Here is a 57,671-nt window from a genome sequence, read left to right on the forward strand (position 1 = left end):
TTTTACGCTGCATCAAATGGTTGTAGATGGTGATGCTATCCATTTTAACAGATGGGAAGCCGGCAAGGGAGCTAAGGTTAACCGTCATGGTTTTTTTCAGTTCTCCTTCTACAGTAAACTCTTTGCTCTCCTGTGCTTTGACGGAGAGGGCAGAAAGAAACAGGAAAGTAAGGAAATATTTCATCTTAAGCATGAGTAAATAATAGTTTGTAAGCTGCAAGGGCCAATACGCCCGCCAATACATTTTTCAGCACAGTTTGCGGGAATTTCAAAGCGCCGAAATAGGCGCCACAGATCCCGCCGAGGAAAGCAACCCCTACATAAGCCAGCATGTGACCGTTAAATGCAAACCCTTTGGTCAACTGGCCGGCAAGTCCTGCTACCGAGTTGACAAATATGAAAGCTGCACTGATGGCTGCAGTCTGCTTTTGGTCGGTCCATTTTAAGAGTAAAAGGATCGGGGAGAGTATGATGCCCCCGCCAATGCCAATCATGCCTGAAAGCAATCCAATGATACCACCTACGGCCAGAGAGAGGGGAAGACTGGTTGCTTTGAAATCCTTAGGGTCTGTATTTTTAAAAAACAGAAAGCGCACAACCGGTATCAGCAGCAATGCACCCAGGATTTTTTTATATGCTGAACTTTCAATCGCCATCATACCCCCAATGAAGGATAGTGGGATAGAGGCGAGCGCAAAAGGCCAGAAGGTCTTCCACCTGAAATGGCCGCCGCGGTAAAACTGTATAAAAGAAGTAGAAGAGACAAAAAGGTTCAACAATAATGCAGTAGGCTTCATGATTGCAGGTGATACGGCAAATATAGCCATCAACGCAAGATAGCCACTGGCGCCGCCATGGCCCACTGAGGCGTATAAAAATGCGACGGTAAACAGAAGACAGTAAAAAAGGATGAAATGTTCTTGCATCGTATTTATAGGGGTAGCAGTATTACACTAACCGGTTCCCCGGCCATAACTAGTTCTTGCATTTCGGTTAAGCAGATGAGACAATTTGCTTGTGCAAATGAGCTGAGCCTGAATGATTCCTGCGCGTCTAAAGGAGTTGCCTCGCCATTAGCATAACTTCCCTTAAGAAAATGTGTCAGGCCTGCTGTTTTTTGATAATCGCGACCGAGCTTCGCAGGAAGCTCAGTTGCGCTGTTTTTCTGTTGTGACAACTGCTTGAGCGCCGGGAGCACATAGTTGTAATAACAACTCAAAACAGAGGCCGGATTGCCTGGCAAGCCGAAGATCAGCTTAGATCCCTTCGTGCCAAAAAATAAGGGTTTACCAGGTTTTTGTTTTACCTTATGGAAGACCTGCTGCACAGCGCAGCGCTGGCTGGCTTCAGTGACAAAATCATAGTCTCCTACACTTACACCACCGGTCATCAGCACCACATCGCTATCTATCAATGCACGTTGGAGCAGTTCCGTGATCAGATCAGGATGGTCATCCGCTTCGAATAGCGCGACCTCAAGGATCCCTTCTGCTTTAAGCGCAGCTCCGAGCGAATAGGAACTTGATTCGTAAACCTGTCCGAATTTTAACGCTGTTCCTGGTTTTTGTAATTCCTTGCCAGTAACAATGATCGAAACTTTTGGCAAAGGGAAAATTTTCAGCTCAGTGGTACCGATCCCTGCAAGAAATCCGATGGCTGCAGGACTGAGCAATGTCCCTTTCTTCATCGCCAGTTGAGTGGCCTTGATTTCCGCACCCTGAGCACGTACATTAGCTCCCTTTTGCAGGTTCTTGTCCTGCACAATGATCCGGTCATTTTCCAGGACCACTTTTTCCTGCATCACCACTGTATCGGCTCCTTCGGGTAAGGGTGCACCCGTAAAGATGCGGCAGGTTTCGCCTTGTTGAATGGAAATGGGAAGCGCAGTTCCCGCAGCCATTTCGCCAACCACGACAAGTGCTTTGTCCATGTCTTCAAATTTCAGTGCATAGCCGTCCATAGAAGACTGTCGGAATGCAGGAATATCACAGCTTGCATGTATATCTTCCGCAAGTGTCAACCCACCTGCATTTTCCAGCCGCATAGTCATGGGTTCTAGCTGTATTGTGTTTTTGTAGATGAGGCTTTTCGCCTCGGCAACTGTGATCATGCGCTATATTATCCTCCAATGGTAATCATACTTCTGTTATTGATCGTATCCGCATCCAGCTGCTCAAAATGGGTGCCTAATTGTCCACCCAGTTCCTTTTTCTTATCCCATATGGAAGCCCTGATCAGGGGGAGTACATCCTCCTGATTCCTCAATGCAGTCAACAGATCGGTTTCCCCATCACTGAACAAACAGTTTTTAAGCTTACCATCGGCTGTCAGTCTCATGCGGTTGCAGGTGCTACAGAAAGGAGCAGTCATGGTACTGATGATGGCAAATGAACCCTCATGTCCGGGGATCATAAAACGTTTAGCCGTGTCATTGGGCTCGCCTGATACAGGGATCACCGTAAAATCTTTTGCGATAATGGAGAGGATTTCTTCCAGTGAACACATTTTGTTGCTCGTCCATTTATTGCCGCTAAAGGGCATAAATTCTATGAACCTGATCTGTATCGGATTATGCCGCGTCCATTCGATAAAATCACTGATCTCCCCGTCATTGAGGCCTTTCATGACGACCATGTTGATCTTGACCCCAATTTTGTGTTGCAGCAGCAGTTCAATATTGCTGCGAACCTGATGAAAGAGGTCCCGGCGTGTGATGAGCAGGAATTTTTCCGGCTGCAGGGTATCCAGACTGATGTTTATATTTTTAATCCCGGCCTGGATCAGGCTGGGCAGTAATTCGGCAATGCGCGTCCCGTTGGTGGTAATCACCAGCTCTACTGGGAGCTCGCCTAGTGCAGTGATGATCTGTGCTGCGTCCTTACGGACCAGAGGTTCCCCACCTGTCAGCCTGATCTTTTTTACACCCTGTGCTACGAAGATTTTGGCAAGTTCCAGGATCTCATGCGTCTGCATAAGCCTGGAAGCGGGCGTGAAATCATATTCCTCTTCCGGCATGCAATAGAAACAACGAAAGTTGCAGTTATCTGTAAGTGATATCCGCAAATAGTCGTGTAGCCTTCCAAAAGAGTCAGTGATCATTTTCGATGGATTAATTTTGTGTAATCGGCCTCGGTGTCTATATCGATGTGGCCTAGCTCAAATGTAACGATTTGTGTGTCATTTGGATGCAGTTTTAGCAGATTCTTTGCGCCTGGTTCGCCGTTTATGGCAAGAAGATGATCGAAATATGCATTGCTGAACAGTACCGGGCTACCTTGTGTTTGGGCATAGCCGCTGGCAATGATGTTTTTTGTACCCGCAGCTTTTGCACTAACCAGTGCGTTGATCACCCCCGGGCTCAGGAAGACCTGATCTGTTGCCGCGATGACCACACCATCCAGGTTTGGCTCCGCTTCCAGCAAAGCCGTTAAGCCCCTGCTGATGCTGGTCGACATGCCTTCCTGCCAACGTTCATTGACCAAATAATTAAGATCTGGACGAGGGCTCATCCTGGGCATCATATCTGCCTTATCGCCCAGCACCACCAATACAGGTTTGCAGGACGAATTCAGTGCAGCTTCAGTGGCGCGTTCCAGTAGTGTTTTACCTTCATAAATGAGCAGTTGTTTTGGTCTGCCCAGCCTGCTGGAGCTACCTGCCGCCAAGATTATAATTCCAGTGCCCATTAGGTTTTTCCATTTTCGTAAACATGTATGGGCGCTTTTTTTTCCTTCAGAAATTGGGCCGATGCACCCGTAAATACGGATTTGATCTCCGCTACGATCGCAATGGCAATTTCCTCTGCAGTTTCTGCACCAATGTCAAGCCCTATAGGGCCATAGACACGCCCGCTATGTTCCCTTGTATTTCGGTTCAGCTCGTCCAGCATACGGACCAGTTTCTTTTTCGGTCCCAGGGAGCCAATATAGGCTGCTCTGGTATCGAGCAGTGCGTTGAGCAGGGCCAGGTCATAATTATAATTGTGGGTCATCAATACGAAAGCAGTCTGCTCATCAATGGGAGTTTGGGCCAGTGCCTGTTCTGGCTTTGCGATCAGTATCCTGTTGGCATTCGGAAAACGCTGTGCCGAGGCATGACTGGGCCGTCCATCAACCACCGTCACTTCCCAACCAAGCAAGTAGGCGATTTCGGCCAATGGTTGTGCGTCATTTCCTGCACCTGCAATAACCAGGGATATCACTGGCCGCACAAACTCCAGAAAAGCCTCGGATTTTCCATGAGGAGAAGGATAGGTGTAAAAGCCGGAAGATTTACTTCGGTAAACTTCTTGCGCATCACTGATCAGAGCTTCGTTCCGGGCCTTTAGGAGAGATTCTCCTTCGCGGTAGACCATATAGGTGCCTGCCTGTTCCCTGCTGTTCAGGGAAAACAGCGTGGCCAGTACCGCATCCTCACGTCGCGACTGTAATTTGCTCAACATCCGGATAGGATTGAATTCTTCCTCTTCCTTGATGGGTTCAAAAAGAATGTAAACAATACCATTGCAGCCCAGTTGTACGCCAATCCTGGCATCTTCTTCATCAGTAGTGTCGTAGGTAATCAACTTATTTTCCTGTTGAACAATAGCAGAAAGGGCTTTCCTCAATGCATCGCCTTCCAGGCACCCTCCACTGATGGCTCCTGTTAAAGTGCCGTCTTCAGTGATGAGCATCCTCGCACCTGGTCTGCGGTAAGAAGAGCCTTCTACCTTCACAACTGTGGCAAGGGCGGTTTTCTTACCTTCTTTTTGTGCCTGATGGTAAGCTTTAAGTATATCGGCAGTTTCTTTCATTACTTTAATTTTCTTTAGCCTCCCAACTGGTTAGTTTCAAAGTTAGCAATTAGGCTTGTTATCCTTCTCAATACATTTAAATCCACGCTTAGTTTTAGTTCATGCGCATAGCTGGATAAAATCTTATATTTATGCAATGAATATTGCTTTTCGCCTTGCCTTTTTCTTTACCTTATTGCAACTGACAGTTTCAGGTCAGGATTTAAGGAAGGAAATACCTGCTCATGATCCGGTGATGATCCGGCAGGACAGCACTTACTACCTTTTTACTACCGGTAGGGGGATCAGCGTATGGTCTTCCAGGGACAGAGAACACTGGAAGGCTGAAAAACGGGTCTTTGATACAGCGCCTAAATGGGCGCTGGATTCGGTGAAAGGTTTCAATAACCACATCTGGGCACCGGATGTTTCTTTTTATAACGGAAAGTATTATCTCTATTATTCGGTTTCCATGTTTGGTAAAAACACTTCCTGCATTGGACTGGCTACAAATACGACGCTTCATCCCGATGATCCGGCTTACCAATGGATTGATCAGGGCCTGGTGATCCAGTCTGTTCCCGGACATACCAATTGGAATGCCATAGATCCTAATCTGATATTGGGGAAGGATGGTACACCTTACCTGGCCTTCGGCTCTTTTTGGGAGGGCATCAAGATGGTACGCCTGAAAAAAGATGGAAGACAGCCAGATGAGCCGCTGGATCAACTACAGACCCTCGCCAGGCGGGCAAAGACGGTTTCCGGAAATCCCATAGAAGCTCCTTTTATCTTCAGGAAAGGCAACTATTACTACCTTTTTTCTTCCATCGATTACTGTTGTAAAGGGGCCGAAAGCACCTATAAGATGATCGTGGGCCGCTCTGAAAATGTATTGGGCCCTTATCTGGATGCAGCCGGACTTCCATTGAAAGAAGGAGGGGGGACGTTGCTCCTGCAAGGTAATGGCGACTGGCATGGTGTAGGGCATAACGCAGTATGTACTTTTGAGGGGCAAGATTACCTGGTTTTCCATGGTTATGATGCTCAGGATGGGGGCAGGGCGAAGCTGCTGCTCCGCCCATTGAAATGGGAAAAGGGCTGGCCTAAATCGGAAAGTCTTTAAGCCTTTTGCGCAGGACTGCTTTTTTATTTATACCGCTTTAATCTTTTTAGCGTTTTAATTGTCATAGAGTTATCTATCACAGATATAAACTTCATGCCATGAAAACTTCAATCAAGGTGATTTCCTCTTTTATAGCGCTGCTGCTCTTTACAGTTTTGTTTTCTTCTTTTCAGAAAGAGAAAGCTGCAGCACTAAAGTTTGCCTTTCCTTATAGAAAAGCTGGGCTGACCGATCGGCAGGCTGCTGCACATCTCCTCAGCAGGTTTACTTATGGTGCGAAGGAAGGGGATATAGACCTGGTCGTAAAGACAGGTCTGGAGAAATGGTTTCAGCAACAACTGGATGGCCGCCAAAAGGATGAGGGGCTGGATAAAAAACTTATGGAATATACCGACATCAACCTCAGCAATTCAGAGGTGGAAAATAAATATCCACGACAGGCCAGGGTATTGCGTTTGGCCATTAAGGACGGGGCAATCAATAAAGATTCAGTAAATAAAGGCGATCAGAAAGCCTACCGCAAGCAATTACAGGATTATATGGAAGCCAATGGCCTGAAGCCAGAAGCAGAATTGATAAGACAATTCATCAATCAGAAAATCTTAAGGGCTGCCTATACAAATAACCAGTTGAGGGAACTGTTGACCGATTTCTGGTTCAACCATTTCAATGTGTCCCTGACCAAAAATCAGTGTGCCTCTTTTGTGCCTGCCTTTGAGCGGGATGTGATCCGTCCGAACGTTACAGGCAAGTTTCAGACCTTACTTATGGCTACTGCTAAATCACCGGCCATGCTCATTTACCTGGATAATTTTACGAGTACAGGCGAGCAGGGTGCGACCATGGATATGGACATGCAGATGATGGGCGAAAAGTTGAAACCCGCAGCCATCAACCGATTGAAACAATTGCAAAACAATAAAAAGAAAAGCGGTGGGCTGAACGAAAACTATGCCCGTGAAGTCATGGAACTACATACACTTGGTGTAGACGGCGGTTATTCACAGAGCGATGTGACCCAGGCTGCCAGGGTGCTTACAGGCTGGACGCTAGCGCCTATGGGAGCAGAAGGTTATGGCGCGGCAATGGAAAAGGTAATCGAAAAGGTGGGTGTTGCCAACCTGGAAAAGCGGGGTTTTGTTAGGGAGGGAGATTTTCTTTTTGTACCAACACGCCATGATAATGGAGAAAAAAAGGTACTAGGTAAAAAATTTGCTGCCGGTGGTGGCTATCAGGAGGGTGTTGAACTGTTGAGCATGCTGGCACACCATCAGAGCACAGCGAAGTTCATCTCCCGTAAACTGGCTGTACGCTTTGTAAATGACAATCCTGCGCCTAAACTTATAGATAAAATGGCTAAGGTATTCATCAGTAGTGACGGCAACATTGAACAGGTAATGATTGCAATGGTCTCTGCCCCGGAATTCTGGACTGCAGATGCGCTGAGAGAAAAAACCAAATCACCTTTTGAGCTGGCCATGAGTGCTGTTCGCAGCCTCAATGCGGAAATTACACAGCCCTATCAGCTCTTCAGCTGGATCAATAAAATGGGACAGAAAATGTACTATTATCAGGCCCCTACCGGCTTTCCTGACAGGGGACAGTATTGGATCAATACGGGTTCATTGCTGAACCGCATGAACTTTGGTCTGGCACTGGCATCGCAACGGATCCCTGGAGTACAGGTCAACCTTAGCGCGCTGAATGATAACCATGAACCGGAAAGTGCAGAGGCGGCTTTGGCAACCTATGGCAAAATGATCATGCCGGAGCGGAACCTGCAGGAGACGATAAAGCGGTTGAAGCCGATGCTAAACGATCCGGACCTGGTGACGAAAGTGCAGAATGCTGCAGCAAAAGCACCTGTACCACAGCCGGAAAGCACAATGACCGCAGAGGGGGATATGATGATGATGGGCGCTGCGGTTCCAAAAAGGGAGAACCCGAAAAAGAATGCTGGTAATGTGCAGCTGGCGGGCGGCAACAATAGCATGCTGGCACAAGTAGTAGGCGTCATTATCGGGTCGCCTGAATTTCAACGGAAATAAGACATTTAAATAGAAAGCCATGACTTCAAGAAGAGGATTTTTAAAAGCAGGCGGACTCGCCTTGTTTGGCATCGGTCTGGGGGGTGTTCCTGGATTCCTGATGGATGCCGTTGCTGGTACCCAACCTTTGGGTTTGTTCAAAAGAAGAAAGATTTTGGTTTGTATCTTCCAGCGCGGTGCAATGGATGGGCTGGCTGCAGTTACCCCTTTTACCGACGAATACCTCAAGGCCGCAAGACCGACCTTATTTATGTCGGCGGCCAAAAGTACCCCTGGCAAATCACTGATCGATCTGGACGGCCGTTTTGGCCTGCACCCTTCGATGGCGGGTTTTGAAAGCGTGTTCCGCGACAAACGCCTGGGGATCGTTCATGGTATCGGTTCGCCGAATACCACACGTTCCCATTTCGATGCGCAGGATTATATGGAATCGGGTACGCCTTTTAAGAAGGGAACTGAAAGCGGCTGGCTCAACCGTGCAGTCGGGCTGCTGGGACACGATGCGGCAACGCCTTTTCAAGGCGTAAGCCTTACCTCTTCTTTGCCGAGGGCTTTTTATGGCAATAATCCGGCTGTGGCAATCAGCAATCTTCAGGACTTCAACATCCAGATGCGGGGCAATGTCAGGGGTGCCAATCTTGCCGCAAAAAGTTTTGAGGACCTGTACGATCAGACCTCTTCGGGTCTCCTGAAAGAAACGGGAAAAGAGAGTTTTGATGCCATTAAAATGCTGCAGAAAACCGATACTAAAAATTATAAACCCGCTAACAATGCGGTTTACCCCAATACAAGCCTCGGCAATTCACTGAAGCAGATCGCTCAGCTGATCAAGATGGACGTCGGCATGGAAGTGGCCTTTGCAGAGTCGGGAGGATGGGATACGCATTTCAATCAGGGTGCAGATACCGGCATTTTTGCCAGGAATGTAAACGACCTGAGTCAAAGCATCATGGCCTTTTGGAGCGATATGGGTACCCTGCAGGATGATGTGACCGTGATGACCATGACGGAATTTGGACGTACAGTGAAACAAAATGGTACCGGTGGTACCGACCATGGCAGGGCTTCCTGTAATTTTATCCTGGGGAATGGCGTAAAAGGCGGGCAGGTACATGGTTTGGTAAACCCTTTGTCTGTAGAGAACCTGGAGGATGGCCGGGACCTGGCTGTGACTACAGATTTCAGGAGCGTTTTCAGCGAAGTGGCAGATAAGCATCTGAATATTTACAATGACAAGGTACTCTTTCCAGACTGGGATGGTAAAAAAATTGGCGTAATGGCGTAGATTTGCGTAATGAGGAGCACTTTTTTCAGTTTATTTATTTCCGTAATCTTACTGTCCTGTCAGGCTCCGGCTACGAAAACGGCGGTGCTGACCGACAGCGCACAGATGTCCTGTAGTGCCGATATGCCTAAAAGATATGGGCCTTTTCCGGATTCTGTGATCGAGCAGATGAAACCAAAAAGACTGATTTCAAAAAAAGGAATGAAATATATTCCCTCCGGTACCTTCAGGATGGGGGCCAGCGACAATGAAGGCCGGGAAGATGAATACCCTGTCAGGGAGATGAAGGTAAAGGGGTTTTGGATCGATGAAACTGAGGTAACCAATGCCCAGTTTGCAGCTTTTGTGAAAGCGACAGGATACGTTACCCAGGCGGAGCAGAAGCCGGACTGGGAAGAAATAAAAAAGCAAGTGCCCCCGGGTACGCCGAAGCCAGCAGAGGAGCTGCTTCAGGCCGCATCCTTAACTTTCTCACCGCCGCAGCAGGCGGTCGACCTGAATGATGTCTCACAATGGTGGCGCTGGACTCCGGGTGCCAACTGGAAGCATCCGCAGGGACCTGCAAGCACAATTAATGGTAAGGACAATTATCCTGTCACACAGGTTTCCTGGACGGATGCCAGGGCTTATGCAGATTGGGCTGGAAAAAGGCTTCCTACGGAAGCGGAATGGGAATTTGCAGCAAGGGGCGGACTAAAAGACAAAAAATATCCATGGGGTGATGAAGATCCGCTCGTTGGGAAGGCCAAAGCAAATACTTGGCAGGGCAGCTTTCCTTATTCAGATACCAAGGCCGATGGTTTCGGCAGTGCTGCGGCTGTCAGGTCATTTGAACCCAACGGCTACGGCTTATACGATATGGCAGGAAATGTATGGGAATGGACCGCAGACTGGTACAATGATCAGGAAAAGACGGTAAGAGGAGGCTCATTCATGTGCCATTCTTCCTATTGTAAGGGCTATAGGGTAACTGCCAGAATGAAATCGACTATAGATACAGGATTGGAGAATACCGGCTTCCGCTGTGTGGCCAACTGATATTCTCCTTACGCTGATTTCCCTATGGTAATCGATCAAAATCGATCATGGGATGTACTTTTCCTGAAGGCTTCCTTTCCAATCCGGTACCCATTGGGGTAAAATCATCGAAGAAACCACAGTTTTTCAGGTAGAAAGCATCCTTTTCAGCACCACCCGCATAATCTTTCCGGTAATTGACCCTGGCCGTATTATCGGCCGAAAAATTTGCAGCAGTGACTTCGTGCCAGTTGCCCTCCGCATCGATAGCCCATTGGTTTTGGTACATGGCCTTGCGGCTCTGGTCGCCCGTTTGTGGGGAAAAGCATTCTAAAAAGGAATGAAGCCCTTTGAGGTAAGTGGCCGACTGTGGCCGCTCAAAACTGGCCACCAATTGCCACTTGTCTTTTTCCAGGTCTTTGAAATAGGCAGTGTAAGTAGTCGATTTCTTCAACTGGTTGGGCTGTGCGCGGATCAGAAAGGCATAACGTTTTCCAGCCTTCCAGGGATAGACCATATAGCTCTGTCCTCCGGAACCTTCATTGCCGAATTCCCCTGTTTTGGTATCAGGGCCTTTTTTCAGCATGAGCACTTTCATGTTGTCAGGAATTTCCTTAGGGTTGTCTGTTTGGAACGGGCTCCAAATGGAAAACAGGACCCGGCGTTCCGTAGCTGAATTGCTCTGCATCCCAAAATAGCCACCGCTGAAGCCATTGGCCATATAGTAAGTTCCCAGGATATCCTGACCTTCAGGAACAATGATCTCATTATAGAACCACTCGGTTTTAGATGCCGCTGCGGCAGGGATTGTATAATTGAGATGCACCGAAGGCCCCCTATGGCCCCAGTAAAAGAAATTCCCTTCATTGTCCTTGACATAGCTGGCTCCTTTCTCCAGAGCGGAACCGCTTACGATCAGGTCTGAGACCTCCGCATATACCTCAGCTGTTCTGGATAGCCCGCGAATCTCCAGTTTGACGTAGCCTGCTTTTCTGATTTGGATACTGCCTATAGGCACTACTTTCCATTCCTGGTTTTCCAGTTCCTTGTGGAGCGTAGCTCCGGGAGCCACAATGCTAATTTTGCTTTTTCCTCCCGGGACCCGAAGCTTCAGGGAGAGGTCAGCCTGGCCAGAGGCCTCTGTTCTGAAATAGAGCGTGATGATGTCTGTGGCGGCCGACCAATTGCTGATGCCGTTATTCTTGAGGCGGGCCGTTGCATTTTTACTGAGCCAGGCATTGCCACCTAAGGGGAGGCTGATGCTTGATGCTTCATCTTTCGGACTGGCGATAAGACTGAAGCTGAGCAGGAGCTGAAAGGTCAGGAATAAGAGGTAATAATTTCTTTTCATGTTCATTTGTTGCTAGTGTATTTCAGTGCTGAATTTAGCAATAGAACATGGAAGCAGCGAATCTCAAAGCCCTCAAACTTCGCGCAACCGTTTGCGTGATCTTATTGGTGGTCTTCCTGCGTCAGGAAGAATTCAGAGGCAATATAGTCTGCGAATAGCTTTCCTTCTGCACTAAGGATCAGGTATTCATCCTGTCGAATTACCCATTGCCGTTCAATAAAGATCTTACTGTTGCGGATCGTGTCCTCGAGATAAATTTTGCCGTATTCTGTCAGAATCTTCTGGAGACTGATGCCCCACATGGTTCGTACTGCAGTCATCACATACTCATTAAAACGGTCATGCTGGTTCAGTTCTTCTATACCCTCTGCCAGCTCGCCAATTTGCAGTTTGCTCAGGTAGGCTGCATTGTTAGCGATGTTGTGAAAGCGCGTTTGTCCATCAAAGCCATGTGCAGAGGGGCCGATGCCGAGGTAGGGAACCCCTCTCCAGTAATTGGTATTGTGTACGGCATATTTGCCGGGTTTGCTGTAATTGGAAATTTCATAATGCTCAAATCCAGCGGCGTTTAGTTTTTCGATCAGCATGCCGAACTGGGCAGCACTTTGTTCATCATTTACGGGTGGTTGCTGCCCGCGTTTGATCGCGCTTGCCAGGGCAGTTCTGGGCTCCACGGTAAGCGAATAGCCCGAGATGTGGGGCACTTCAAATTCCAGCGCGCGGTTGATGTTGCTGAGCCACTTACTATCCGTTAGTAAGGGGTAACCATAGATAAGGTCTATGCTCAGGTTTTCGAAGCCTGCATCCTGGCTTCTCTTGATGCAGTCCTCTGCTTCATTGGCGTTATGTGCCCTGTTCATCCAACGCAGGTCTTCATCAAAAAAAGATTGGATCCCAATGCTGAAGCGGTTGACGGGTAATTGCCGGAGTTCTGAAATCTTCCTGGCATCCAGGTCATCCGGATTGGCCTCAATGGTGATTTCTGCGGCAGAGTCGACAGTGTAATGTCTGGTGATGGTCTCAAAGATTTGCTGAAAATGTCTTGTGGAAAGGACGGAAGGTGTACCCCCGCCAAAGTAAACAGTACCCACTTGATCTTGAATGCGGCTTTTTTTCAATACGAGTTCTTTGCAGATCGCAGCGGTCATTTCGTCGATATACTTCATCGACGTGCTGAAATGAAAATCGCAATAGCTACAGGCTTTTTTACAAAATGGGACATGTATATAAATTCCGGACATAGGAGGAGGGTACTGTAAATAACGAATTCTTGCTCGATAATGACGAATTCTTATGCCAAAGGTACGGTTAAAAAATCGGCATGGAAAAAAAGACGAGTGGCATAGTTGTTGATTTGCCAGATAAAAAGTAATTGAACTAATTTTTAAACCAAATACTATGAACAAGCAAAATATGTAACGCAGGATCTATACCCAATTCAGTGCCGCCCTATATTCAATCATCCCTATTAAATAAATGCGCTCAGTGAAAAGAAACATCATCTACATGGCGATGTTGGCAATTGTTGTGATCTGTATTGCAATGATGCCAATCATCAAGGTTCCCATCTCTACCTCAGCCCGAGGATTCATCAGGTCTGTTACCGAAAACACCAAGATCATGTCAGTGGTCAGTGGAAGGGTAATCAAGTCCAATCTAAAAAACAACAACCAGTATGTCAAAGCCGGAGATACTTTGCTCATCATTACATCGGAGCATTTGGGAGCGAAAAGACAGCTCCAAAATGGTTTGAACGTAGATTATGAAGCTCAGTTTTCAGATCTTTCCAAATTGGTGAAAAAGGATTTCAAAAATCTTTCTACCGGTCAGTACCAGAAAGAAGTCGCGGCTTTACATGAAAAGGTCGCCGAACTGACCGCGCAGCTAGACTTATCGCGCAAGGATCTTTCCCGGGCTAAAGTCCTGTTTGGGCAGGGTGTAATCCCCCAGGCGGAATACGATAAGACTTTCTTTACCTACCAAAATTTAAAAAGCCAGGTCAGTTCCACAGAGGAACAGCAGATGGCGCAGTGGCAGGCCCAGAAGCGGGAAGTCCAGCGGCAGTTGACCACCATTAAAAACGACATCTCCCAGTTGAATATCGAAGGGGAAAATTATGTCATCAAAGCACCGATTTCCGGCCGGCTGGTGAACCTCTCCGGTTTGCAGCAGGGCAATTATGTGATTCAGGGGCAGAGCATCGTAGAGGTCTCTGCAGACGACAACCTGATAGCAGAATGTACTGTCTCTCCTAATGACGTGGGTTTGATCAAAAAAGGACAGAAAGTCAAGTACCAGATGGATACCTACAATTACAACCAATGGGGTATGGCAGAGGGTAAAGTCCTGGACATCGATCAAAACCTCGTCATCGCCGAAAACAACGAGAGTTTTTTCCGGGTGAAATGCAGCGTAGATCAGTCATTCCTGGAACTCAGAAATGGGTATAAAGGACAAATTCAAAAAGGTAGCACCTACACCGCACGCTTTTATCTTTTAGACCGAACGTTATGGCAATTGCTCTTCGACAGAGTAGACGATTGGTTTAACCCCAACCTTATCTAACCAAACATGAAAAACGGAACTTTAATTAAACAGCACGACATTCAAGATTGTGGTGCAGCCTGCCTGTCGTCTGTCGCGGCGCATTATGGGCTGAACCTGCCTATCGCCAGGATACGGCAAATCTGCCATACAGATACCAGAGGCACGAATGTACTGGGAATGATCCAAGGCCTCAATGAAATGGGATTTAATGCCAAAGGGGTAAAAGGTGGTCTGGATGCATTGGCCCAGATTCCCCTGCCGGCCATTGCACATGTTGTCGTGATGCAGCAGTTGCACCATTACATCGTGATTTACAAAGTAGACAAAACGCATGTCCACGTCATGGACCCTGCCCGCGGGAAGATGGAGAAATACAGCCTGGAAGAATTTGGCAAAATCTGGACTGGGGTCATGATCCTACTGGAGCCAAATGAGTACTTCGAACAAAGGAATGAAAAAGTCGGAGTCTATGGCCGTTTTTGGAATCTGGTGCAGCCTCATAAATCAGTGGTTTTACAAGCAGTAGTGGGTGCGGTGATCTATACTGTTCTAGGCTTGTCTACTTCCCTGTATATAGAAAAAATTACCGATTATGTATTGATCGATGGCAATCTCCGCCTGCTCAACCTGCTCTCTATCGGGATGATCCTGATCCTGCTGTTCCAGATTTTTATCGGAGCCATGAAAAGCATCCTGGTTTTGGAGACAGGACAGCGCATAGATAAATACCTGATCCTGGGCTATTACAAACACATACTTACGCTCCCTCAAAGGTTTTTCGATACGATGAAGGTCGGAGAGATCATTTCCAGGGTCAATGATGCTGTAAAGATCAGGACCTTCATCAATGACGTCTCCATCCAGATCGTGGTCAATATCTTTATCGTGATCTTTTCTTTTGCCCTCATGTTCAGTTACTACTGGAAACTGGCCCTGGTACTGGCATTGGTCATTCCCTTTTATTTCGGGGTATACTGGATTGTAAACAGACTCAATAGGAAAGTAGAAAGAAAGCTCATGGAGGATGGAGCCGAACTGGAATCCCACCTGGTAGAATCCCTAAATTCCGTGAAGACCATCAAGCAGTTTGGTATAGAAACCTTCGCCAATAATAAAACAGACAACCGCTTTAGTACGCTCCTGAAAACAGTATATAAATCGGTCATGAACAGTTTGTTCTCTGGCAGTGCAGCCGAGTTTCTTTCGCGTGTCTTTACCATCATCCTGTTGTGGGTGGGATCAAAATACGTTATTGAAAGGATTATTACACCTGGAGAACTGCTTTCTTTTTATGCCCTGATCGGGTACTTCACCAGTCCTGTAACCGAGTTGATCGGGATGAACAAGACCATTCAGAATGCGATCATTGCCTCTGACCGTTTGTTTGAGATCATGGATCTAGAGCGGGAGGAGCTCACCGACAAACTCGACCTGCTTGCCGCTAACGTGGGCGACATTACTTTCAGTAACGTGTCTTTCAGTTATGGTTCAAGGGTCGATGTCTTTAATGATTTTAGTTGTGCCTTTAAAAGAGGGGAGACTACCGCAATTGTAGGGGAGAGCGGCTCGGGGAAAACCACCATTGCCGCATTGATGCAAAACCTTTACCCCCTAAAAAAAGGTAAAATCCTGATCGGACAATACGATCTGAATTACATCTCCAATCATTCGCTCCGCCAGATCGTTTCTGTAGTTCCCCAGCAAATAGATTTGTTTTCGGGAAATGTCATTGACAACATTGCGCTCGGTGAAGATTTCCCGGATGTGCAGCGGATCCTAGACGTCACCAAAAGCCTTGGTATTTTACCGTTCATAGAAAAACTACCCAGCGGATTTCAGACCTACCTGGGTGAAAACGGGGCGATGCTTTCAGGTGGACAGAAGCAGCGCATCGCGATTGCCAGGGCATTGTATAAGAATCCTGAGATCCTGATCCTCGACGAAGCAACCTCTTCCCTGGACACCGAGTCTGAACAGATCATCCAAAAAACGCTGTCGGATTTTAAGTTGGCGGGTAAGACTATGATCGTCATCGCGCACCGCTTGAGCACCATTGCAAATGCCGACCAGATCTTAGTGCTCAAGGAGGGTAAGGTGGTTGAGCAAGGCAACCATCAGGAATTATTAGCAAAAGATTCCGTGTACAGGAGCATGTGGGAAAAACAAACACTAGCATTGGAGGTATAGATGAGGTTTAGAATTTGTGTTTGTCTGCCAGCATTACTTTTGGTCATGTCACTTACGGCCTCTGCCCAGGAAAAATGGTCATTATCACGCTGCATTGAGTATGCTTATGAGAACAATCTGGAAGTCATGAGCAGCAAAGTGAACAATGGGGTTAAAGTTGTGGAACTTAAAATGGCGAGAAATGAGCGCCTGCCTGATCTCAATTCCTATATGAACATGTATTCCAAATTTGGTCAGGCACAGGATGTTTTTGGTACCACGAGAAGGAACGACAATTTAAATGCTGAAGCCGGTTTCAGTTCAGATGTATTGATCTATAACCATAGTAAACTGCAGAATGAAGTGAAGCGGGCAGATCTCCTGGTTGAGGTCAGTGAAGAAGAACTGGCTTCCATCAAAAGAAACATTGCCATGAAAGTGATCGAGGGGTATCTGTCTATCCAGTTGAATAAAGAGATTGCCCGGGCGGTAGACAGTTCTGCTTTCTATGCAAACCTGCAATATGAAAAGGCAGTAAAGACAACACAGGCAGGGACTACGGCACTTACGGTGCAGTATGAAGCACAGGCCAATCTGGCGAGGGAAAAGCAAAAACTTCAGAAAGCAAAACAAGACATCGAAAGGGCAAGGATCAGTTTAGCACAGTTGTTGCAAATAGAAAATTCCCGTGCTTTCGATGTGGCAGAGGAAAGCAGTGAACTTTCGGCGCTGTCCCAGACCTTGACTGAAGCGGTCGACAAAACCACTGCTACACATCCGGAAATGAAACGTTTGTCGCTGCTCAGGCAGGCAGCAGAACTCGATCACAAGATCATCAGGGCAGGCCTGTACCCAACGGTCAAAGGAAGTGCCCTGGTGGGAAGCCTCTATTTCAATAGTCTGGTATCAAGCGGGGACATGCTGTTTTTTGATCAGATGAAGAACAATTTCGCACAGCAGGTTGCTGTCACGGTATCCATTCCTATTTTCAATAAAGGCCGGGTCAAAAACCAGATCGCAAAAAATAACCTGGCCCTTAAACAAAACGCCATTGATGTCCTGCAGCGGCAGGCCACGATTAAACAGGAAATTGAGAAAATGTATTTCGACTACCAGGCCTATATGGATCAGTTTAATGCAGCTCAGGATGTACTCAACAGCGCCCGGACTGCACTGAGCTTCACTTCCAAAAGTTTCGATGCAGGCAAGAGTTCTATTTACGACCTCAATGTCTCGCGGAGCAATTACCTGACCGCGGAAAGCGAAATGTTACAGGCCAAATATAATGGCCTTTTCGTATCCAAAATGATCAGATTTTATATCGAACAAAGATTGTAAACCCTATAACTATAACATTATGCAACTTTTTAAGCAAATCGACAGACTAAATTTATTAGATAAACTGGTCTCACAAAAGCGTACAGGTAATCCAGAATGTTTAGCGAGAAGGCTGAATTTGTCCGTATCGAGGTTAGCAAGGATTATAGAATACCTGAGGACTTCCGGGGCACCGATCCAGTATGATAGGATGCTTCAAACCTATTATTATGAAACCGACTATCGGATCTTCATTCAGGTCAACATGCATCCCCTTACTGAGCTTGATGCCAAAGCTTACAATGCAGGTGCTTATGTGGGACAGGGAGGCTCCATATTTACCAATATCCAAAACCTATTGGGCATCAATAATTTTTTTAAAGTTTTTTGTTAAAAAAAATCCAATAAAAATTGGAATGCTTTTTTTGAGCATTGGGTTAAAATAAATTTGATATAGAAATTAAAAACAACCTAACTATGGAAAATCAATTTATTTACAATGACCTGAGCCAGGAAGAGCTGGTCAGTCTTGAAGGAGGAGTAAGAGACCCTTATGATGCACAGGGTGGATCTGGTGATTATGGGATCAACAGTCCAAACGGATGTATCCCGAATCCCTTTGATAAAATCCTTAAGCCTAACAGTACGTTCTAAAACTGCTTACAATTAACAAATAATCATACCTATGGAAACTTTAGAAATGAAAACACTTGGCATTCAGGAGCTGGATGCAAGGGAAATGCAGGAACTCGAAGGAGGAATCTGGATTGAAGCTGCTGGTCTGGCACTGGCTGTATTCGCATTTGGTTACTCAATTGGAAAAGATCTGGCCGAAGCTGATCGTAGAAATCACTAAACTTTAAAAAATTAAGCACATGAACACAGAATCATTAAACTTAGAAGTATTAGACAATGCTGATTTGATGAGCATTGATGGTGGTAAGATGTCACCTAAATCTGCATTAATTATCGGAGGCTTATTTGTGGTTTCTCCTATTTTGGGCGCCGGAGCTTTGCTTGGCTATTATGTAAACTCTTAAAAATAATTTGATATGGAAACTTTAGAAATGAAAGTGCTTGGTATCCAGGAGCTGGATTCAAGAGAAATGCGTGAACTGGATGGTGGTGTTATCGATCCGGTATCAGTTGCCCTTGGTGCTGCAGCTTTGGGATTGGCACTCTTCCAGTTTGGTTACTCCATCGGAAAAGACCTGGCAGAAGCTGATCGTAGACATTAATCATTAATCAAAAAAAATTAAGACCATGAATACAGAAACATTAAACTTAGAAGTACTGGATCACTCAGAATTGATGGAGATCGAAGGTGGTAAAATGTCGCCAAAATCAGCACTAATCATTGGAGGTTTATTTATTGTGTCCCCTATTTTGGGTGCAGGCGCATTGCTTGGCTACTATGTAAACTCCTAGTTTTAATAAAGATACTTTTTAGTATTGAATACATTTATTTTTCCCGGCGCTCCTGGTTGAGCGTCGGGAAAAACTTAATTATAAGCCTATGAATTTAGTAATCGGATGTTGTCTTTTGGTCATTGGTATTGTGACCCCGCAAAAGCCTTTGAAGTATGCCTTGTTGATCGCCAGTATTTTAGTTATTTCCTATACTTTCTTCCGGCCCTAACTAATACCAGGGATCAGGCTACTTGGTTATTTCTCCATTTAATATTACCTTTGAGTATCATTGGGTTATTGATTTGACCCAGCTTCAAAAAGAAAATATTCAAAGGTTCAATTTAAATTGTTGGGGGCAATGTTGGCTTATAGTTCACTTTCAGATTTCGAACTGACAGACTTGCTGAGAAAGGATGATGCCTCCGCTTTTACTGTAATTTACAACCGCCATTTCGACGCCCTTTACCTGCACGCCTACAAGCGCTTGCAAGATAGGGATGAAGCGCAGGATGTGATCCATGAGCTCTTTGCCCAACTCTGGAACAAAAGAAAAGATTTTCATGTCAGGAGCAGCTTGTCTGCCTACCTCGCTACTGCCGTCCGCAATAAGATCCTGGATGTCATTTCCCATCAGGAGGTAGAATCAAAATATGTCAGTTCCCTACAGGGCTTTTTGGACGAAGGGCATTGCATCACCGATCATCGGGTGAGGGAACGGCAAATGCAGGAACTGATCGAACAGGGAATCGCAGATTTACCCCCGAAAATGCGCGAAGTCTTCGAACTGAGCAGAAAACACCAGCTCAGCCACAAGCAAATCGCCGAGCAATTGAACTTATCAGAACAAACCGTAAGAAAACAAGTGAATAATGCATTGAAAATCCTGCGTGTAAAGCTCGGTTTGATGCTATTTGTAGGTTTGTAATTAATTGTTTTATTTTTTTTCATTTTTTTCTACCCCATGCCTACCCCCTATGCCGTCTATACTTTAAAAGGGGGAATAATTGAGGGCTGAGAATGCCTGTATTTCCATAATCTGGAAAGAAGCTACCAAGAATGAAAGATATAGACGCAAAACAATTGTTAATTAAATACCAGCAGGGGACTTGTACGGAAAACGAACTTGCGCTTTTAGAAAGCTGGTATTTACAATATAAAGAAGAAAAGACCGATCTGAGCGCTGAAATGCTGGAAGAAGCGCGACAGAAAGTATGGGCCTCACTGCCGGTCCACCAGATTAAAAAATCAGTTAGCCTTTGGCCGGTCATGTCAGCTGTAGCTTCTATCGTGATACTGATCACAGTGGGGCTGTTCTTTTTTCGGAATGAACAAGAGCAGCTACCTGTTAGGAGAACCCATCAGGTGGTCAAAATCGTGCCCGGTGGAAATAAGGCAGTGCTAACCCTCGCAGATGGTACTAAAATATCCTTAAACGATGCTGCAAATGGGCAATTGGCGAACCAGTCAGGAATTGTCGTTACAAAAGCGAAAGATGGGCAATTGATCTATACGGTGAATAAAGCTGCGGGTGCCGAAAAACAACTGATCGGCTACAATACCATCAGCACCCCCCGGGGGGGCTTTTACCAGATCAATCTGCCAGATGGAACTAAAGTCTGGCTGAATGCGGCATCCTCATTAAAATATCCTACTGCCTTTACCGGTGGAGAACGTAAGGTAGAACTGACTGGAGAAGGCTATTTCGAAGTAGCACACCAGGCGGAAATGCCATTTAGAGTGGCTACAGGAAGCCAGGTGGTAGAGGTATTGGGCACACATTTCAATATCAACGCCTATGATGACGAAAATGATACGCGCACCACACTGGTGGAGGGCAAGGTAAGGCTTAGTGACGGTGCTGCCTATACTTTATTGAACCCGGGAGAGCAAGGGATTGCTTATAAGGGCAGGTTGAGGAAAACGGAAGTCAATACCGACGACATTATCGCCTGGAAAGAAAATAAGTTTGTTTTTAACAACGAAAAGCTGGGCAGTATCATGAGGCAAATTGCCAGATGGTATGATGTAGAGGTGGTTTGTCCGCCTGAACTGGAAGATATGGAGTTTTCAGGGACAATGCCCAGACATCGTAGTATCAAACAGGCCCTTAAGATCATGGATTTAACCGAAAGCGTTCACTTTAAGTTTGAAGGAAGGAGGATTACTGTGATGCCATAACCTCTACTTACCCAGACAGTAATCCGGAACAAAAAAAATCCAGGAGCGGTTGCGACGCCCCTGAATTGTGATTTACTCATAGAGTAATTGTTCGGGCAGGCTGTTCAAATAAATCAACTTACTAAACATTGGTTCCTAAACCCAAACAAAACAAATGTATGAATTTTTACATGACATTTAAGCGCTGCTTAACAGGCAGTGCCTATGCCAAGATATTATTGAAATTGAAACTGACCTTAATCATATTGATGACTGTAATTCTGCAGGTTAGCGCAACCGGCTATGCTCAGATTACGCTCAAGGAAAAAGGCGCTCCACTCGAACAAATCATACAAAAAATAAGAAAGCAAACCGGCTACGATTTCTTTTACAATGCGGCGATGCTCGCCCGGGCCAATCCGGTGACGTTGAACGTGAATGATGCCTCCGTAAAAGAGGTATTGGACATCTGCTTCAAAGACCAACCACTGAGGTACAGGATTGAGCAGAACACAATTGTGATCCAAAGTATCCCAACTTTCCCTGGAACGCTCGAAAAAGCCCCTATCCTGATCAATGGTAAGGTCCTTGACGAGACAGGTAAGCCCATTCCCGGAGCATCGATCAGGATTAAAGGCTCTGATGGAAGGGCGATAGCCAGCAGTTCCGATGGTACGTTCAGGATCGTGGTGAATACCGAGACAGATGTTCTGGTAATTTCCTATGTAGGCTATAAAACGCAGGAAGTAAAGCTGAGGGCAGGGCAAAACAGCATTACAGTGAACATGGTGCTGGAGGAAAATCAAATGAATGAAGTGGTGATCAGTACAGGTATCTTCAAGAAAGCAGATAAGAGTTTCACCGGGGCTTCTACTACGGTAACCGCTAAAGAACTGGCCCAATTTGGAAATAGAAATTTAATTACCTCTTTACGCAATATAGACCCTTCTTTTAACATCATCGAAAGCAATGCTTTTGGTTCCAATCCAAACCGTTTGCCTGAAATTCAAATACGAGGGAATTCGAGTATCCCTAATGTTGGGGAATTACAAGATGAAACGCGTGTGGGTTTAAATACACCGCTGATTATTTTAGATGGCTTTACCTCCACATTGCAGAAATTGTACGATATGAACGAAAATGAGGTAGAGTCGATCACGATACTTAAAGATGCGGCTGCGACCGCAATTTATGGTTCGAGAGGCTCCAATGGAGTGGTTGTGATCACTACTAAAGCTCCAAAGGCAGGTAAACTCCGCTTAAACTTCCGCTCAGACGTCAATATTGAAGCTCCTGATTTGACCGATTACAGCCTTTTGAAGGCAAGAGAAAAGCTTGATCTGGAATGGAAGGCAGGGTATTACAACAGTGCAAGAGCGGAAACAGATCTTCCTTTGAAAAGGTATTATAACTTTTTGTTAGATGAGGTAAACCGGGGAGTAGAAACGGACTGGATGGCATTGCCATTGAGGAACGGTATAGGTCAAAGACACAACCTGCGCCTGGAAGGTGGGGACCAGGCTTTTCGGTATTCTGCCTCAGCTCAGGTAAACAATATTCAGGGGGTAATGAAAGAATCTGGCCGTAATACCTTCAATGGAAATATCACATTGGCTTATACTTACAAAAATGTAAGATTCAGAAATAACCTTCAGGTTTCGCAGGGCAAGTCTGCGGAATCACCCTATGGTACATTTAGTGATTACAGCAGGATGAATCCCTATTGGAGGGCATATGATGACAAAGGTAAGGTGCTTAAGCTGGTCGGTGATCCCGGTAATACAGATTATAGCAATTACTGGAACCCGCTTCCTACAAACCCTTTATATAACGCTACGCTGAATACCTTTGATAAGTCATCAACTTCAGAGATCATCAACAATACTTCTGTAGAGTGGGATATCGTAAGAGATCTGATTTTGAGGGGGCAGATTGGGCTGACAAAGGGTACTGTACAATATGATAAATTTTTACCTGCTGATCATACCGCCTTCGCCAACTATGGGGTCGATGATGTATTTAGAAAAGGCAGCTACAATTATGGCATTGCCAATAACTTTCAATATGATGCTTCTTTAAACCTTCAGTACTCCAAAACAATTGCAAGTGACCACATCATCACTGCAGGGATGGACCTGAACGTCCGTCAAAATAAAAACTCACGATATAACTTTTTGGCGGAAGGTTTTCCGAATGCAAATTTTGACTTCGTGTCAATGGCTTTGCAATATGCAAAAGACGGGAAGCCAACCGGTTCTGAAAATTTAAGCAGGTCAATCGGTTTCACCAGTAACGTAAATTACATTTATGCCAATCGTTACTTTGTCGATGCTTCACTTCGTGTCGACGGATCTTCACAATTTGGAGCCAACAAAAGATTTGCACCATTCTGGTCTACAGGTATAGGTTGGAATTTACACAGTGAGAATTTTCTTGCCGACAATGAAATTGTCAACCGCCTGAAGCTTCGCGGTTCGGCAGGTATCACCGGTTCTCAGAATTTTAGTGCCTACCAGGCGTTGTCTACCTATCAGTACTATACGGATCAGCGCTATTTTAGCTGGATGGGTTCTTACCTGATGGGCCTGGGCAACGAGGATCTGCAATGGCAGCAGGCGATGAAATATAACGTTGGTATCGACGCGGAGTTCTTGAACAGGCGATTGAAAGTAACAGCAGATTATTACATACAAACGACCAATGACCTCGTTTCTTCAGTAAATTTGCCAGCTTCCAATGGGTTCTCCAGTTACATCGAGAACATCGGCCGCATGAGAAATAAGGGCTATGAACTGAAGGCAACCGGTTTTCTATTAAACGATCCAAAAAGCGTGGTATGGAGTGTGTCCGCAGCATTACTACACAATAGGAACAAAGTTTTGGAAACATCCAAAGCATTAAAGGACGCTCAGGCGGTGACACTCAATGGAACATCTGATCCCGGTATTTTATACATGGAAGGTTATTCGAGTAACGACATCTGGGTGGTACCTTCTTTGGGTATAGACCCAAGTACAGGAAAAGAACTTTATTTAGGTAAAGACGGCTTACCTACCTATACCTGGAAAGCAAGCGATATTGTGGCAGTAGGCTCCACAGATCCTAAGGTATTTGGTAATTTTAGTACGATGGTGCGTTACAAGGACTTTGCGATTAATGCCTCGTTCAGGTATACTGCGGGTGGGCAGCAATACAACCGGACCCTTGTGGATAAAGTAGAGCTGACAAGTTATAAATACAATGTGGATTCACGGGTGTATGATAGCCGTTGGCAGCAACCAGGAGATATCGCAGCTTTCAAAGGCTTATTGGTCACCTCACCAACTTATAAGACTTCTCGTTTTGTTCAGGACGAAAACACATTGATTTGTAACAACATCAATTTTCAGTACGACCTGAGGTCAAAAAATATCCTTCAGAAATTAAGGCTGGAAGCATTGAGCTTCACTGCCAATGTAGCGGAACCCATGTACCTGTCCACTATAAGAAGAGAGAGAGGAACTACTTATCCTTTCTCCAGGCAAATTTCTTTTAGCATCAACGGAACCTTCTAAATATATAGAGAGATGAAAAAAATCAGTTTAATCGTATTGACATTGTTTGGTATAATGTCAACCATTTCCTGCAAGAAATACCTTACAATTGTTCCTAAGACACAAATGCCCCAGGATGTACTTTTCAGCACAGAGGGCGGATTTAAGGATGCACTGACCGGGGTTTATATCCAAATGAAAGACAATAGCTCTTATGGCGGGGCTTTAACACAGACAACTATTGAGCAACTCAGCTCTAGCTGGGATGTAACCAGTAATGCTACAGACCAACGGCTGGGCCTTTTTAACTATACGGATGCTGGTGTACAATCTTCTTTTGAAGCAATTTACGCGCAACAGTATAAAATCATCTCCAGTGTTAATGCAATACTGGGGCAAATTGATTCGAAAAAAGATGTCTTTTCAACACCGGGCTTATATGAACTGGTTAAGTCAGAGGCATTATCCATACGTGCCTATTGCCATTTGGATATCTTGCGTCTTTTCGGCCCCATACCATCTGATCCTTCCAATGGAAATACACTTCCTTATGTAAGGGTTTTATCTACCAGTCCAAATGCGAGGATTCCCTTTGATGAATTTCAGACGCTATTGCTTAAAGATCTTACTGATGCGGAAGCTTTAGTAAAAGACATCGATCCAATTACTAAATATACGCTGGCCCAACTCAGGGCTCCAGGTATCTCTTCAGGTTTTAATCCTACGGATACCTATTTCGCTTATCGTTATCTCAGGATGAATTATTACGCAATTAAAGCTTTACAAGCCAGGGCATATTTATGGTTCAATATGACAGACAAGGCTTATGAAGCTGCAAAATTGGTAATTGAGGCAAAGAATGAAAATGGAACAACTAAATTTCGATTTGGTACTTCTGCAGACTTAACAATCAAAGATTTTGTTTTATCAAGCGAACATGTCTTTGGGTTGTATGATTTTGACATGTTTAATAAGTATACCAGCAGATACAGTACTGGTGTATTGAAAAAAGGATCGGCAGCTACTACCATTACAGCTCAACTTTATGGAACAACCGGAACAGATATTCGTGAAAGCGGGCTATGGGAATTGGTTACGTTGGCAAATGCCAGTAAAGTGTACGTGATTAAGAAGTACCAGGCTATTGATAGTAAACTGGTCACCGCATCTACGGATTTCAAGCAGATCCCAATGCTCAGACTGAGTGAAATGTATTTGATCGCTGCTGAAACAGCTCCTTTTACCGAAGGATTAAATTACTTCAAAAGTTTTAGAACAGCCAGAAACATTGGACAGTTGGTTCTCCCTGCCAATGCAGCAGCATTGAAAACGGAGATTATCAAAGAGTACAGGAAAGAATTTTATGCAGAAGGACAGGGTTTTTTCGCTTATAAAAGATCAAATATTGCAAAAGCAAGTTTTCTTTTTGCCCCTTCTGCTGCAACAATTAATTATCTCGTTCCCCTGCCAAAAACAGAAGCCATTTAATAATCCATAAGAGAGATGAAAACATTAAAGTATTTAGTGATCGTTATGGCTGTCTTTGCTGTAGCATCATGTAAAAAAGACCAATATTATTTATATAATGATGTCGCAAGACTGCAGTTTGGACCTGATCCGGCACGTATCTATCAGACATCTTATAATTTGGCAGATACACTGAAACCTTACACTTTTTATTATGAAGACGCCACTGTAAAAGAAGACACCGTGTTTTTTGACATCTATGCAATTGGTGGGATATCTAAAATCGACAGAACATTCACACTGGCGCAAGAGCAACTGCCGAATGCGCTGAACGCTACTTCCGGGACGCATTACGTGCCATTTACTGATCCTCGGGTGAGCAAATTTTATGTGATTAAAGCCAACACCGTTCACACGAAGGTTCCGGTAATATTATTAAGGGATGCGAGTCTGAAAACCACAACCCCTAAATTAAAATTCAAAGTAGTGGCTGATGCCAATTTTCAGGTAGGCGAAATCAATAACCTGTGGAGAAAAGTTGAATTCACAGATAGGTTAAGCCAGCCTGCTGCCTGGAATGCATCATTTACACAGTATTATTTTGGAAAATATAGTGTGGTCAAGCATCAGTTTATGATCAATACTACCGGAGACAAATGGGATCAAACCTTCATTGAAGCGGTATATGCTGATCTATCCTTATTGCAATATTACATCGCAGTAGTAAAGGCAGCTTTGATCGATTATAATAATGCCCATCCGGGTAATCCACTCAAGGATGAAAATGGTGAACTGGTAATACTTCCTTAACCCTAAAGCAGAAACAATGAAAAATTTATATATCATGCTATTCTCAGGAATGGTTTTACTTTTAGCTTCCTGTGCAAAGGATAAGAGCAATTATGATTATGCACCAAAAGAAAACATAAGCATCACCGGACTTGAACCAAACTATACAGTCATATCAGAAAAAGACCGCCTTGTCATTGACCCCGTTGTATCTACTACTGATCCAGATGCGCAACTGGAATACTTATGGGGTATTTATGAAACGAATGTACAGGGATATGCTCCTGTATTGGACACACTTGCAAAGACAAAAAAACTCGACTACGCAGTTAAGCAGCCCGCAAAAGGTTGGGTTCTGGTGTTGAGGGTGACCAATAAAAATACCAGGTATGCTCAATATTTTACATCAGGCATAAATATCGTTACAGAATTCACAAGAGGCTGGTATGTGGCTAAAGACGACGGCGTTCAAACTGACCTCGATTTATTCCTTACCCCAACCTCATTGGTACCTTCCAGCGTCCGTGAGAATGTTTACAGTTTTGTAAATGGGAATAAAATAGACGGTAAAGCAAAAATCATGAACTTCTTTAGCAGTTATAAATCTATTGTTACGGGTACCTTAGGGAATACAAAAACTTTGGTTTTGGTAACAGATAAGGATATCTCAGCAATGAATATCAATACCCTCAAACCGATAAGGACCTTCAATACGCTGTTTTTTGAGCCGCCGGCGGTGAAATCTCCCGACTATGCTTTTTATGGTTCACAAGCTTATTACGTCATAAACGATGGTCAATGCCATGCGATTTATAACATGTCTTCCAACGATGGACGTTTTGGTGCCAGAAAAATGAAGGACGATCTAAATACCCCTTATCATCTGTCTAAATACTTTATTGGAAGTTCATATAGTGATCCCTACTTTTTTGATGAAACCAGCAGTTCATTCCTCTCCATGTCGATGGGCTATGGGCCTGTAATGACAGCAATAAATGATGAGACAGGGACCACCATGTCCGCAAAAAATAACAATAAAACGGTATTGTTCCTTGGGTTTAAATCTGCGACCTACATTCCTGCGCCAACATATGCCTATAATACCGTTGGATTCGCTGTGTTTCAGGATAAGACAAATCCTGCGTTGAAAATCCTGTCTGAGCTTGCTTGCGTAACCACAAAAATTAAAATAACGAATGATACGCTGAAGACAACTGATAAGATCTATAATGCCACAAATTATACGTTGTTGAATGGTGATGAAAATATCATTTATTTTTCAGTGGGCAACCAGATTTGGAGCCGAAACCTGAGTAGTAAATCTGAAATACTACAATTTACGATCCCAGCGGGAGAAGAATTGACTTTTATTCGCCATAAGAAATATACCGAGACCGGCTACGCATACAATTATGTAATGATCGGGACTAAGTCCGGAGCAAATTACAAAGTTCGCATGTTTAATAAGTCTTCCGGGAGCTTAGAAACGACACCGGCAATTACTTTAGAAGGCAAAGGCATTGTACGTGATGTGATGTACATGTCTCCCACAGTAAATGAAAGTACTTATGGTAGTACCTACTAAAAATACGCAACTGATAACCACACATAAATAAAAAACAATCATGCTTAAACAACTATTTGGAACAGCTGTAATGCTGGGCCTGGCCACTGCTTCGCTTTTTGCGCAGGCACCGGTAGAGATCACCGGAGTTCTGGTCAAGAAAAGAATCACTCCCGTAAAACTATTTAAAGTAGTAGAGGGAAAACCTGTTGAAATTTCCAACACTACCCCTGAAGAGAAGGGGAAATTTGGGTTTATTTTCTATCCGGAATACGAAGGCCTGTATGTGATCGGTACCGGTACTGTAGGCAGTCCCAACGACAACTATAAATTCTATTTTAAAGCAGGTGATAAATTGTCGGTATCTATCCTGGATTCCAGCTATGTACTGACAGGTAAACTGAATTCCAAAGAGAATATTGTACTCACACAATGGCATGACCTGGTGCATCCGATTGAGCACAAATCAATTAATTTCATGAAAACACAAAGTACTTTTGTTGATTTCTTCCCTGTTCTGGAAAGTACTACTGCTAAATCCAAGACCTTTCTGAACGGAAAAGCTACAGGTAATGCCAAATTTGATAAAAATATCAAACAATATATGGCTTGGGACCTGGCCAGTTATGCGACCAATTTCATCAACACCCCGCGCTCTGCCCACCCTGCAGTGGAGGAATACAGCCCTTATTATGCAACCTTAAAAGCTGAAGATTTTGCGCGTAACACCGCAAGTATCTATGCATATCCATGGGGAAGCCGGACGCTTTCCGGCTTGGTAAGTCTCAATTCCAGGCAACAAAACATCAAATACCTGCCGGGTGTAGAAGGATTAAAAAATACATTCGCATTCATCCCTAATGATACCCTTAAAGGGGACGCTCTGCTGGACAGGTTTGCTGGTCTGAAAAGTTATAATGACTACAAAGACATGAACGATGCCTTTGGCAAATATGTGATCACTGCCAGCCAGAAAAAGAAAAATCTGGACATCCTTACCCCATTACTTACGCTTAAACCTGGTGATGCAGCGTATGCATTCGCTTATCCCGACAAAGAGGGGAAAACAGTTTCTATGGCCTCTTTAAAGGGTAAAGTTGTGCTGGTAGATGTATGGGCAACCTGGTGCGGGCCTTGCAGGGCCGAAATCCCTCACCTGAAAAAACTGGAAGAGGAAATGAAAGGCAAAGATGTAGCAATCATCAGCCTGTCTACCGATGCAGTTACCGACAAGGAAAAATGGCTCAAGATGATCAAAGATGAAAACCTTGGCGGTACACAGTTGTTTGCCGGTGGACCAGGAAATGAATTCTCTCAGTATTATAAAGTGAATACCATTCCGCGTTTCCTCGTATTCGATAAAGAAGGGAAAATCGTTACTGTGGATTCGCCCAGGCCATCTAATCCGGCTTTAAAAGCACTGCTTGAAAAGACGCTGGCAGCCAAATAATATATCCAAGAAAGAAGGGTTGAGACATCGGTGTGCTCCATGCTATTGCTCAACCCTTTTATACATGCCAAATATGAAAAAATACCTATTTCTAATTGCAGTTATGCTATTTTTAAGTCGTTTTTCAAACGCACAATCGGATAGTATTCAACTCTCCGGAACGCTCAAGGGATTGGGAAATAACAAAGTATGGATCTCCTATACAGATGCGAAAGGCAAAAGTCAGTATGCAGGTGCAGAAGGTAATGCAGACCATTTTTCCTTGCATTTAGCTGCCGGGCAAACTCCCCTGGCAGCAAGACTGATGATATCCTGGCCAAAAGATCCCGAAGCAAAACCTTCTATGCCGAGTCCACCTTTAAATTTCTTTATCGGGAATAAAGATCTGCGCGCAGAAGGGGATGCCCATGTCCTTTCGGTAGCCAGGGTAACAGGTGATGCTGAAAATAATGCCTATGCTGCTTTAATCCAGCAGACCGCCAAAGGAGAAGCCCGGTATCAGGAACTGCTAAATAGGCTGTCTCAAAAGATGTCTACGGCAGATTCACTAAAAATGCACGAAGAAATCCGCCAGATTTTTAAGGACAGCATGGCTGCCCAGAAGAAATTTATCAACAGTCATCCTGACTTGTTTGCCTCTGTCTTTCTCCTAAGCCGTATGGCAAATATGTATACCGCCGATCAGTATCAGTCGGCCTGGAACGCCCTATCAGGCAAGTATAAAGACACCCCACAGGGAGGGTCCATCACCGCTACATTGCAGAAACTTGCGCCAACTATGGCGGGCACTCCGGTTTTTACTTTTGAACGTACAGATAAAGAGGGCAATAAAGTGAGTCCGGATCTGCTAAAAGGTAAGGACTATCTCCTGGACTTCTGGGGAAGCTGGTGCGGACCATGCAGGGCCAGTCATCCTCACCTCAAAGAACTCTACAGAAAATACCATGCGAAAGGATTTGAGATCATAGCAATAGCCCAGGAAAGGGGAAAAACACTGGACCTATCTAAAGCTAGTTGGCTGAAGGCGATTCAGGAAGACCAGATCAACTGGCTGCACGTGCTCAACCAGGATGGTATTGAAAAGCAGGATCTCGTAAAGACCTTCCATGTGAACGCCTTCCCGACAAAGATCCTGGTAGGTCAGGACGGTAAAATCCTATTGCGGGTAACCGCTAGTGCAACCGACGACATCGATAAAGCATTGGCTAAAATCTATGGCTTTTAAACAATACGACGAAACCTCAACAGATGAAAAAAAATTACCAATCTCCCTTTTTCCTCGTCATGCTCCTGACCATGCTGACCAGGATGTCCTTTGCACAGCAGTCGAAAGAGCTGGCCATTATCCCTTTTGAAGACCATAACGGAACCATTATCCTGACGGTGAAACTAAACGACTTCCCCCGCCCTTTGAAGCTCTTGTTTGATACAGGTGCAGATGGAATGGCGCTGAGTAAATCCCTGGCAGACTCTGTAGGCCTCAAAGTATCGCGTACGCAGAATGCCTCAGTAGTAGGTGGCACCATGGAGATTTCAGTATCCCAGGGCAATACTGTTCATCTGGGAAACTTTGATTTCAAAAACCAGAGCATCGCCATATTCAAAGAGATGCACCGGGAAACTGATGGCATTATCGGCAATACCCTGGCTAAGAATTACATCACCAAAGTAGATTACGATAAGAAAGAGATCAGACTCTACAGCTTTGGCGACTACACCTACGAAAAAGGTGGTACATCAGTACCTTTTACCATTCCTTCCGGAGTGTTCATTTTGCCGGGTACACTCAGTATTACCGCGGATCAACCTCATGCTGGCAGTTTTGTTTTCGATACCGGAGCCTCCTATAGCCTCATTTGTTTCCGGCCATTTGTCAAACAAAACAAGTTACTGGTGAGCGGGTTCCAGTCTGAAAGTCATGGTAGTACGACCAGTATTGGCATCACTACCCCTACCTTCAGCGGAAAGGCGCAATCTTTTTCTTTCGCAGGAATGCCTGCAGTTAAGAACATGTCAGTCACGCTCATGGCAGGTGGCGGACAAAGCGAAAGCTGGAACCCCGGATTTGATGGATCGATAGGTGTGAGGCTCATCAGCCGCTACAATTTCACCATCAACATGGCAAAAAAAGAAATCTATTTCAACCCTAATCAAAGCTATAAAAATGAAAAAATTTAAATTATTGTGCAGCTTTTTACTGGCCGTAATGACCCTATCCCTGAGCGCTCAGGAAGCGCAGTTTAGTAAAGCAAACAGTTGGGCCGAACTTTTGCAACAGGCGAAAAAGGAACACAAGATGGTGTTCATCGATAGCTATTTTGTGGGCTGTCATCCCTGCAAACAAATGGACGATGAGGTGTTTCCACTTCCTCAGGTGGTGAAGCTGATGGGCGAAAATTTCATCAGCGTGAAGATTGATTTTTTAAAGGATGATCTGGGTAAGCAATTGCAGATTAAATACGGCGTTACGGGCTTTCCAACTTTCCTGCTACTGAACAGCGAGGGACAGCTTGTATCCAGATTTTCAGGTTATCAGGAGGCAGATAAATTCCAAAGCAAGCTGAGTGATGCAGTTGCTGCTGCTAAAAAGGGTCAGGTCATGGCCGGTTTCAATGCTGCTTTGGATGTTAATTATCCCGACTTTTACAGGGCGTTTTTTACCGAGAGAAAAGCCATCAATGCAGAAGAACTTTCGGGCTTCCTGAGTGGAAAAGACATGATGAAAGAAGCAGATGCAATGCCTTTTCTGATGAGCCGTTCTCTGAGTCCTGAATGGTCAGATTACCTGTTGAAAAACTACAGGAGATTGGAATCCATGTATGGAAAAGAACTGATAGCCTCGCGCAGAAATGCCATCATTTTTGCTAAACTGAAAAATGCTGTCCCAGTTCGTGATGATGTAAAGTTCGAAGCATTCTTGAATGAGGTAAAGCCTCTTTTCTCCAGCACGGATTGGCCCTATGCCAAATTGGATATCGCGGAGGAGTATTTTTACAGGCAACAAAAAGATCGTAAAGCATTTTTTAGGTATGCAGCCAAAAACTACAATGACGATGACAATAAACTGAGGTATATGGCAATGTACCTTTCGCTTCCGGATGTAGATGCTGAAGAGAAAAAACTATATGCGGAATGGATGAAATTGGTTGTACAAGAAAACTCGAGTTATGCTGTATTGGCTAGCGCGACAAGTATCATGAAAAATCAGGAAGACATGCTGCAGGCAAAACGATATGCCAGATGGGGATTGAAAAAAGCAGCACTAATCAATAAGAGCGATAAAATGTTTCAAAGTGTCCTGGATTAATCAGACCCTAAGCTAATCATTCAAATGCGCGAACAATTAACGATCAACTCAACCAGTATGGGCGACTATATACGGACGCTGCGGCAACAAAAAAAATACTCCCAATATTTTATGGCCAATGCCATAGATATCTCGCAAAACTCCTATTGCCTGCTGGAAAATGGCCGTACCAATCTGAATGTAGAACGTATCGTCCAGATCGCCGCCGTGTTTCAGTTACAGGCGGAGGAATTTTTTGATGGATATTTCAGATATCTGCATAAATCCTAAATGAAGGGTAATTGCTGTTAATATGATAGAAAGAATCTATTGTTGTTGTTAATTTTAAGCTCGATCTTTAATTAACTACAACAATAGATCATCATTAAATGACAACTTTATCATCATCCGTAAGTTTTCCAGTTAAACTTCAAAAATTGCTGCTCATATATCTCGGAATACTCATGTTATGTGTTGCTTCCTGTAAATCACCGGCAGAAGAAACAGTACTTCGAAATACCTCTTTGTTCAGCGGCTTTGAAAAAGCTGGTACATCAAATAAAGGGCTTATCCTGGTCTCCAACAAATCAGGTTGCAGCATGTGCGAATTGTTCGAAGTAGACCTGATGAAGGACCAGAACTATGCGCAACATATTTATAAAGATTTTGTGATCCAGCGTATTGATGAGAATGCAACTGGCAGCAAATGGCTCTCAAGAATACTCAATCGGGGCAGTTTTCCTATTTTTCTCTTTTTTGATACAGAGCGCAAGTTGATCGGGATTGAAATGGGGACGGTGAAGAAGCCTCAGATGGAAAAGCTATTGGAAAAAGTCAGAAAAAAGGAAGTGTGGGTTGACCATTACTATCAACCTGGCGCCGAAAGTAAAATGCAGTCTTCAAGACTTTTGCAATACGTCGGAGGCCTGATTGAAAGCCAGTATTTTTGGGATCAGTATGGCCGTAATAAAGACAGCGTAGCTTTGACGGCAATGCCCGAACCTTTAAATCGCAGCCTGAGTGCCTATCCATCTTTCTATAACCGCTATTTGCTGGCAAAGTATTATAACACGGTAAAGGATGATCAAAAAGCGAGAGAGACCGCACTGGTTGCACTTGCTGTAGAAGATCCATCCGCTTTGTATTTTAATTCAGGACTACGTACTGAAATGAAAATGCTGGTTGACGCCAACTACAATGTCTATAGTGACGCATATATAGGTCTGTCAGATACTGAACAACAACTCGGAAAGATCAAATTTGGGGAACAAAAAACAGTGGATTTCTCCATTAAGAATATCGGTAAGCAAGACCTGATTTTAAATAAGATCATCACAGATTGCGACTGTACGGTTGCAGATTATCCGAAAACCGCCATTAAACCCGGCACAAATGGTATCATACACGTCAACTTCACCGCTAAAAGGTCAGGCGAATTTACACACATGCTGGAAATTGGTGCCAATGCCAGCAACTCTCCGCTACAATTGACCATAAAAGGATTGGTATTGGGCGATTAATCTGAATTATCTAATCTAAAACCATTAATAAAAACAATTATGAAGAAAATGTTTCTTTCTGCATTGCTACTGATCTCTATGGCAGGAGCGGGCAAAGTAGCCGCTCAGCAGGACATTCCCGGTGGACCATGTGGTTATTGGGGAGAAGGTGCCATGGGGGCCAGTTCTATTTATTGCTCCAACTATTTTATCTGTGGCCCAGACCTGATCTGGCATAGGTATGTCTGTCCCCCGGGATTGGATTATAATGAAAATACGGAGACCTGTGACTGGCCGGATCTGATCGTCCACTATTGCGGATGCTACGAAGATTAAAGAAGGAAAATTAGTTTACCGATTATCGGATATGTCAATAACGTGTCCGATAATCTTTTATAGAAAAAGATTTAGAAATGTATAAAAAACTTGTTTTATCAGTATTAATCCTGGCCTTAGGAATTCCCGCCCTCAGCCAGGCTCAGGAAAGTGTCGTGGTCGGCACTTCAAGGGGGAGCGGAATGGCACCTACCAAAGTTTTTTTTCAGAAAGTAGTCCTTTTGCTGGACGCAGAGACCATGAAACCCTTGTCCGGACTCAAATTTTCAATTGCCCGTTCCGGAACCATCATCACCGCAGGTAAGACGAATGAACTGGGTTACGGATTGGTACGATTCGGTATGAACAATTATTATTCGAAGGTTGAAATCAATATGAACGACAACAAATACAAAAATCCTGAATGGAAAGAGGACCGTAATTCAATTGATTATAAACCACTGGATTCCATGATCAACTTTCGTTCTAAAAAGGATGTGGTAGATACTGTAAAAGTCTTGCTGCGTAAAGTTTCAAAGGCAAAGCATTAGACCGCAATGCGCTGGACAAAAATGCTGTTGATTGGTGTTGTTTTCTCCGCCTGTGCAGGAAAAACCTATGCTCAGGAGAAACCTGTAGAACTGAAAACTGTTACCATTTCAGTGCCCAAAAAGGCACTGAAAGAAACGGCCAGGGGAAGCACTTTAGACCTGACCAAAATACCAGATGCTAAATTCTGGACATTGGCAGATGCACTCCAGCAAATTCCGGGTATAGAAGTGGATGAGGCTACCGGTAAGATTACCTACATGGGGAAGGAGGTTGCAGTTCTGCGCGATGGCCTTGCCGTTGCGGGCTTTGATCAGCAGATTGCCAACACCCTGGGTACCGGAAGTGCAGCTGCATATGACAAAATAGAATTGAACCTGTTTGACCTCCGAACGGAGCGGCCCACAGTAAGTTTTGTGGCCACGACTTATCAGAAAGGTTACTTTGGTAATGTGGGAACTGCTTTAGGCAGCAATTCCAGTACCTTTAACGCTTCGTTGTCCCTGAGTAAAAAGAAGCACCTTTTCAACATCATCCCTTTTGCTTCTTTAATGTATGCCCCTAAAAGTAAACAAAACTGGGAAACAGATTATTACCATGAAAATTACCAGGAGTTTAGGAAAACGGAGCAGCAGCGTAACCATTCCGGAAGTACCTCGCTGGGTATCAATGACAGTTATTTTATTGCCCCCGCCCATACTTTAAATACATCCTTTAACTATTCGCTGAACAACAGTGTTTACGACATGCTCAGTACCAATGAGCAGTACCAGGCAGGTGTATTGTCGAGCAAGGCCAACATGCTGCTTAAAAATAGCGGCCCCGCCGCTAAAAACAATGTCATGAAGGCTAATGTAAGCTATGTCTACAAGCCAAAGGCCAGTGCTTATTCCAGCAAGCGTTTTGATGTTTCATTTGAATTGGAACGTAAAAATACCAGTAACGCAACTGATGCCATTTCAACAACCCTTGCCGGTGAATTTAAACCCCATAGCAATTATCAGAGCATCAACAGCGGAGGTGAACGTGGCATGTATGCTTTGACAGGTTATGAATATCGGCACAAGAAAGCAGGGAATTTTGAAGCAGTATTAAAATATTTCAACAGAACGCTGTACAAGGCTTATGACTACATTTATCAAGCGAATGCTGCTGGTGCCGACAGTACCATTTTTCAGGACAACAACATTACTTATAATTATGCGGCCTTTCTGCTCTCCTGGGACCGGGCATTCCGTGATTTTTCCATGCGCATGGTGCTTAAAGAAGATTATAGCCATGATTATATTCAGAACTTAAAAGGCAGGGATAGAGTAGGTTTTATGACTTTTTCACCTTATCTGTCTGTGCTGAGAAATATAAAAACGGGTAGTTTGCGCTTCGAAGCCCAGTATTCACAGCGTCGTCCCGAACTGATGAGTATGTCGACCATCATTAATTACGGAGGCCAATACAGCATCAGCGGGATGCAAACCATAGGTAATCCAGCGCTGAAACCCGCTAAAATACTGGATCTTTCAGGCACTGTGAATACTGTTGTCAGCGATGTCGGGATTGTTGCGACCGGACGGTTTGCCCATACCCTAGATGCAATTTCCCAATACAGGCTTGCGGTAGATAGTACTATTGTTCAGACTTACCGTAACCTTTCGTCATCGGACCAGTATAAAACAGATGTTTCCGTTAACTTTTTTCTGCTGCCCCGACTTACAGGCCAACTGTCGTCCAACCTTAGCTTTGTGAATTTCCACCTCACTGAAAACAAAGTGCAGAAGACCTTGCAATGGGGAGAAGCACTAAGTTTTGGTTATACCCCGTCTCCTAATCTGCGTCTTAAAACCGGGCTGAGCTACAATGGGGGAACTAGCTTTCAATTGAAGATTCCGGCTCGTTTTGGCTCTAATTTTTCTGCGGCCTATGTCCGGGGAAAGCTGAGTTTTTCCTGTTTGATCAGCAATTTTCATCAACCGTATTTCATCAATGAAAACATTGTCAAGGCAGATGGTTATCAGATGCACTCTTACAACAGCAGCCGGAGACTGATTGGCAGTTTCAATGTGTCTTACCGATTTGGTAAAATCAGCCGGAGTAATGACAGCGCAAGGGATATTGTAAAAGATGACATGTAATGATGAGCCGTACCTGTATCCGTCTCCTCTCCGTCTCCTCTCCGTCTCGCGACCGACTAAACGTATGATTTGACGGTGTAGATACGGTGGATGATGGGGAAGGGGAATTCGAGTAGCGGATATCAGCTATAAACCGTAAGTTTGCAGCAATGTGTTTCAAAAGGATAATTCTGGCCATCTCCTTGTTATTTGCCCTGATATCTGATCAGGCAGTTGCGCAGTTGAGCCCGTTTTCAGCTGACACAACTGTGGCGGCAAAGCCTTTTCAACGTCGGTTTGTAAGGGATTCTGCATTTTTGGCGCGACAAAAAATTGTGACAGATTCCATCATGAAGGCCACCTGGCTTTTTCCGGATTCGCTGGTAGACAGGGGAATGATCATCGATAGTATATTGAAAGCCAATACGGTAGGGCGCTCTAACCTGATGCTGCGGTACAAAGATTTTGCAAAGGTTCCGGTCAGTAAATACCGCCTGGGCAAGTTGGTGCCAAAGGGTGAACTCTGGGTTTTGGGAGTGATCGGGCTGCTCCTTGTCCTTTTCGCGGTACTAAAGGTTTCATTTACCAAACAACTGCAGACCATCGTCCAGTCATTTTTTAGCAATAGGGTGTTGAACAACCTCAATAAAGAAGACAACCTCTTTACCTCCTGGCCTTTTTTGCTCTTATTTGTGCAGTTTGGCTTTACAGTCGGAATATTCTTTTACCTCGTCTCGCAGTTCTATCACATCGCCTTCGCCGGTAGTGGTTTTCAGTTTTATCTGAGCGTTTCGGTGTTGATTGTCGTGTTGTATATTCTGAAGATTGTGATTCTACGGGTTCTCGGATACCTTTTTAATGTTCAAAAACCGGTAAGTGAGTATGTGACCATATTATATTTAAGTTATTTTAATCTATCCTTATTGTTTATTCCGTTGGTGATCGCTTTTGCCTTATCTCCCTTAAAATACGGACCTTACTACATTGCAATCTCCCTGATCATTTTGGTGATGGTATTTGTATTTCAGTTTATTAGGGCAGGGGTTAATATTTTATCTCATCATCGATTTTCAAAAGTCTATTTGTTTTTGTACTTTTGTGCCCTCGAAATTTGCCCCATATTAATATTAATCAAGGCCATAGGGTTATAACGCTGTAATTTGTAACATGCAAGAAAAGATAGAAGATAGGTTGCGTAAGGTAAAAAGTATACTAGTAACATTACCAAAGCCAGAAACGGAAAAATCTCCTTATTTTGATTTGGCGAAAAAGTACAATTTGAAAATTGACTTCAGGTCATTTATTCATGTTGAAGGAGTTCCTGCCAGAGATTTCCGGAAGGATAAAATCAACTTAGCAGACTTTACTGCTGTCGTATTTACCAGCAGAAATGCGGTAGATCATTTCTTCAGGATTTGTGAAGAGATGAGGTATGAAGTGCCCGCTGACCTGAAATATTTCTGTATTTCAGAATCTACAGCGCTTTACCTGCAGAAGTACATCCAATACAGAAAACGTAAGATCTTTTTTGGCAAGCAGACCGCGGCTGATCTGGCAGAGGTACTGAAGAAACATGCAGGAGAAAAATTCCTGTACCCATGTTCTGATGTAGCTACAGAGGATACGATGAGCTTTTTGCAGAAGAATGGCTACGATTTCAAATCTGCGGTATTGTTCCGTACGGTAGTGTCTGATCTTTCTGATCTGGCTGAGGTTTTCTATGATGTAATTGCCTTTTTTAGTCCTTCGAGTATCCAGTCTCTTTTCACGAATTTTCCGGAGTTCAAGCAGAACAATACGCGGATTGCGGCTTTCGGGGTAAACACGCATAAAGCGGTAAAAGATGCCGGATTGATCGTAGACATTGCAGCGCCTTCTCCGGAAGCTCCTTCAATGATCATGGCGATAGAAAATTACATTAAGAAGTCTAATAAATAGCTTTCTTTGTCCTGGGAATAAATTTGTTCATTTTGTTCAGCGGTATATTTTTGTGATTAATAATTGTTTATATCAATCAAAATTGATAAAATTGTTACAAAATTGCTCGACTGTCTTATGAAGAACATATATCTATTCTTTTTTCTTATTGTTGCAATGCTTTCCACTGGCTGCGGCCGGGGCGGGCAAGGGGAACTTACGGGGGTGTACAACAAGAAATTCAGGAACAATCGGGTACCTTTAGGTATGGTTTATATCCCACCAGGAAGGACGCTGATCGGCGTTTCTGATGAAGATATTAACAATTCACAGAGCTCACCGAGCAAAATGACCTCTTTTAGTGCCTTTTTCATGGACCAGACGGAGATCACGAATGCGGAATACAGACAGTTTGTAAATTGGGTTCGTGATTCTGTGGCAGTAACGATGTTAGGCCCTTCCGGAGCTCCAGCTTTCTTTAAGCCAGCCCCTCAGGGTGCTCAGGGAGCTGCTTCTTTAGGTGTTTCCAGGAATATCGATTGGAGAAAAGTGGGGGACGGGTCTTTATTGTGGAGCAATAAGAGTGGTGGATTGGGCTCCAAGCTCTCCGATATGTACTATAGCGGTGCAGACGCGATCCCAGGAAGAAATGAGATTGATGTGAGGAGACTCAAATATGCTTATAGCTATGTAAGTACGGACCTTGCTGCTGCCGGCAGAAGGGATTCTTCCAAAAGAAGACAGGATTTTATTGTCACTTATACGGATGTTCCTGATCTGAGTAATCCGAATCAGCATCCATCTATCGCGGTATATCCGGATACTATGGTTTGGAAAGTAGATTATTCTTACTCCCAGAATGACCCAATGGTAAAAACTTATTTTAATCACCCTTCCTATGATGACTATCCGGTGGTGGGAGTCAACTGGGAACAGGCATCTGCTTTTTGTGTTTGGCGCACCCGTTTCTATGAGTCGGTTGCTGTGGCCCGTAAACAGCCGCTCAATTCCAGACCTGAATATATGTTGCCTAGCGACGCTCAATTCGAATATGCTGCACGTGGTGGAAATGTGAAAACGAAATACCCATGGGGCGGTCCTTATGTACGCAATACGAAGGGATGTATGCAAGCCAATTTTAAAGTGGGCCGCGGAAATTATTCTGACGACGGTGGTCTGTATACGGTAAATGTGAAATCGTACTTTCCTAACGACTATGGCCTGTACAATATGGCTGGAAACGTAGCAGAATGGACAATTACTTCGTATAACCAGTCTTCAGCACCGATGTTGCTGGACTTTAATCCAAATTATACCTATACTGCCAAAACGGGGGACAGCAAGTACCTGAAACGTAAGGTGGTCAGGGGCGGTTCCTGGAAGGACATTGGTTTCTTCCTGCAAAACTCTGTAGGTACTTATGAGTACCAGGACCAGGCCAGGTCATATATCGGCTTCAGATGTGTTTCTTCATATCCTGGAACAGATATCTCGTACAAAAACTAATAGAACTTATTTATCATTCGAAAATCCTTTATTTCAGAAAACATGGCAGCAAAGAAAAAATTTGACTTTATGCACTTGGCTATTTCCTTGGGAGCCAGTGTCGTAATTTTGGGCGCATTATTCAAGATTTTACATATAGGCGGCGCCTTTGGTAACCTTGCCATAGGAATTGGTCTGGGTGTAGAGGCATTTCTTTTTGCATTAACCGGATTTATACAGCCCACAAAGGAACCTGCATGGGAGCGTGTTTATCCTGAACTGAGTGACGATTTTAACGGTGAGTTACCTAAAGCGTCTGCAAGGCCAGTTCCGGCTGCTGCACCTGCTTTTTCTTCGACTGCTGCTTTAGATAAGATGCTTGTTGATGCTAAGATCGGTCCTGAGCTGATCGAGAGCCTGGGCAATGGATTACGTACTTTCGGTGATAAGGTAGCTGCGATTTCTAATGTGGCAGATGCCTCTACAGCAACTCAGGAATTCACCAGTAAGGTGAAAACTGCTTCTGTGAGCTTTGATGGATTGAGTGGTGCTTTCGAGAAGGCAACAGCACAATTGGTAGAGATGGGCAACAGCAATGCCGGTGCTTCCGCTTATCACGATCAAGTCAATGCATTGGCGAAAAATCTTTCTGCATTGAACGCAGTATATGAACTGGAACTGCAGGATTCAAGTGCTCACCTGAAATCTATGAACAAGTTCTATCAGAACCTGTCACTGACCATGAACAACTTCAATGAATCGATGGAAGATTCCAAACAATTTAAGGATGAAGTGGGCAAACTGGCTAAGAACCTGGCTTCTTTAAATGCAATCTATGGCAACATGCTGTCTGCGATGAACCAGCCACGCGTATAATTGGAATCAATTAGTTTCATTAATTAAGCAACACAGACCTATTTAAAATGGCCGGAGGAAGAGAGACAACGAGACAGAAGATGATCAATATCATGTATTTGGTATTGTTAGCAATGCTCGCTTTAAACGTATCAGACACCATATTGAATGCTTTTAAGAATTTCAACGATAGTTTGACGAGTTCAAAAACTAACGTGAATACCAGCATCGATCAATTGTTCTCATCGTTTCAAAATACAAAGTTAAAAGATGAACCTGCCCGGGCACAACCCATCTGGGAGAAGGCAAATAAGGCCAAAGCCTATGCCGATGAACTGAACGATTATGTTCAGAAGCTGAAGGACCAGTTTAGTGTAGCCGGAAAAGGAATTGATGAGGAGACCGGCGACCTGGTAGAAAGGGCGAGTTTAGATATCGCGCAAGGCATCATGATCAATCAGAAAGAGGGGGAGAAATTGAAAGTGAAGATCAATGAGACCCGCGAAAAGCTCATCGGATTACTTGATGAAAAAGACCGTGCAGGAGTGACCTTTACCCTTGAGGCAAAGGATGCCGAGAAGAACATCAATGGCAAAAAAAAGTGGGAAGATATTAATTTTGGCGATGGAATGCCTTTGACGGCGGCCAATACGACACTGACAAAAATCCAATCGGATGTGAAAAATGCCGAAGCGGAGATTGTGAAAAAGCTTTTCGGTAACATGGATAAGGCCCTGGTAAACCTGGATCAGTTTGACGCGGTTGCTGTGGCACCCTCTTCATATGTGATTCAAGGACAGCCTTATACTGCGCAGGTGTTTTTAACTGCGAGTGATTCGAGGTCAAACCCTTCCATCACGGTGAATGGTGGTGCGTTGGCGGTTAGAGATGGTAAAGGAACTTATACAGGAAGTACAGGAAGTGTAGGTGTATTCAAATGGCGTGGGGTGATCCGCGTGAAGCAGACTGACGGAACTGTAAAAGAATATCCAACTGCGGAGCAGACTTATCAGGTGGCGAAGCCTTCCGCGACAGTATCGCCGGATAAGATGAATGTAATTTATGCTGGTGTTCCAAATCCATTCTCAGTTTCTGCCGCTGGATTTCCTTTGGAGAGCGTAAAGGCCTCTATTTCGGGAGGTTCTATCTCTGGTGGAAATGGAAAATATACAGTGAATGTAGGCGGAGGTGATGTGGGTAAAACCTTGAGCGTTACAGTTTCTGCGAGTTCAGGTGGTAAAACATTGAACTTAGGTTCACAGCAGTTTAGGGTAAAAGCATTACCTACGCCAAGAGCATACGTAAAGAATAAATCTGGCGGTAACGTGCCTTTGGAATTCCTGGAAAGTGCAGGCGCCATCGACACGCAACTGGAAGATTTTGTATTTGACGTGAAATTCAGGGTAGTCCGTTTTGCGGTTACTTTTATCAATCCTAAATCTGATCCGCTAACCCTGCAAAATAGTGGTGCAGGCTTTAGCACCCAGGTAAAAGGGGCCTTGAATTCTTTGAAACCTAATGCAACTGTTATCTTTAAAGATATTGTTTGCGAAGGACCTGATGGAAGATCTAAAGTATTGGATGGAATTTCATTTGTAGCTAAATAGACGGATTATGAAAAATATTTTAAGCCTGATCGTATTTGTTTTGCTTGGAACTGCCGCTTTTGCACAGGACAGTATTCCTGCTATAAAGGTGGATTCCCTGAAAAAGAAAAAAATCAAAACCCCTCCTAAGGACGGTTTTGTAGTACGTACCGAAATAGATAGCAATATCATGGTTCCTTATGCTGATGTAAGGGAAGAGGATGTATACTATGCGAAACGCATCTGGCGCGAGATCGACCTGAGGGATACGATCAATTCTGTGCTGAACTCCGCCGACTCTAAACTAATCGATGTGCTTTTGCAGGCAATCAAGGATGAGGAACTGACGGTTTATTCCAGTAAGGATACGACAGCAGGGAAACTTCTGGACGATAACGATTCCTTCCGGATTGCGCTGACACCCCTGGAAGCTCTGCAAAGTGCACAGGGTGTAACTGAAGGGGTAATAGATTCAGTAAGTGGAAAAATTGGAGACCCTACCTTGAGAAGATTGAGGTCAGATGAGTTCGTGAAATACAGGATTAAGGAAGATTGGATCCTCGATGTGAAGCGTTCTATTTTTGAACCCAGGATTGTAGGTATTGCACCGATGAAAATGGAAGAAGGAAACTGGAAACCAGTATTTTGGGTATACTATGATGATGCAAGACAACTATTGAGCACAAAACGTCTGGTAAACCCGGGCAATGATGCTTCGACTTTATCCCTGGACGATTTCTTTGTAAGGCGCTTGTTTTCGAGCTATGTGATCAAAGAGACTAACCCGGGCAATAAAAATATCGTAGATATGCTTGGACTAACAGATCCAAAGGACCCAAGAAAGCTATACGAATCGGAACGCATCAAGAAATCGATGTCTGATTTCGAGCAAAGTCTCTGGGAGTACTAGTTATTTAGATTATATTTTCGTCATCTCGACGATAGGAAAGATCTCTTGTTTCACGTATTCAAGAGGTCTTTTTTGTTTTTCGTAGCCCGTTAGACTGATCTTATCCGGTAAAATGCTGGAGTAGCGTCTGGACTTGTTTTTTATTCAATACAGCAGAAAGTTCAGCTTCTGTAGCTTCTTTGATCTTCTTCACCGATTTGAACTGTCTTAATAATTTGTCGGCAGTCGTTTTGCCAATGCCGGGAATTTCTTCCAGCTCAGTTTTGAGTGTGCCCTGGTCTCTTTTCTTCCGGTGGAAGGTAATCCCAAAACGGTGGGCTTCATCACGCAGTTGCTGGATGACTTTTAGCGTCTCCGATTTTTTATCCAGATAGAGTGGATAAGAATCGCCGGGATAGTACAGTTCTTCCAGTCTCTTGGCAATGCCGATCACCGTCACCCTGTTTTCTATTCCGAGCTTCTTTAAACTGGACATGGCCGAAGATAGCTGGCCTTTACCACCGTCTATGATGATCAGTTGAGGCAATGTATCCTCTTCCTCGAGCATGCGCTTATAGCGCCGGTAAACAGCCTCTTCCATGGTGGCAAAATCGTTAGGCCCTTCTACGGTTTTTACGTTGAAATGCCGGTAGTCCTTTTTGGAAGGTTTGGCATCTTTAAACACGACAATGGCCGATACCGGGTATTGGCCCTGAAAATTGGAGTTATCGAAACATTCGATGTGTTTGGGCAGCTGGGTAAGCCGCAGATCTTTTTGCATCTGGGTCAGGATCCGGTCGGTCCTGAGGTCTGGGTTCAGCTTTTCGTATTGGTTGAGTTTGTCTTTTTTGAAGAAGAGCACGTTTTTCTGCGAAAGCTCTAATAATTTTTTCTTCTCGCCCAGCTTAGGTACCGTAAATTTAAGGTTGGTATCCAGGAGGGTAATGTCAAAGGGTACGATAATTTCTTTAGAGGTACTGTGGAATTTGGTGCGGAATTCTGTAATGGCAATAGTGAGCAATTCTTCATCGGTTTCATCCAGCCGTTTTTTGATCTCTATGGTTTGTGTCTGGATGATGCTGCCGTTCATCACCTTCAGGTAGTTGACAAAGGCATAGCGCTCATCAGAAGCGATACTGACCACGTCGATATTGGTGATGGCACTATTCACGACAGTAGATTTGCTTTGGTATTTTTCCAGTACCTGGAGTTTTTTTTGGTACTGATGTGCGTACTCAAAATTCAGTTCCTCGGCAGCAGTCTTGATGACTTGCTTGACGTCACGGATGACGTTCCCTATTTTTCCGTTGAGGATGTCTTTGATCTGTTCGATGTTTTCCTCATAGTCCTGTAAGCTTTGGTAGGCCTGGCATGGACCTTTACAATTGCCGATCTGGTACTCCAGGCAAACCTTGAACTTGCCTTCCTCAATATTTTTTGGGGTAAGGGGCAGGTTGCATGTCCGCAGTGGATAAGTTTCCTTGATGAGGTCTAATATGGTGTGCATCATGCCTACTGAGGCATAAGGGCCAAAATAAGTAGAGCCATCTTTGACCATCTTTCGTGTCCAGAATACCCTTGCAAAAGGCTCTTTTTTGATGATGATCCAGGGATAGGTCTTGTCGTCCTTGAGCATGATGTTGTACCTGGGCTGATGCTTTTTGATCAGGCTGTTTTCCAGGAGCCATGCATCGATTTCGGTATCGACAATGGTGAAGGAGATTTTCCGTATCCGGGAGACCAGTACCCTGGTCTTACCGTTCATCTGATTATCTTTATTGAAGTAAGAGCCCACACGGTTACGTAGGTCTTTGGCTTTTCCGATGTAAATGAGTGTACCCTCTATGTCCCAAAACTGGTAAACACCAGGTTTGTGCGGAATATCGGCTACTGCCTTTCTATGATCAAAAGCACTCATTGAATAGGGGGTATTTGTTTAGAAGCCTAGTTTTTCGTCAAGTTCTGTCGCTTGTTCCTGTTGCTGGTAGAGGTTGCAATCGTAGGTAATGGATACCCCGCTTGCCGGAGGCACAAAATCTGCCTGCGATATCTTCAGCTTTGGATTGGCATACACTCTTTTCATAAAACCTGCAAAGATGGGTAATGCCGTCGTGGCACCATCACCCTGTGCTGTACTGGTGAAGTGAAAGGCACGGTCTTCACAGCCGGTCCACACACCAGCAACGAGTTGTGGGCTGATGCCCATAAACCAGCCGTCGGAATTGTTCTGCGTTGTTCCGGTTTTGCCACCTATCGGTGCTTTTACGCCATACCTTCCGGCCAGTCTCCAGCCTGTACCACTGGTTACTACACCTCTGAGCATCCTGGTCATGACAAAGGCGAGTTCTTCGCTCATTGCCGGAACCGGGATCGGTTTTTCTGAATGGAGTACGACCCCATTTTTATCTTCGATTCTCAGGATATATGTCGGTTTCTGGTAGACTCCTTTATTGGCAAATACGCTGTAAGCTCCTACCATGTCGTATACAGATGCATCGAAAGAACCCAGCGCGATAGAAGGGTAGGCGGGTACTTCGGAGCTGATGCCCATCTTTTTTGCGAGTGTAGCTACGGCAGTTGGGCCAACCTGTTTCATCAGGTAAGCAGCAATGTAATTTTGTGAAAGTGCGAGACCTTTCTGTAGCGTTAGGTAGCCTGGTACAGTGCCGCTGGAACGGGGTGTCCAGGGTTTACCACCCGGAACATCGATGGTTACCGGTTCGTTCAATACGGTGAAACATGGCGAATAACCATTGTCTACTGCCACAGCATAAGTGAAAGGTTTTGCGGTAGAGCCCACCTGTCGGGTACCCATTTTCACCTGATCGTATTTGAAGTGTTCGTAGTTGATGCCGCCCACCCAGGCTTTGACATAACCTGTTTGTGGATCCATGGCCATCATGGCATTTCTGAGCAACATTTTATAATATTTTACCGAATCTATAGGCTTCATCAGTGTGTCTACATTTCCCTTCCAAGTGAAGATGGTCAATCGTGTAGCTGTATTGAAGTCTTCCTTGATCTCTGCTTCAGACTTACCTTCCAGTTGCAGTGATTTATAGCGGTCAGAGCGTTTGACGCCCTGTTCGATCTGTGCTTCCTTTCCTTTAAAAGGATTTCTGCCCTTCCAGCTTTTATTAAAAGAGGCCTGGAGGATTTTCATGTATTCTTTTTGAGCTTCTTCTGCATAGGTCTGCATGTCGTAGTTCAGTGTGGTGATGATCCTCAGTCCGTCCCTGTCGAGGTCATATGGTGTACCGTCAGGTTTGGTAATGGAGCGCTCTTCGAAAATTCGTTTGATGTCGTTTTTCAATACCGCACGGAAATATGGAGCTATCCCTTCGTTTACTGTAGCTGCGCTGAATTTCAGGTTCAGCGGTTGATCTTTCTGGCGGTCATATTCGCTCTGGGTAATGAGTTCCTCTTTGAGCATAAGGCCCATAATGGTATTCCTGCGTGCAAGGGCACGGTCGGGATTGCGGGTAGGTGAGTAACGGGTTACGCCTTTCAGGATGCCTACCAGGGTAGCTGCCTGTGGAACGGTCAATCGGTCAGGGGTCGTATTGAAATAAACACGGGCAGCTGATTTGATCCCATAGGACTGATTTCCAAACTCCACCGTGTTAAGGTACATTACAATGATTTCCTCTTTGGTATAGTTTCTTTCCAATTTTACAGCGATGACCCATTCCTGGAATTTCTGCAGGATTCTTTTTGCAAAGTTTTTTTGCCTTCCTTCCTCTGAGAAAAGGTTAAGGGCAAGCTGCTGGGTGATGGTACTTCCACCCTGTTTTTTTCCGATCAAAGCGTATAAGAAGATGGTAAAAGTACGTTTGAAATCAATACCGGAATGTTCTTTAAAGCGGATGTCTTCCGTAGCGATCAGGGCATTGATCACGTTTGGGGAGATCTCCGAATAAGTGACGTTGGACCTGTTCTGTACGAAATAAGTACCCAGTATCCTTCCATCATCGGTCACGATCTCGGAAGCCTGATTGCTCTTAGGGTGTTCAATATCCCTGAAAGAAGGGAGCTCTCCAAACAATCCGAAACCAATGCAGACGATGAACAGACCGAAAATGAGCAGTCCGCCTATCAATATTTTCCAAAGGGTATAATTATACTTTCTAATGTCTTCCTGCGAAAGTGATTTCTTCATTTTAATAGTTGTTTTTATAGAACTCCATATAAGTATTCAGCAATGTCCTGTTTTTGATCAGGTCAAAATTTTCTTTGCTGATGATGAAATTCGTGTAAATGCTAACGGGGACCTTCATGATTTGCTTTAGCTGTGGGGTAATCCCCGAAGCATAAGTTTTTGCGTCTTCAAAATTAGTAAAGTTCCCTACATAAATCAGCTGATCATTGTCAAATTCTTTCAATTGGTGTTTCAGGTTCTCTTCTGCATAGTTGCCACGGTTGAACTGTCCGATGCCAAAACGCGATGAACTTAAGGTCAGAGCGGCATCTGCAACATGGATGACGTAATAATATGTCGTTGATTTTGCGTCTGTAAAAGGGGCAAAAGATTTCTTTTCGGGGACTGCCGGTTTTGGTATTTCGGGTGTTTTTTCAACTGTGTTGGGCTGAAGAGGCTTTTCTTCTGCAATTTTTTGGGGCAGTGTGGTTGTCTTGTTTACCACTATGGCCTTTGGTGTATTGGTTTGTGCAACAACAGGAATTGGGTTGCTGATCTTTGGACTGCTGATGTTATTGAAGGGCGGTTCATTTGGATCGAAATCTGGTAAAGCGATTGTTCTTTTTCTGAAATCTTCCATGTGCGCATTGATGTAGGCAATGTGTTCCTGCACTAGAGGCCGGACCAGTTGGTCATCAGGAAATTGAGTAACGATGGAATTAAAGGCCCTAAGCAGGCTGTCGACAGGACTGGTCCGGCCTATGGCTATGGCTTTCAGGTAGAAAAACTGTGGAGCCAGGTAATTGGCATTTCCCTGTGCAGTAGTCTCATTGACCTGCTGGATGACACCGCTGAAATCCTTTTTAGTGTATTGCTCAAATACGTCGTTGTATTTTTTGTTGGCATTCGCTTCCAGTTCAGATTGCTTCAGGGAGAAAGCAGGGTCCAAAAGGATCTTTGCATATGGGCTATTTGGAAATGCTGTGAGCAGGTTATTTTTATAGGTGTTGGACTTTTCCGGATCAGTTTCTTTATGGATGAGGAATAGGCTATACCATGTTGCTGCCAGGTGGCTGTTGTTGGGGAAGCGGCGAAGCAAGGTTTGGTAAACCAGGTCTGCTTCCTTTTGATCATTCAGTTCCTGGAGATAGAAGCTGGCGATTTCATAATAAGCATCGATGATCTTCTGGTTAGAGCTGTTCATCAGTTCCGGACTTAGAGGAAGGCTTTCGGTGTATTGTTTGATCAATGCATCTTTGTCTTTCGGGGCCGCAGCTACCTGATCCGGACCTGCGGGAAGGCCATTGATAGTGTTGGCCAGCTCCTGGTTGGTTTCCTGGGCCGAACTGCGGATGCTCTGGCGCCAGTTGTTTTCCAGTTTCCTGTTGCCCCAGCGTTTTTTGAAATCAGAGAAACCGAGGCTGACTGCCGTGGGGTTGCTAAAATAAAAGGAACTCTGTGCCTGAAGGCGTGGATTGTTTCCTGCGGTATAACTTGGCTGACCGGCAAAACCTGTATTGGTCTGAGCCTGGCTTTGCGTTTGCACGACAGGACTGGCCAGGGCTTCTATTTTTGCATTGCGTGCTGTCTCCGGTAGTTTGGCGATGGCCTGGAGGCTATCTTGGAGGGCAATTGTTTCATAACGGTCGGTGAGGTACTGCAAGTTGAGGCTTTTTTTCAGGATCAGTTCGTAGCCGGGATAATTTTTGGGTAAGGTATTGACCGTACTGTCGTAGTAGGCTTTTGCTTTTAGGTAATTCTTGAAATACTTGAAATTGAGGTCGGCAATCTTTAGATAAGAAAGCCCTTTTTGGTAGGCATTGACAGTACTGTTCCTGACGGATATGTGATAATATTTTTCAGCCTCTGTGTAGGCCTCATCAGCAGCATAAGTCTCTGCAATCTGAAAATAAACCTGATCATTGTAGTCAAAGTTTTTATCATCTTTCAGTAGTGCGAGGAGCTCCTTTTGTCTGTTGACCTTGGTCCCGTTCAGCAAGGCATTGATCTTGATACGACCGAGATTTGCATTGAAGTACATTTCAAAAGGTGCATTACTTTTAGCAACCTTCCTGTAGCTGGCCATTGCATTTTGAAAGTCTTTGTTTTTCTCATAGAGCTGGGCGAGAATGTAGGTCCACCTGATTTTATGCTGGCTCTGGTTGCTTGCTTTGATTGCATCTTTGAGGTAAGAAACAGCAGCCGTGTCGTTCCCGAGGTAGATGCACATCTGGGCGAGAGTCGCCAGCGGCTCTGCCCGATTTGAAGGTTTTTTGACACTGGGCAGGACATATTCGAGGGAGTCCAGGACCTGATTGGCCTCTTTAATGCGCCTGAGCTGCATGAGACTTCTGGCCTTCCAGTTCAGTGCTTCAAGAAAGCTATTGGGAGTGTTGCGGTATGCTTTGGCTGTATAGTCGAAATATTCTGCAGCATTAAAATAATTACCATTGTAAAAGTTGGCCTTTCCGAGCAGCAGGTAAGATTCGTCAAGGTAGTTGCTATAGCTTTTATCAAGAATGATCACCTGAGCCTTCTTGATAATGTCATCCATAGGTTTCAAGTTCAGGGAGACATTGGCTTCAGAGCGGTCGACTTCGGGGCCGAGGTAGACGGGGAGGACCAGATCGTAATTCTCTACATAGGTTTCAGCCAGCTCGTTTTGGTGGTTGGTCAGGATGACATTGGCATTATAGATATAATTATACCTTGCAGAGAGGTTTTGAAGGCTCCGGCTGGTGGCGTTATCTTTTTGCGAACTGCAGGAGAGGATCATGCAGCTGCATATGCTAAATAATAGTAACTTTAAATTGTTGGCAGCGTAATTGTTCATTTATACAAAAGTATTTTATTCATCTATAACTTCTTAGGAAAACCCGTATTATTTAATTGCAGCATGGCATGACTGATCCAAACGAAAACAAAAGAAATATAAGCAATTTTGCGAAATACTCTGCCATTAGCTTTCAAATGCTGGCTACGATAGGACTGTTTGCCTTCATTGGTTATAAGATCGATGAGCGGAGGGTGGGTAAAGCTCCGCTTTTTACAGCAGGTTTCAGTTTATTGGGGGTGGCAGTGGCCATGTATCAAGTTGTGAAACAGTTAAATAAAAATAAGGACTAGTCAATTAAATCGGGCTAAATCTTTACTTTTGTAAAAAAATTAAATTTGAGCACAGCCCGTTTCACCGTTTATTATGCTTTGTATAGTGCATTGATTGCAGCTATTGCTTACTTTATTCCCCTGATTTTTCCTAATGTGCAGCTCCTGACCGGCAAGTTTTGGGTTATTTATTTTTTCTTTGCGGGCATTACTTATATCGCTTATCTGGGTGCTGATTTTGGCCTGAAACGCAATCCCGAAACGGGAATTATGGCAATTATGGGAGCAATTGCAGTGAAAATGTTTTTTTCAATGGCTTTTGTGCTGATTTACAGCCTAAACAGCAAGGAAAAGGGGATGGTTTTTGTGCTAAATTTTTTTTCTTTATATTTATTGTTCTCCTTCTTTGAAATATACGCTTTGTTACGTAACTTGCGCCACCAAAATAAATAGTAAAAATCTGCGACTAAATGGATTGTAGCCACGTTTTTGAGTTTAAAGTGAAAAGGTTAATTGTTGTTTTTACGCTTTTTTTAGCGTTTTTCTCTGTTTCGTCTCCTGCTTTTGCGCAGACTGACAGTGCGGTTGTTTCTGTTGATACCTTAGTGGCGGATGCGCATGCTTCAGCTGCTGGTCATGAGGCCGCACATGGTGCTGAAAAATTTGAACCTACCAAGGTGATTATGGAGCACATTGCTGATTCACACATGTGGCATTTCTGGGGGCATGTTTCGATGCCGCTTCCGGTAATTGTATATACTCCTGCTGGTTTGGATTTCTTTTCTTCCGGTCATTTTCATCATGGTGAGCATGACTACACCGGAGCTAAGAACACTTATCGTTTGGTGAATGATAAGGTGAAGATTGTAGGTGCAGATGGTCAGGTTGATGAGGCTGCTTCTGCCCGGTTGATGGACTTCTCTATTACGAAGAATGTAGCGGCTATGTTTATTGCCATCGCAGTGATCCTGATTATCTTTATTTCTGTAGCGGGCGCTTATAAAAAACGTGTAGGTAAATCTCCAAAAGGATTACAGTCATTGATCGAGCCGATCATTGTGTTTGTAAGAGATGATATTGCGAAGCCGAATATCGGTCATGACTATGCGAAGTTTATGCCTTACCTGCTGACTACATTTTTCTTCATCTGGATCAATAACCTGTTGGGTTTGATTCCTATCTTCCCGGGAGGGGCTAACGTGACGGGTAATATTTCCCTGACCTTTGTAATGGCTTTGGGTACTTTGCTCATCGTTAATTTAAATGGAAACAAATATTACTGGAAACATATTTTCAGACCGGATGTGCCCTGGTGGTTGTATCCGATTATGATTCCTGTGGAATTGATCGGTATCATTTCTAAGCCTTTCGCTTTGATGATCCGTTTGTTTGCGAACATCACGGCAGGTCACATCATCGTATTGAGTCTGATCTCCCTAATATTTATTTTTGAAACTTTGGCTATTGCGCCTGTATCTGTTGCATTCGTATTGTTTATGGATGTATTGGAGATGCTGGTTGCGTTTTTACAGGCCTTTATTTTTACCCTGCTGACTGCACTGTTTATCGGTATGGCAGTAGAAGAACATCATTAATGAGCAACTATTTTTTACAAATTATATAAATTAAATTAGTTATGGTAGGTTCAATCGCGGCGATAGGTGCCGGTTTAGCAGTAATTGGTGCCGGTATCGGTATCGGTCAAGTTGGTGGAAAAGCAATGGAAGGTATTGCTCGTCAACCTGAGGCTGCATCAAAAATTCAGACTGCAATGATTATCGCTGCTGCCCTTATCGAGGGTGCTGCTTTATTCGGTGTGGTAGTTGCATTACTTGGAAACAATCCAGTTTAGTCAACCTGAAAATTTTAGGTCTTTGGTTCACGATTGGTGGATCAAAGACCTTAATTAAAGAACAATAAGTTTAAAAGTATTATATAAAATGGAATTAGTAACCCCCAGCATTGGATTAGTTTTTTGGACCGCATTGGCATTTATTTGCTTATTGATATTGCTTAAGAAATTTGCATGGAAACCTATCCTGGCTGCAATTCACGAGCGTGAGCAAAGTATTGATGAAGCTTTAAATAAAGCGGAACTGGCTAAAATCGAGATGACACGTCTGACTGCTCAGAACGAGGAGTTGATGAAAGAGGCACGTGAGGAACGTGACCGCATCCTGAAAGAAGCAAAGGCACTTAAAGACAGTATCGTTCATGAAGCTAAAACTCAGGCCCACACTGAGGGAGCTAAGTTGATTGAAAAGGCTAAAATTGAAATTGAGAACCAAAAGAAAGCTGCTTTAGCTGAACTGAAAAACCAGGTTTCAACTTTATCCCTTGAAATTGCAGAACGTGTTTTACGTACCCAGTTGGAAGATAAAGCCAAACAGCAGGATTTAGTTGCAAGTCTTTTAAAAGATGTTGAATTAAACTAACAGGTTTTTGTTGAGCCAGATATAAAAAGAAAATGTCAGAAAATAAAGCAGCATCGAGATACGCCAAATCACTAATAGATCTTTCTACCGAGCAAAATGCTTTGGAGCAGATCAAGGGAGATATGGTTCTTTTAGCACAGGTGATTGACGAGCATTCGGAACTGGAAGCAATTCTTAAAAATCCGATCGTTCCTTTGGATAAAAAAGCAGGGATTTTATCAGATGTTTTTGGCTCCCGGGTTCATGAAGTTACCAAAGCATTTTTAAAACTGATCGTTAGCAAAGGACGTTCGGCCATCATTTTCGGTGCGGCAAAAGCATTCATCGCACAGTACAACGCGATCAAAGGCATTGTTACTGCAGAGGTTACTTCAGCAACTGAACTGACTGAAGCGAACAGGGCTGAGATCACTGCGATAGTAAAAAAGGAGATTGGTGCCAATGAGGTCCTGATCCGTGAGAAAGTAAACACGAACTTGATCGGTGGTTTTATATTGAAAGTAGGCGACAGACAGTTTGACGCAAGTATCTCAAGCGGATTGAATAAACTTAAAAAAGAATTTGCCCAGGGTACTGTTTAGTCCGGGCTGAGCATATATAATAACATAATACTGATTTACAAAAGAAATAATATAAAATTATGGTAGAGGTAAGACCAGACGAAGTATCGGCAATTATCAGGCAACAATTGGCGGGCTTTAAATCAGAAGCAGAACTTGAAGAAGTTGGTACTGTATTGCAGGTGGGCGATGGTATTGCCCGTGTTTATGGTTTAACTAAAGTTCAATCAGGTGAGTTAGTTGAATTTGAGACTGGCTTGCAAGGAATTGTTTTGAACCTTGAAGAAGATAATGTTGGTGTGGTTCTTTTGGGCCCTTCTGACAAGATCAAAGAAGGTGATACGATCAAACGTACTAAGAAGATTGCCTCTATCAAAGTTGGTGAAGGTATGTTGGGTCGTGTGGTAAACACCCTTGGTGAGCCTATCGACGGCAAAGGACCGATTCTTGGCGAGACTTATGAGATGCCAATTGAGCGTAAAGCTCCGGGTGTAATCTATCGTCAGCCGGTAACTGAGCCTCTTCAAACTGGTATCAAAGCGATTGACGGAATGATTCCAATCGGTCGTGGCCAGCGTGAGTTGGTGATCGGTGACCGTCAAATTGGTAAGACTGCGGTTTGTATCGATACCATTATCAACCAAAAAGAATTTTATGAAGCAGGTAACCCTGTATTCTGTATCTATGTAGCTTGCGGACAAAAAGCAAGTACAGTAGCGAACATTGTACGTACTTTAGAAGAAAACGGTGCAATGCCTTATACTGTAGTTGTAGCTGCTTCGGCTGCTGAACCTGCACCGCTTCAATTCTACGCGCCATTCTCTGGTGCTGCGATAGGTGAGTTTTTCCGTGATACAGGAAGACCAGCCCTGATTGTTTATGATGATTTGTCTAAACAGGCTGTGGCTTACCGCGAGGTATCCCTGTTGTTGCGTCGTCCACCGGGCCGTGAAGCTTATCCTGGTGACGTTTTCTACCTGCACAGTCGTTTATTGGAGCGTGCTGCCAAGATCAACTCAAATGACGAGATCGCACAGGCGATGAATGATTTGCCGGAGTCACTTAAAGGAATTGTAAAAGGTGGTGGTTCATTAACTGCTCTACCTATTATCGAAACTCAGGCTGGTGACGTTTCAGCTTACATCCCTACCAACGTAATTTCGATCACTGATGGTCAGATCTTCCTGGAAAGTAACCTGTTCAACTCAGGTATCCGTCCGGCGATCAACGTAGGTATTTCGGTATCACGTGTAGGTGGTAACGCTCAGATCAAATCCATGAAGAAAGTAGCTGGTACTTTGAAATTAGATCAGGCTCAATACCGTGAATTGGAGGCTTTCTCTAAATTTGGTTCTGATTTGGATGCTGCTACGAAGTCTGTACTGGATAAAGGTGCTCGTAACGTGGAGATCCTGAAACAAGGTCAGTTCTCTCCAATGACAGTAGAAAAACAAGTTGCGATCATTTACATCGGTACTAAAAACCTGATGCGTTCGGTTCCTGTAAATAAAGTAAGAGAATTTGAAATAGAATATCTGCAACAGTTGGAACTGCGCCACCCAGATACCTTGAAAGCTTTGAAAGCTGGTAAATTCGATGACCAGATCACAGGAGTATTGGAAACTGTAGCAAAAGAACTTTCAGGTAAATACTAAATAGACATAAGTAAGGAGTACCCGATACTAGAAAAATGGCAAATTTAAAAGAAGTAAGAATCCGTATCGCATCAGTGCAATCTACTCAGCAGATCACTAAAGCCATGAAAATGGTTTCAGCTGCTAAGTTGAAGCGTGCTACCAATGCTATTGTACAATTACGTCCATATGCTACCAAGCTAAAGGAAATCTTAGGAAATCTTTCCGGAAGTCTTGAGGGTTCATCCTCTCCTTTCATCCAGGAACGCGAGCCAAATAAGGTTTTAATTGTGGCTGTTTCTTCTAACCGTGGCCTTGCCGGTGCGTTCAATATGAACGTCATCAAAGTTACCAACAACCTGATCGCTGAAAAATACAGTGAGCAGTACAAAAAAGGTAATGTAAGCATTGTAGCTATCGGTAAGAAATCGCAGGATTTTTATGAAAAACGTGGTTACCGTGTAATTGGTAACAATAATGAGGTTTATTCGGCACTTACTTTCGAGAATGTCACCAAGATCACTGAGTCGATCATGGCGGGTTTTGAAAAGGGAGAATTTGATAAAGTAGAATTGGTGTACAACAGGTTTAAAAATGCCGCGGTGCAGATCCTGACTACTGAACAATTGCTTCCTTTACCAAAGACACAGGAAACGGAACAAAAATCTTCTAAAGCGGCAGCCAGTAACATCGATTATATCCTTGAGCCAGCTCAGGAGGAGATTGTGGAGCAGCTGATCCCTAAGTCGATTAAGATCCAGTTGTACAAAGCTGTATTGGATTCACATGCTTCAGAGCACGGTGCACGTATGACTTCTATGGATAAAGCGACTGAGAACGCCGGAGATTTGCTGAAGGCCTTAAAACTTTCTTACAACCAGGCACGTCAGGCTGCAATTACCACAGAGTTGACAGAGATCGTAAGTGGAGCCGCTGCATTAAACGGATAAAATAACAAAGTAAAAACCTGCACTATTTAATAAAAATACTATTTTTGTGCAGTTAAAAAACAATAATAAGATGGAACAGACACCAAAACACAATACAGAAAGCATGAAAAGGGCTAACGAGACATCAATTTATACATTGATTACCGTTGGGGTTTTAGTCAGCATTTTAGGTGTATACTTGCGTTTTGCCGCTGATTCAACTACTTTGTCTATTGTATCATGGGTAATTTTATTTATCGGTTCTTTTATCGCCTGCAAAGGGGTATTTAAAATATTAGGCGCCTAGAAATAGCATCGCCTCGTTAAGAAGTCCCCATCGGTTTTGATACCGGTGGGGACTTTTTTTGTAACATTTATATACT

At 44.1% G+C, this 57,671-nt stretch carries 55 protein-coding genes (1 of these 55 only partly in view); 44 read left to right on the forward strand and 11 right to left on the reverse strand.

Annotated elements, in window-relative coordinates; all coding sequences use genetic code 11:
* The 6 genes in view from WAE59_RS15065 to WAE59_RS15090 are tightly spaced (at most 8 nt apart) and all read right to left on the reverse strand, a layout consistent with a single transcriptional unit that may run on beyond the window.
* Positions 1-193, reverse strand: the start of a protein-coding gene (locus tag WAE59_RS15065) for a molybdopterin-binding protein (protein WP_337856808.1). It extends 314 nt beyond the left edge of the window; the window shows 193 of its 507 coding nt (coding positions 1-193); it begins with the start codon at positions 191-193; the stop codon falls past the left edge of the window.
* A complete protein-coding gene (locus tag WAE59_RS15070) occupies positions 186-926 on the reverse strand; it encodes a sulfite exporter TauE/SafE family protein (RefSeq protein ID WP_337856809.1) in 741 nt (246 codons plus the stop codon). The genes WAE59_RS15065 and WAE59_RS15070 overlap by 8 nt, the downstream gene beginning before the upstream one ends.
* 5 nt (positions 927-931) lie before the next feature.
* Positions 932-2,110 (reverse strand): molybdopterin molybdotransferase MoeA, encoded by a 1,179-nt coding sequence (locus WAE59_RS15075; protein ID WP_337856810.1) that lies wholly within the window; start codon positions 2,108-2,110, stop codon positions 932-934.
* Positions 2,111-2,118: 8 nt separating this feature from the next.
* Positions 2,119-3,099 carry a GTP 3',8-cyclase MoaA gene (gene moaA / locus WAE59_RS15080; RefSeq protein WP_337856811.1) on the reverse strand — a complete coding sequence of 327 codons (981 nt, stop codon included), beginning with the start codon at positions 3,097-3,099 and terminating at the stop codon, positions 2,119-2,121.
* Positions 3,096-3,686: a nucleotidyltransferase family protein gene (locus WAE59_RS15085; RefSeq protein ID WP_337856812.1), complete on the reverse strand. Its 591-nt coding sequence runs from the start codon at positions 3,684-3,686 to the stop codon at positions 3,096-3,098. The genes moaA and WAE59_RS15085 overlap by 4 nt, the downstream gene beginning before the upstream one ends.
* Entirely contained in the window at positions 3,686-4,792 is a 1,107-nt protein-coding gene (locus WAE59_RS15090) for an XdhC family protein (protein ID WP_337856813.1), read from the reverse strand. The genes WAE59_RS15085 and WAE59_RS15090 overlap by 1 nt, the downstream gene beginning before the upstream one ends.
* A 136-nt stretch (positions 4,793-4,928) precedes the next feature.
* On the opposite strand from WAE59_RS15090, the gene WAE59_RS15095 reads away from it, so the two are divergent.
* From WAE59_RS15095 to WAE59_RS15110, 4 genes are all read left to right on the forward strand, one after another.
* Positions 4,929-5,897 (forward strand): family 43 glycosylhydrolase, encoded by a 969-nt coding sequence (locus tag WAE59_RS15095; RefSeq protein WP_337856814.1) that lies wholly within the window; start codon positions 4,929-4,931, stop codon positions 5,895-5,897.
* Between the two features lie 98 nt (positions 5,898-5,995).
* Positions 5,996-7,945, forward strand: a complete 1,950-nt coding sequence (locus WAE59_RS15100; RefSeq protein WP_337856815.1) for a DUF1800 domain-containing protein — start codon at positions 5,996-5,998, stop codon at positions 7,943-7,945.
* Between the two features lie 19 nt (positions 7,946-7,964).
* Positions 7,965-9,230: a DUF1501 domain-containing protein gene (locus WAE59_RS15105; RefSeq protein ID WP_337856816.1), complete on the forward strand. Its 1,266-nt coding sequence runs from the start codon at positions 7,965-7,967 to the stop codon at positions 9,228-9,230.
* A 9-nt stretch (positions 9,231-9,239) separates the two neighbouring features.
* On the forward strand, positions 9,240-10,268 hold the full coding sequence (locus WAE59_RS15110; protein ID WP_337856817.1) for a formylglycine-generating enzyme family protein: 1,029 nt from the start codon (positions 9,240-9,242) through the stop codon (positions 10,266-10,268).
* Between the two features lie 22 nt (positions 10,269-10,290).
* Here WAE59_RS15110 and WAE59_RS15115 read toward each other — a convergent pair whose 3' ends face one another.
* Together WAE59_RS15115 and hemW are read right to left on the reverse strand one after the other, a co-directional pair.
* Positions 10,291-11,598: a DUF3472 domain-containing protein gene (locus tag WAE59_RS15115; protein ID WP_337856818.1), complete on the reverse strand. Its 1,308-nt coding sequence runs from the start codon at positions 11,596-11,598 to the stop codon at positions 10,291-10,293.
* A gap of 101 nt (positions 11,599-11,699) precedes the next feature.
* On the reverse strand, positions 11,700-12,839 hold the full coding sequence (gene hemW, locus WAE59_RS15120) for a radical SAM family heme chaperone HemW (RefSeq protein ID WP_337856819.1): 1,140 nt from the start codon (positions 12,837-12,839) through the stop codon (positions 11,700-11,702).
* 244 nt (positions 12,840-13,083) lie between these two features.
* Between hemW and WAE59_RS15125 the strand changes: the two genes are divergently transcribed.
* The 31 genes from WAE59_RS15125 (at position 13,084) to porN (ending at position 44,508) form a co-directional block, all read left to right on the forward strand.
* Entirely contained in the window at positions 13,084-14,163 is a 1,080-nt protein-coding gene (locus tag WAE59_RS15125) for an HlyD family secretion protein (RefSeq protein ID WP_337856820.1), read from the forward strand.
* A gap of 6 nt (positions 14,164-14,169) precedes the next feature.
* The gene (locus WAE59_RS15130) at positions 14,170-16,332 is read left to right on the forward strand and encodes a peptidase domain-containing ABC transporter (RefSeq protein WP_337856821.1); all 2,163 of its coding nucleotides are present in this window, start codon (positions 14,170-14,172) and stop codon (positions 16,330-16,332) included.
* Positions 16,333-16,377: 45 nt separating this feature from the next.
* Entirely contained in the window at positions 16,378-17,649 is a 1,272-nt protein-coding gene (locus tag WAE59_RS15135) for a TolC family protein (protein WP_337856822.1), read from the forward strand.
* Between the two features lie 19 nt (positions 17,650-17,668).
* Positions 17,669-18,022 (forward strand): hypothetical protein, encoded by a 354-nt coding sequence (locus WAE59_RS15140; protein WP_337856823.1) that lies wholly within the window; start codon positions 17,669-17,671, stop codon positions 18,020-18,022.
* An 83-nt stretch (positions 18,023-18,105) separates the two neighbouring features.
* Entirely contained in the window at positions 18,106-18,282 is a 177-nt protein-coding gene (locus WAE59_RS15145; RefSeq protein ID WP_337856824.1) for a hypothetical protein, read from the forward strand.
* Positions 18,283-18,313: 31 nt separating this feature from the next.
* On the forward strand, positions 18,314-18,484 hold the full coding sequence (locus tag WAE59_RS15150; protein WP_337856825.1) for a hypothetical protein: 171 nt from the start codon (positions 18,314-18,316) through the stop codon (positions 18,482-18,484).
* 19 nt (positions 18,485-18,503) lie between these two features.
* Positions 18,504-18,668, forward strand: coding sequence for a hypothetical protein (locus WAE59_RS15155; protein ID WP_337856826.1), 165 nt, complete (start codon positions 18,504-18,506; stop codon positions 18,666-18,668).
* A 12-nt stretch (positions 18,669-18,680) separates the two neighbouring features.
* Positions 18,681-18,866 (forward strand): hypothetical protein, encoded by a 186-nt coding sequence (locus tag WAE59_RS15160; RefSeq protein WP_337856827.1) that lies wholly within the window; start codon positions 18,681-18,683, stop codon positions 18,864-18,866.
* Between the two features lie 25 nt (positions 18,867-18,891).
* Positions 18,892-19,056, forward strand: a complete 165-nt coding sequence (locus tag WAE59_RS15165; RefSeq protein WP_337856828.1) for a hypothetical protein — start codon at positions 18,892-18,894, stop codon at positions 19,054-19,056.
* A gap of 88 nt (positions 19,057-19,144) precedes the next feature.
* Positions 19,145-19,267: a hypothetical protein gene (locus WAE59_RS15170; RefSeq protein WP_337856829.1), complete on the forward strand. Its 123-nt coding sequence runs from the start codon at positions 19,145-19,147 to the stop codon at positions 19,265-19,267.
* A gap of 129 nt (positions 19,268-19,396) precedes the next feature.
* Positions 19,397-19,963, forward strand: a complete 567-nt coding sequence (locus WAE59_RS15175; protein WP_337856830.1) for an RNA polymerase sigma factor — start codon at positions 19,397-19,399, stop codon at positions 19,961-19,963.
* 131 nt (positions 19,964-20,094) lie between these two features.
* Positions 20,095-21,216, forward strand: a complete 1,122-nt coding sequence (locus tag WAE59_RS15180; RefSeq protein WP_337856831.1) for a FecR family protein — start codon at positions 20,095-20,097, stop codon at positions 21,214-21,216.
* Between the two features lie 158 nt (positions 21,217-21,374).
* Positions 21,375-24,749, forward strand: coding sequence for a SusC/RagA family TonB-linked outer membrane protein (locus tag WAE59_RS15185; protein WP_337856832.1), 3,375 nt, complete (start codon positions 21,375-21,377; stop codon positions 24,747-24,749).
* Between the two features lie 12 nt (positions 24,750-24,761).
* Entirely contained in the window at positions 24,762-26,216 is a 1,455-nt protein-coding gene (locus WAE59_RS15190; RefSeq protein ID WP_337856833.1) for a RagB/SusD family nutrient uptake outer membrane protein, read from the forward strand.
* Positions 26,217-26,231: 15 nt separating this feature from the next.
* On the forward strand, positions 26,232-27,005 hold the full coding sequence (locus WAE59_RS15195) for a DUF4843 domain-containing protein (protein WP_337856834.1): 774 nt from the start codon (positions 26,232-26,234) through the stop codon (positions 27,003-27,005).
* A 16-nt stretch (positions 27,006-27,021) separates the two neighbouring features.
* The gene (locus WAE59_RS15200; protein ID WP_337856835.1) at positions 27,022-28,569 is read left to right on the forward strand and encodes a PKD-like family lipoprotein; all 1,548 of its coding nucleotides are present in this window, start codon (positions 27,022-27,024) and stop codon (positions 28,567-28,569) included.
* 40 nt (positions 28,570-28,609) lie between these two features.
* Positions 28,610-29,998 (forward strand): TlpA family protein disulfide reductase, encoded by a 1,389-nt coding sequence (locus tag WAE59_RS15205; protein ID WP_337856836.1) that lies wholly within the window; start codon positions 28,610-28,612, stop codon positions 29,996-29,998.
* A gap of 73 nt (positions 29,999-30,071) precedes the next feature.
* Positions 30,072-31,223, forward strand: a complete 1,152-nt coding sequence (locus WAE59_RS15210; RefSeq protein WP_337856837.1) for a TlpA family protein disulfide reductase — start codon at positions 30,072-30,074, stop codon at positions 31,221-31,223.
* A 23-nt stretch (positions 31,224-31,246) separates the two neighbouring features.
* Positions 31,247-32,176: a retropepsin-like aspartic protease gene (locus tag WAE59_RS15215; RefSeq protein WP_337856838.1), complete on the forward strand. Its 930-nt coding sequence runs from the start codon at positions 31,247-31,249 to the stop codon at positions 32,174-32,176.
* Positions 32,163-33,305, forward strand: a complete 1,143-nt coding sequence (locus tag WAE59_RS15220; protein ID WP_337856839.1) for a thioredoxin family protein — start codon at positions 32,163-32,165, stop codon at positions 33,303-33,305. Before WAE59_RS15215 ends, WAE59_RS15220 begins: the two co-directional genes overlap by 14 nt.
* Before the next feature lie 24 nt (positions 33,306-33,329).
* Positions 33,330-33,575 carry a helix-turn-helix domain-containing protein gene (locus WAE59_RS15225; RefSeq protein ID WP_337856840.1) on the forward strand — a complete coding sequence of 82 codons (246 nt, stop codon included), beginning with the start codon at positions 33,330-33,332 and terminating at the stop codon, positions 33,573-33,575.
* A 98-nt stretch (positions 33,576-33,673) separates the two neighbouring features.
* Positions 33,674-34,804 (forward strand): DUF1573 domain-containing protein, encoded by a 1,131-nt coding sequence (locus tag WAE59_RS15230; RefSeq protein WP_337856841.1) that lies wholly within the window; start codon positions 33,674-33,676, stop codon positions 34,802-34,804.
* Between the two features lie 39 nt (positions 34,805-34,843).
* Positions 34,844-35,119, forward strand: coding sequence for a carbohydrate-binding module family 14 protein (locus WAE59_RS15235; protein WP_337856842.1), 276 nt, complete (start codon positions 34,844-34,846; stop codon positions 35,117-35,119).
* Between the two features lie 77 nt (positions 35,120-35,196).
* Entirely contained in the window at positions 35,197-35,649 is a 453-nt protein-coding gene (locus WAE59_RS15240) for a hypothetical protein (protein ID WP_337856843.1), read from the forward strand.
* Between the two features lie 6 nt (positions 35,650-35,655).
* Entirely contained in the window at positions 35,656-37,776 is a 2,121-nt protein-coding gene (locus WAE59_RS15245) for an outer membrane beta-barrel protein (protein WP_337856844.1), read from the forward strand.
* 149 nt (positions 37,777-37,925) lie between these two features.
* Positions 37,926-38,906: a DUF4271 domain-containing protein gene (locus tag WAE59_RS15250; protein WP_337856845.1), complete on the forward strand. Its 981-nt coding sequence runs from the start codon at positions 37,926-37,928 to the stop codon at positions 38,904-38,906.
* A 16-nt stretch (positions 38,907-38,922) separates the two neighbouring features.
* Positions 38,923-39,693, forward strand: a complete 771-nt coding sequence (locus tag WAE59_RS15255) for a uroporphyrinogen-III synthase (protein ID WP_337856846.1) — start codon at positions 38,923-38,925, stop codon at positions 39,691-39,693.
* A gap of 117 nt (positions 39,694-39,810) precedes the next feature.
* A complete protein-coding gene (gene porK / locus WAE59_RS15260; protein WP_337856847.1) occupies positions 39,811-41,178 on the forward strand; it encodes a type IX secretion system lipoprotein PorK/GldK in 1,368 nt (455 codons plus the stop codon).
* A gap of 42 nt (positions 41,179-41,220) precedes the next feature.
* Positions 41,221-42,033 (forward strand): type IX secretion system motor protein PorL/GldL, encoded by an 813-nt coding sequence (gene porL / locus WAE59_RS15265; RefSeq protein WP_337856848.1) that lies wholly within the window; start codon positions 41,221-41,223, stop codon positions 42,031-42,033.
* 47 nt (positions 42,034-42,080) lie between these two features.
* Complete coding sequence (gene porM, locus WAE59_RS15270; protein WP_337856849.1) at positions 42,081-43,619, forward strand: type IX secretion system motor protein PorM/GldM; 1,539 nt, start codon at positions 42,081-42,083, stop codon at positions 43,617-43,619.
* A gap of 7 nt (positions 43,620-43,626) precedes the next feature.
* Positions 43,627-44,508, forward strand: a complete 882-nt coding sequence (porN, locus tag WAE59_RS15275; protein ID WP_337856850.1) for a type IX secretion system ring protein PorN/GldN — start codon at positions 43,627-43,629, stop codon at positions 44,506-44,508.
* 100 nt (positions 44,509-44,608) lie between these two features.
* On the opposite strand, the gene uvrC is transcribed toward porN, so the two are convergent.
* From uvrC to porW, 3 genes are read right to left on the reverse strand one after another with little or no spacing between them, the layout of a single operon-like run.
* Positions 44,609-46,405 carry an excinuclease ABC subunit UvrC gene (gene uvrC / locus WAE59_RS15280; RefSeq protein WP_337856851.1) on the reverse strand — a complete coding sequence of 599 codons (1,797 nt, stop codon included), beginning with the start codon at positions 46,403-46,405 and terminating at the stop codon, positions 44,609-44,611.
* 18 nt (positions 46,406-46,423) lie between these two features.
* Positions 46,424-48,646, reverse strand: coding sequence for a penicillin-binding protein 1A (locus WAE59_RS15285; RefSeq protein WP_337856852.1), 2,223 nt, complete (start codon positions 48,644-48,646; stop codon positions 46,424-46,426).
* Between the two features lies 1 nt (position 48,647).
* Positions 48,648-51,458: a type IX secretion system periplasmic lipoprotein PorW/SprE gene (gene porW, locus WAE59_RS15290; RefSeq protein ID WP_337856853.1), complete on the reverse strand. Its 2,811-nt coding sequence runs from the start codon at positions 51,456-51,458 to the stop codon at positions 48,648-48,650.
* Between the two features lie 68 nt (positions 51,459-51,526).
* On the opposite strand from porW, the gene WAE59_RS15295 reads away from it, so the two are divergent.
* From WAE59_RS15295 to WAE59_RS15335, 9 genes are all read left to right on the forward strand, one after another.
* Positions 51,527-51,751 (forward strand): AtpZ/AtpI family protein, encoded by a 225-nt coding sequence (locus WAE59_RS15295; protein ID WP_337856854.1) that lies wholly within the window; start codon positions 51,527-51,529, stop codon positions 51,749-51,751.
* A 45-nt stretch (positions 51,752-51,796) separates the two neighbouring features.
* On the forward strand, positions 51,797-52,183 hold the full coding sequence (locus tag WAE59_RS15300) for a hypothetical protein (protein ID WP_337856855.1): 387 nt from the start codon (positions 51,797-51,799) through the stop codon (positions 52,181-52,183).
* Between the two features lie 17 nt (positions 52,184-52,200).
* Positions 52,201-53,325 carry a F0F1 ATP synthase subunit A gene (gene atpB, locus WAE59_RS15305; protein WP_337856856.1) on the forward strand — a complete coding sequence of 375 codons (1,125 nt, stop codon included), beginning with the start codon at positions 52,201-52,203 and terminating at the stop codon, positions 53,323-53,325.
* A 41-nt stretch (positions 53,326-53,366) separates the two neighbouring features.
* The gene (atpE, locus tag WAE59_RS15310) at positions 53,367-53,582 is read left to right on the forward strand and encodes an ATP synthase F0 subunit C (RefSeq protein ID WP_121269539.1); all 216 of its coding nucleotides are present in this window, start codon (positions 53,367-53,369) and stop codon (positions 53,580-53,582) included.
* Between the two features lie 88 nt (positions 53,583-53,670).
* Positions 53,671-54,165: a F0F1 ATP synthase subunit B gene (locus WAE59_RS15315; RefSeq protein WP_337856857.1), complete on the forward strand. Its 495-nt coding sequence runs from the start codon at positions 53,671-53,673 to the stop codon at positions 54,163-54,165.
* A 32-nt stretch (positions 54,166-54,197) separates the two neighbouring features.
* Entirely contained in the window at positions 54,198-54,746 is a 549-nt protein-coding gene (gene atpH / locus WAE59_RS15320) for an ATP synthase F1 subunit delta (RefSeq protein WP_337856858.1), read from the forward strand.
* 59 nt (positions 54,747-54,805) lie between these two features.
* The gene (atpA, locus tag WAE59_RS15325) at positions 54,806-56,380 is read left to right on the forward strand and encodes a F0F1 ATP synthase subunit alpha (protein WP_337856859.1); all 1,575 of its coding nucleotides are present in this window, start codon (positions 54,806-54,808) and stop codon (positions 56,378-56,380) included.
* Positions 56,381-56,415: 35 nt separating this feature from the next.
* Entirely contained in the window at positions 56,416-57,309 is an 894-nt protein-coding gene (atpG, locus tag WAE59_RS15330) for an ATP synthase F1 subunit gamma (RefSeq protein ID WP_337856860.1), read from the forward strand.
* 70 nt (positions 57,310-57,379) lie between these two features.
* Complete coding sequence (locus tag WAE59_RS15335) at positions 57,380-57,595, forward strand: hypothetical protein (RefSeq protein ID WP_337856861.1); 216 nt, start codon at positions 57,380-57,382, stop codon at positions 57,593-57,595.
* Positions 57,596-57,671 lie beyond the last annotated feature (76 nt).

The organism is Pedobacter sp. GR22-6, assembly GCF_037402555.1.
Classification (GTDB): domain Bacteria; phylum Bacteroidota; class Bacteroidia; order Sphingobacteriales; family Sphingobacteriaceae; genus Pedobacter.

Bases quoted from the DNA above. Each gene is read 5' to 3' on its own strand.
- WAE59_RS15180 (WP_337856831.1), top strand. From the start codon at position 20,095: ATGAAAGATATAGACGCAAAACAATTGTTAATTAAATACCAGCAGGGG.
- WAE59_RS15235 (WP_337856842.1), top strand. From the start codon at position 34,844: ATGAAGAAAATGTTTCTTTCTGCATTGCTACTGATCTCTATGGCAGGA.
- WAE59_RS15160 (WP_337856827.1), top strand. From the start codon at position 18,681: ATGGAAACTTTAGAAATGAAAGTGCTTGGTATCCAGGAGCTGGATTCA.
- WAE59_RS15215 (WP_337856838.1), top strand. From the start codon at position 31,247: ATGAAAAAAAATTACCAATCTCCCTTTTTCCTCGTCATGCTCCTGACC.
- moaA (WP_337856811.1), bottom strand. From the start codon at position 3,099: ATGATCACTGACTCTTTTGGAAGGCTACACGACTATTTGCGGATATCA.
- WAE59_RS15220 (WP_337856839.1), top strand. From the start codon at position 32,163: ATGAAAAAATTTAAATTATTGTGCAGCTTTTTACTGGCCGTAATGACC.
- WAE59_RS15100 (WP_337856815.1), top strand. From the start codon at position 5,996: ATGAAAACTTCAATCAAGGTGATTTCCTCTTTTATAGCGCTGCTGCTC.
- atpG (WP_337856860.1), top strand. From the start codon at position 56,416: ATGGCAAATTTAAAAGAAGTAAGAATCCGTATCGCATCAGTGCAATCT.
- WAE59_RS15250 (WP_337856845.1), top strand. From the start codon at position 37,926: ATGTGTTTCAAAAGGATAATTCTGGCCATCTCCTTGTTATTTGCCCTG.
- WAE59_RS15175 (WP_337856830.1), top strand. From the start codon at position 19,397: ATGTTGGCTTATAGTTCACTTTCAGATTTCGAACTGACAGACTTGCTG.
- WAE59_RS15255 (WP_337856846.1), top strand. From the start codon at position 38,923: ATGCAAGAAAAGATAGAAGATAGGTTGCGTAAGGTAAAAAGTATACTA.
- hemW (WP_337856819.1), bottom strand. From the start codon at position 12,839: ATGTCCGGAATTTATATACATGTCCCATTTTGTAAAAAAGCCTGTAGC.
- porN (WP_337856850.1), top strand. From the start codon at position 43,627: ATGAAAAATATTTTAAGCCTGATCGTATTTGTTTTGCTTGGAACTGCC.
- WAE59_RS15165 (WP_337856828.1), top strand. From the start codon at position 18,892: ATGAATACAGAAACATTAAACTTAGAAGTACTGGATCACTCAGAATTG.
- WAE59_RS15150 (WP_337856825.1), top strand. From the start codon at position 18,314: ATGGAAACTTTAGAAATGAAAACACTTGGCATTCAGGAGCTGGATGCA.
- porL (WP_337856848.1), top strand. From the start codon at position 41,221: ATGGCAGCAAAGAAAAAATTTGACTTTATGCACTTGGCTATTTCCTTG.
- porM (WP_337856849.1), top strand. From the start codon at position 42,081: ATGGCCGGAGGAAGAGAGACAACGAGACAGAAGATGATCAATATCATG.
- WAE59_RS15145 (WP_337856824.1), top strand. From the start codon at position 18,106: ATGGAAAATCAATTTATTTACAATGACCTGAGCCAGGAAGAGCTGGTC.
- WAE59_RS15070 (WP_337856809.1), bottom strand. From the start codon at position 926: ATGCAAGAACATTTCATCCTTTTTTACTGTCTTCTGTTTACCGTCGCA.
- WAE59_RS15200 (WP_337856835.1), top strand. From the start codon at position 27,022: ATGAAAAATTTATATATCATGCTATTCTCAGGAATGGTTTTACTTTTA.
- WAE59_RS15155 (WP_337856826.1), top strand. From the start codon at position 18,504: ATGAACACAGAATCATTAAACTTAGAAGTATTAGACAATGCTGATTTG.
- WAE59_RS15245 (WP_337856844.1), top strand. From the start codon at position 35,656: ATGCGCTGGACAAAAATGCTGTTGATTGGTGTTGTTTTCTCCGCCTGT.
- porW (WP_337856853.1), bottom strand. From the start codon at position 51,458: ATGAACAATTACGCTGCCAACAATTTAAAGTTACTATTATTTAGCATA.
- WAE59_RS15190 (WP_337856833.1), top strand. From the start codon at position 24,762: ATGAAAAAAATCAGTTTAATCGTATTGACATTGTTTGGTATAATGTCA.
- uvrC (WP_337856851.1), bottom strand. From the start codon at position 46,405: ATGAGTGCTTTTGATCATAGAAAGGCAGTAGCCGATATTCCGCACAAA.
- WAE59_RS15135 (WP_337856822.1), top strand. From the start codon at position 16,378: ATGTCACTTACGGCCTCTGCCCAGGAAAAATGGTCATTATCACGCTGC.
- atpA (WP_337856859.1), top strand. From the start codon at position 54,806: ATGGTAGAGGTAAGACCAGACGAAGTATCGGCAATTATCAGGCAACAA.
- WAE59_RS15185 (WP_337856832.1), top strand. From the start codon at position 21,375: ATGAATTTTTACATGACATTTAAGCGCTGCTTAACAGGCAGTGCCTAT.
- WAE59_RS15240 (WP_337856843.1), top strand. From the start codon at position 35,197: ATGTATAAAAAACTTGTTTTATCAGTATTAATCCTGGCCTTAGGAATT.
- WAE59_RS15095 (WP_337856814.1), top strand. From the start codon at position 4,929: ATGAATATTGCTTTTCGCCTTGCCTTTTTCTTTACCTTATTGCAACTG.
- WAE59_RS15225 (WP_337856840.1), top strand. From the start codon at position 33,330: ATGCGCGAACAATTAACGATCAACTCAACCAGTATGGGCGACTATATA.
- WAE59_RS15140 (WP_337856823.1), top strand. From the start codon at position 17,669: ATGCAACTTTTTAAGCAAATCGACAGACTAAATTTATTAGATAAACTG.
- WAE59_RS15285 (WP_337856852.1), bottom strand. From the start codon at position 48,646: ATGAAGAAATCACTTTCGCAGGAAGACATTAGAAAGTATAATTATACC.
- WAE59_RS15105 (WP_337856816.1), top strand. From the start codon at position 7,965: ATGACTTCAAGAAGAGGATTTTTAAAAGCAGGCGGACTCGCCTTGTTT.
- WAE59_RS15205 (WP_337856836.1), top strand. From the start codon at position 28,610: ATGCTTAAACAACTATTTGGAACAGCTGTAATGCTGGGCCTGGCCACT.
- atpB (WP_337856856.1), top strand. From the start codon at position 52,201: ATGGATTGTAGCCACGTTTTTGAGTTTAAAGTGAAAAGGTTAATTGTT.
- WAE59_RS15110 (WP_337856817.1), top strand. From the start codon at position 9,240: ATGAGGAGCACTTTTTTCAGTTTATTTATTTCCGTAATCTTACTGTCC.
- porK (WP_337856847.1), top strand. From the start codon at position 39,811: ATGAAGAACATATATCTATTCTTTTTTCTTATTGTTGCAATGCTTTCC.
- WAE59_RS15130 (WP_337856821.1), top strand. From the start codon at position 14,170: ATGAAAAACGGAACTTTAATTAAACAGCACGACATTCAAGATTGTGGT.
- WAE59_RS15075 (WP_337856810.1), bottom strand. From the start codon at position 2,110: ATGATCACAGTTGCCGAGGCGAAAAGCCTCATCTACAAAAACACAATA.
- WAE59_RS15195 (WP_337856834.1), top strand. From the start codon at position 26,232: ATGAAAACATTAAAGTATTTAGTGATCGTTATGGCTGTCTTTGCTGTA.
- WAE59_RS15230 (WP_337856841.1), top strand. From the start codon at position 33,674: ATGACAACTTTATCATCATCCGTAAGTTTTCCAGTTAAACTTCAAAAA.
- WAE59_RS15335 (WP_337856861.1), top strand. From the start codon at position 57,380: ATGGAACAGACACCAAAACACAATACAGAAAGCATGAAAAGGGCTAAC.
- WAE59_RS15085 (WP_337856812.1), bottom strand. From the start codon at position 3,686: ATGGGCACTGGAATTATAATCTTGGCGGCAGGTAGCTCCAGCAGGCTG.
- WAE59_RS15115 (WP_337856818.1), bottom strand. From the start codon at position 11,598: ATGAAAAGAAATTATTACCTCTTATTCCTGACCTTTCAGCTCCTGCTC.
- WAE59_RS15170 (WP_337856829.1), top strand. From the start codon at position 19,145: ATGAATTTAGTAATCGGATGTTGTCTTTTGGTCATTGGTATTGTGACC.
- WAE59_RS15090 (WP_337856813.1), bottom strand. From the start codon at position 4,792: ATGAAAGAAACTGCCGATATACTTAAAGCTTACCATCAGGCACAAAAA.
- WAE59_RS15210 (WP_337856837.1), top strand. From the start codon at position 30,072: ATGAAAAAATACCTATTTCTAATTGCAGTTATGCTATTTTTAAGTCGT.
- WAE59_RS15315 (WP_337856857.1), top strand. From the start codon at position 53,671: ATGGAATTAGTAACCCCCAGCATTGGATTAGTTTTTTGGACCGCATTG.
- WAE59_RS15295 (WP_337856854.1), top strand. From the start codon at position 51,527: ATGACTGATCCAAACGAAAACAAAAGAAATATAAGCAATTTTGCGAAA.
- atpH (WP_337856858.1), top strand. From the start codon at position 54,198: ATGTCAGAAAATAAAGCAGCATCGAGATACGCCAAATCACTAATAGAT.
- atpE (WP_121269539.1), top strand. From the start codon at position 53,367: ATGGTAGGTTCAATCGCGGCGATAGGTGCCGGTTTAGCAGTAATTGGT.